We start from the raw sequence: 40,844 nt of genomic DNA, 5'->3' as shown, positions 1-40,844 counted from the left end.
TCTTCCGAACCGTCTAACTCATTGAATTTCAAGGAGTTTGTCGTTCCGTTGTCGCTGGAAGTGGGGCGCATTATAAGGGGATTCGAGAGGGCGTCAACCTTTAATTTCAATAACCGTTGATAGCGCAGAAAAAACAAAGCGGGGAGGCCTGACGGCCTCCCCGCTATTCATCTAGAGCACACCAGCACCACGAAGGCGCTGCACCTCGCCGACATCCAGCCCCAGCACCTCCCCCAGCACCGCTTCGGTATGCTCGCCTAACAAGGGTGGCGCCCGGCGATACTCCACTGGCGTCTCCGACAACCGTATCGGGCTCGCAACTTGCGGCACACTACCCGCCAGGGGATGCGGAATACTCAACGCCAACCCGCGCGCCAGCACCTGGGGATCCTGGAACATCTGCGCCAGGTTATTGATAGGCCCACATGGCACTCCTGCAGCCTCCAACTGGGCCACCCACTCCGCCGTGGTCTTGAACACCGTAGCCTGGCGAATCAATGGAATCAGTTCGGCCCGGTTGGCCACCCGCAGCTTATTGGTAACGAATCGAGGGTCTTCCGCCCACTGCGGCTGTCCGGCCACTTCGGCGAACTTGCGGAACTGGCTATCATTGCCCACGGTAAGAATGAAATCGCCATCTGCCGTCGGAAAGTCCTGGTAAGGGACTATATTAGGATGCGCATTACCCAGCCGACGAGGAGGGCTGCCCGTGGTCAGGTAGTTCATTGCCTGGTTCGCCAGGCAGGCCACCTGCACATCGAGCAATGCCATGTCGATATGCTGACCGACCCCGGCCTGATCCCGGTGAGCGAGAGCAGCCAGCATGGCGACCGTGGAATACAACCCGGTCAGAATGTCGGTAAGCGCCACCCCCACCTTGACCGGCCCGGCGCCCTCTTCACCCTCCGGACGACCAGTCAGGCTCATCAGCCCACCCAACCCCTGGATCATGAAGTCATAGCCAGCGCGCTTGGCATAGGGCCCGGTCTGACCGAAGCCGGTAATGGAGCAATAGATGAGCTGCGGGTTTATCGCCTTCAGGCTCTGGTAGTCCAGGCCATACGCTGCCAGCCCACCTACCTTGAAGTTCTCTATGACGATATCGCACTTCGCCGCCAGTTCACGCACCAGCCGCTGTCCCTCCGGCTGGGTAAAGTCGATGGTCACTGAGCGCTTGTTGCGGTTGGCCGACAGGTAATAGGCCGCCTCACTGGTGTCCTCACCTTCGGCATCCTTGAGAAAAGGCGGCCCCCATGAGCGGGTATCGTCGCCACTGCCAGGGCGCTCGACCTTGATCACGTCGGCGCCAAGGTCAGCCAAAATCTGACCAGACCACGGGCCGGCCAACACGCGCGAAAGGTCTAGCACCCGCAGATGTGATAGCGCGCCCATGGTTTGCTCCTTATCAATAGAACGCCTGGATACCGGTCTGCGCACGACCCAGGATAAGTGCATGCACATCATGGGTACCTTCATAGGTGTTGACCACCTCCAGGTTAACCAGATGGCGGGCCACACCAAACTCGTCGGAGATGCCGTTGCCGCCCAGCATGTCACGCGCCATACGGGCGATATCCAGCGCCTTACCGCAGGAATTGCGCTTCATGATGGAGGTGATTTCCACCGCAGCCGTCCCTTCATCCTTCATGCGACCCAGACGCAGGCAGCCCTGCAGCGCCAGGGTGATTTCTGTCTGCATGTCGGCAAGCTTCTTCTGAATCAACTGGTTGGCGGCCAGTGGACGACCAAACTGCTGACGGTCCAGGGTGTACTGGCGAGCGGTGTGCCAGCAGGCTTCAGCGGCACCCAGCGCACCCCACGAAATACCATAGCGAGCCGAGTTCAGGCAGGTGAACGGGCCCTTGAGGCCACGCACGTCCGGGAAGATGTTCTCTTCTGGCACGAACACATTGTCCATGACGATTTCACCAGTGATCGACGCGCGAAGGCCAACCTTGCCATGGATTGCCGGGGCACTGAGGCCTTGCCAACCTTTTTCCAGTACGAAGCCACGAATATCGCCCGCATCATCCTTGGCCCACACCACGAACACATCGGCGATGGGACTGTTGGTGATCCACATTTTACTGCCGGTCAGCCGGTAGCCACCGTCGACCTTCCTCGCGCGCGTAATCATCGAACCAGGATCGGAGCCATGGTTAGGCTCGGTCAGACCGAAGCAACCGATCCACTCGCCACTGGCCAACTTGGGGAGGTACTTCTGCTTTTGAGCTTCGGTGCCAAATTCGTTGATCGGCACCATCACCAGCGACGACTGCACACTCATCATCGAGCGGTAACCTGAGTCGATACGTTCCACTTCGCGAGCAATAAGGCCATAGCACACATAATTCAGGCCACTGCCACCGTATTGCTCGGGAATGGTTGCACCCAACAGGCCTACTTCACCCATCTCGCGGAAGATCGCCGGATCGGTCTGCTCATGGCGGAAGGCCTCAAGCACACGCGGGGCCAGCTTGTCCTGGGCGAACTGATAAGCGCTGTCACGCACCATACGCTCTTCTTCAGTGAGCTGCTGATCCAGCAGCAACGGGTCGATCCAGTTGAAGCTTGCTTTACCGGCCATGAGCGAATCCTCGAAATAGGGGTCAGTTTCTTGTGCCTTTGAGCCTAGGCCTGATCGGCCGCCGGGACAAACGAGGATTGCGCACCAATTAGTGATATTTTGTCACTCCGTAAATCGGCAAAACGCCTTATTGACAGCCTTACAAGTGAGGTTGACGTACATGCGCCGTAAGATCCCCAGTACCGCCGCCCTGATTTGCTTCGAGGCGGCAGCCCGTAACGAGAGCTTTACCAAGGCTGCCCAGGAACTCGCGCTGACCCAGGGTGCCGTCTGTCGGCAGATCGGTGGCCTGGAAGCCTTCCTTAATGTGGAACTGTTCCGTCGCTCGCGCCGCGGCGTAAGGCTGACCGAAGCCGGCCTATCCTACAGTCGCCAGGTGGCGGCCCAACTGGACGCCGTGGAGCGCGATACCTTGTCGGTCATGCGCCAGCAAGGCGCCAATGTGATCGAGCTGGCGGTAGTGCCGACGTTTGGCACTCAATGGCTCCTGCCACGGCTCAAGGACTTCCAGCAGCGCCACCCGGAGGTCACAGTCAACCTCACCAACCGCACCCGGCCATTCCTGTTCGCCGACACTACCTTCGATGCCGCCATCTATTTTGGTGATGCGGACTGGTCAGGCACCCAGTCGCACCAACTGATGGGTGAAAACCCAGTACCCGTGTGCAGCCCGGCACTGCTGAACGGCCAGGGCATGCTCGAGGCACGCCACATCGCGCAGCTACCACTGCTGCAGCAGAGCACGCGCCCGTATGCCTGGCGGCAATGGTTCGGCAGTGTGGGCATGAATGTGGAGCGCGACATGACAGGCCCGCGCTATGAACTATTCTCGATGCTCGCCCAGGCGGCCATGCACGACATGGGCATTGCCCTGATACCACCGTTCCTGATCCAGCGGGAGTTGGAGGAGGGAAGGCTGGTGGTCGCTAACAGGCATGCCCTGAGTAGCTACAAGGCCTACTATCTGATGATTCCAGAGCGCAAGGTGGAGTCGGCGTCGCTACGCGCCTTTCGCGACTGGTTGGTAAGCCAGGCTCAGGCCTACCTGAATAGATCAGGGGCAAGCGCGACAAATTGACCCTGTAGTCAATTATTTTAAACACCTACAGATATATGTATATGTCGCATATTCGCAAACTGTAACGCAAGCATAAAAACACCCTTTAACCGTGCTCAGTACGCGGCTTTGCGGGTTATTTTGCGACATCCAACTAGTCGTAAGCGAATTGGCCGCTTTTTTTTTGATTTTTTCTCCTAATCTGCCAATGGCGCATGTTTGACAGGCTGCAACCCTATTGCTGCGACAAGCGGTCACAGGGTGACTTGTAGTTTTGACTTCGTTTCGCTCCAGAACCGGTTGAAGGCCTTCGGGTTCGTCTGCAAAATGCTTCGCCCCGCCCGGGATCCGGCGGGTTGGCGCTCCACAGCCGCCCCAGCACACCATCCGAAGTGTGCTGGCTTCTACAAAGACAAAAGGTCACCGCAGGAGAAATAGTCGTGCACATTGGTGTTCCTCTCGAGACGCAGACCGGTGAGACAAGGGTCGCTGCGACCCCCGAAACCATCAAGAAACTGATTGGCCAGGGCCATCAGGTCACCGTTCAACGGGGGGCAGGGCTCAACGCCGCCATTCCGGACAGTGCCTATGAAGCCGTGGGTGCTTCCCTTGGGAGCGCCGCCGATGCCTACGGCGCCCAATTGGTACTCAAAGTGGTCGCCCCCAACGACCAGGAACTGGCCCTGATCAACAGCGGCAGCCTTCTGGTGGGCATGCTCAACCCCTTCAACGGTGAGCTGATCGGCAAGATGGCCGAACGCGGTATTACCGCCTTCGCCCTGGAAGCCGCGCCGCGAACCTCGCGGGCGCAGAGCCTGGACGTGCTGTCGTCGCAGGCCAACATCGCCGGCTACAAGGCCGTGTTGCTGGCAGCCCATCACTACCCACGCTTCATGCCAATGCTGATGACCGCTGCCGGTACCGTTAAGGCCGCACGCGTCCTGGTACTGGGCGCTGGCGTTGCCGGCTTGCAGGCCATCGCCACCGCCAAGCGCCTGGGTGCGGTGATCGAAGCATCCGACGTTCGCCCGGCGGTGAAAGAGCAGATCGAATCACTGGGTGCAAAATTCATCGACGTACCCTACGAGACCGACGAGGAGCGAGAGTGCGCCGAAGGCGTTGGCGGCTATGCCCGGCCAATGCCGGCCAGTTGGATGCAGCGCCAGGCCCAGGCGGTGCACGAGCGTGCCAAGCAGGCCGATATCGTCATCACCACCGCGCTGATCCCCGGGCGCAAGGCGCCGACCCTGCTAAGCGCCGAAACCGTGGCGCAGATGAAGCCTGGCTCGGTGGTCATCGACCTGGCTGCAGCCCAAGGCGGCAACTGCCCGCTGACCGTCGCAGACCAGGTGGTGCAGGAGAACGGCGTGACCATCGTCGGCCCGACCAACCTGCCGGCCCAGGTGAGTGCCGATGCCTCGGCACTGTATGCACGCAACCTGCTGGACTTCATGAAGCTGCTGTTCGACAAGGATGGCGCGCTGATCATCAACCTCGAAGACGACATCGTCGCGGCCTGCCTGATGTGCCGTGATGGTCAGATCGTCCGCAAGAACGGCTAAGGAGCACGACAATGGAAGACATGCTGATTTCCCACGGCATCTACAACCTGATCATTTTCGTGCTGGCCATCTATGTGGGCTACCACGTGGTGTGGAACGTCACCCCGGCGCTGCACACCCCACTGATGGCGGTCACCAATGCCATCTCGGCAATCGTCATCGTCGGCGCCATGCTGGCCGCGGCCCTGACTGTGACCCCGGCCGGCAAGCTGATGGGCACCTTGGCCGTGGCCCTTGCCGCAGTCAACGTGTTCGGTGGCTTCCTGGTCACCCGCCGCATGCTTGAAATGTTCAAGAAGAAAACCAAGAACGAGGCGAAGAAGTAAGCATGAGCATGAATCTGGTAACGCTCCTCTACCTCGTCGCCTCGGTGTGCTTCATCCAGGCGCTCAAGGGCCTGTCGCACCCGACTACCTCGCGGCGCGGCAATCTGTTCGGCATGATCGGCATGGGTCTCGCCATCCTCACGACGGTCGGCCTCATTTATAAGCTTGGGGCTGAACTTGCCACTGCCGGTATCGGCTATGTCATCGTCGGCCTGCTGGTCGGCGGCACCGCCGGTTCGATCATGGCCAAGCGCGTCGAAATGACCAAAATGCCCGAACTGGTCGCTTTCATGCACAGCATGATCGGCCTGGCCGCGGTGTTCATTGCCATCGCCGCCGTGCTGGAGCCACAGTCGATGGGCATTGTGGCTGCCATCAGCGATCCGATCCCCACCGGCAACCGCCTGGAGCTGTTCCTCGGTGCTGCCATCGGTGCCATTACCTTCTCCGGTTCGGTGATCGCCTTTGGCAAATTGTCGGGCAAGTACAAGTTCCGCCTCTTCCAAGGCGCACCGGTACAGTTCGCTGGCCAGCACAAACTGAACCTGATCCTTGGCCTGACCACCATCGCCCTTGGCCTGCTGTTCACTTTCACTGGCCACTACAGTGCCTTCACCCTGATGCTGGTCCTGGCCTTCATCATGGGTGTGCTGATCATTATTCCGATCGGCGGCGCCGACATGCCAGTGGTGGTGTCGATGCTCAACAGCTACTCGGGGTGGGCAGCGGCCGGCATCGGCTTCTCGCTGAACAACTCGATGCTGATCATCGCCGGTTCCCTGGTAGGTTCGTCCGGTGCCATCCTCTCGTACATCATGTGTAAGGCGATGAACCGCTCGTTCTTCAACGTCATCCTTGGCGGCTTCGGTGGCGATACCGACACTGGCGCGGCGCAAGGTTCGCAAGAACAGCGGCCGGTGAAGTCCGGTTCGGCTGACGATGCCACCTTCCTGCTCAGCAATGCCGACAGCGTGATCATCGTTCCGGGCTACGGCCTGGCGGTGGCCCGCGCACAACACGCACTGAAAGAGCTGACCGAGAAGCTGACCCACAACGGCGTGACCGTGAAGTATGCGATTCACCCGGTGGCGGGCCGCATGCCCGGGCACATGAACGTACTGCTGGCCGAGGCTGAAGTGCCGTACGATCAGGTATTCGAGATGGAAGACATCAACGCCGAGTTCGGCCAGGCCGACGTGGTGCTGGTGCTGGGCGCCAACGACGTGGTCAACCCGGCGGCGAAGAACGATCCCAAGTCGCCAATCGCCGGCATGCCGATCCTCGAGGCGTTCAAAGCCAAGACCATCATCGTCAACAAACGCTCGATGGCCAGCGGCTATGCCGGCCTGGACAACGAACTGTTCTATCTGGACAAGACCATGATGGTGTTCGGTGACGCCAAGAAGGTCATTGAGGACATGGTCAAGGCAGTGGAGTGACACCAGCCGCTGCAAACCAGCTGATATAAAGGAAGCCCCGGTCAGAATCTGCCGGGGCTTTTCTTTTATTGATCCGGATCAACGGCTCAAATACAAGGCTTCTCATACGACCATGGTCGTGGGACGGCAATGGGCGAAATCTCTAGACTGCGCTGCAGTAGTTTCAGTAGCCCGAGATAACAATCCATGTACCGTGATCGTATCCGCTTGTCCTCCCTGCACAGCAAGGTAATGAGTGCGGCTGATGCCGCTGGTCTGATCGAGGACGGCATGACTGTCGGCATGAGCGGCTTCACCCGCGCCGGCGAAGCCAAGGCCGTACCGCATGCACTGGCCGAACGTGCCAAGCAATCGCCACTGAAAATCAGCCTGATGACCGGCGCCAGCCTGGGCAATGACCTGGACAAACAACTGACCGAGGCCGGTGTGTTGGCCCGCCGCATGCCGTTCCAGGTCGACAGCACCCTGCGCAAAGCCATCAATGACGGCCAGGTGATGTTCATTGACCAGCACCTGTCGGAAACCGTCGAGCAACTGCGCAACCAGCAGCTGAAGCTGCCGGACATCGCGGTCATCGAAGCCGTGGCCATCACCGAGCAAGGCCACATCGTGCCAACCACGTCGGTGGGCAACTCGGCCAGCTTCGCGATCTTCGCCAAGCAGGTGATTGTGGAGATCAACCTCTCGCACAACACCAACCTCGAAGGCCTGCACGACATTTATATCCCAACCTACCGTCCGACTCGCACGCCAATCCCGCTGGTCAAGGTAGACGACCGTATCGGCAGCACCGCGATCCCGATCGACCCGGCCAAGATCGTCGGTATCGTCATCAGTGACCAGCCAGACTCGCCGTCCACTGTGCTGCCGCCAGATGATGAAACACAGGGCATCGCCGACCACCTGATCAACTTCCTCAAGAAGGAAGTGGATGCAGGCCGTATGACCAACAAGCTCGGCCCGCTGCAAGCCGGCATTGGCAGCATTGCCAATGCGGTGATGTGCGGCCTGATCGAGTCGCCGTTCGAAGACCTGACCATGTACTCCGAAGTGCTGCAGGACTCCACCTTCGATCTGATCGACGCCGGCAAGCTTAGCTTCGCATCGGGCAGCTCGATCACCCTGTCAACGCGCCGCAATGCCGATGTGTTCGGCAACCTGGAGCGCTACAAGGACAAGTTGGTGCTACGCCCGCAGGAAATCTCCAACCACCCGGAAGTGGTACGTCGCCTGGGCATCATTGGTATCAACACCGCACTGGAGTTCGATATCTACGGCAACGTCAACTCCACTCACGTCTGTGGCACCAGGATGATGAACGGCATCGGTGGCTCCGGCGACTTCGCCCGTAACGCCCACCTGGCCGTGTTCGTCACCAAGTCGATTGCCAAAGGCGGGGCGATTTCCAGCGTGGTGCCAATGGTCAGCCATGTCGACCACACCGAGCACGACGTGGACATCCTGGTCACCGAGCAGGGCCTGGCGGACCTGCGTGGCCTGGCGCCGCGCGAACGGGCGCGAGCGATCATCGACAACTGCGTGCACCCAGACTACCGCGCTGCGCTGAACGACTACTTCGACCGTGCCTGCCAGCGTGGCGGCCATACCCCGCACATCCTGCGTGAAGCCCTGAGCTGGCACGAAAACCTGGAAGAAACCGGGCGCATGCTGGCAAGCTGATCCAGATGTGGTACGGAACGGCGGCCCTGCCTCTGCTGTTCCGGCCTCTTCGCGGGCTTGCCCGCTCCCACAGGTGATGTGCAACCCTAAAGGGCAGCACTTTCTCTATGGGAGCGGGCAAGCTCGCGAATGGCCCATAACAGTCAAACCCTTCTATCAATACACCTTTCCGCCACCAGCAGAATAATCTGTTCTACTGTACTGGTGTTTTCAGATCTTCCCGACTGACAAATCCCCTTCTTCGAATCAAAGCGCACCAAAGAAGTGCAGACCAGTACAGTTACGCCTATTTCGAGTGCAACAGTAGGGTTACACAGTTAACTGAGCCATCGTCTTTCAACTGAACTGTATCTACTGTTATGGACGACAGAGGAGGATCATTGGCATCAGTTAAATCACTACCTAATGCCGCCATAAGCGGAAGGATGAAGCATCATGGAACGTACCCTCAGTTCCGGTCTGGTTTTTGAAAGCAACGCCCAGCAATCCAACACCTCGCTGCCGCTGCGCGCATTGTCGACCCTGCTGCTGTGGCAGCGCCGTATGACCAGCCGTCGTCAACTGGCTCGCCTGGACTCCCGCCTGCTGGCAGACGCCGGTATCAGCGAGTCGCAGCGTTACGAAGAGCTGAGCAAGCCTTTCTGGCGCTAAGCTCCCGGCTTGCCGGCTTTGACCGGCACCGTGAATTCCCCAAACCCGTTGCAGGTGACTGCAGCGGGTTTTTTATTGCCCGAGAGACGCGCTGTAGAGCACTTGAGATCACGACCAGTACAGTTTTATAGGAACAAAAAAACACCTTAACAGTTGCCTGGCGCAGCACTCGTTATCATCGCTACGTAGCACTGCGTGATACGCTTGGCATAACCGTCTGCTAGAACCCCGTTGTTGAAACGTACCGTGACGATCCCTGCAAACGTCCGATAAAGCAGAACCAACCTGACCCTACCCCAGGAGTCCACGATAATGTCCCGTAAACACCTGCTTGGCGCCGCCCTGCTGCTTGGCCTGACTGGCACTGCCAACGCCACCAGCTTCGTTGTCACCACCGATACGGTAGTACGCGCCGTTGCCGCCTCCACCGACGCCACTTCCGATCTGAGCTCTTCGTTCCGCGACGACAAGATCGTCCAGGCAGCCCGCGATGACGCAGCCACCTTCGTCGGCACTCAGGGCGCTATCCGCGGCGCCCGACTGGAAAGCGCCTTTGTACACATCCGTTCGAACATGCCTGCCCTGCAAGCCAGCGATGCACAACTGGCCCAGGCCATCCTGGCACTCTGATACACGCCATGCAAAACAGGTGCGTTGGCTTCGACCCTCGCACCTGAGGTAGGCTTCGCCGTTCACTTTTCCAGCCTTCAAGAAAGCTCATGCGTTATCTGTTGCCGTTGCTGTTCGCCGCCGCAGGCATGGCCAGCGCCCATGCCATGGATACGACCACACAAAGCCTGGTCATCACCGGCTATGTCACCAGCCAGGTCACAGCCGCACCATTCGATCGCAAATTGGTCACACAGGCCCGCGACGATGCCGCCGCATTCGTTGCCAGCGACGGGCTGATCCGTGGTGCACGCCTGGAAGCCGCCCTTGAATCATTACGCCACAATTGCGCACGGCACGCCGTCGGCGATCTGGAACTGGCGCAGGCAATTCTCGTCCAATAACTACATCTGACTCCCTGTATTTTTCGGAGATGCTCCATGCGTAAACCGCTGATTGCCGCTTCCCTCGGCATGCTGCTGCTGGCCGACCTGGCCCAGGCACAGACCCTGGTGGCCACCAGCAACATCATCGTGCGTGCCTTTGGCCGTTCGATCGACTTCACCTCAGACACCACCACATCGATCCGCGACTCCAAAGTGGTGCGCGAAGCCCACGACGACGCTGCAAGCTTTGTCGCCAGCAACGGTGACATCCGCGGCGTCCAACTCGAGGCAGCCTTCAATACCCTGCGTGAGCGCGTACCGGAAGCGCGAGGCGCCAGCGACCAGGTGCTGGCTGAAGCCATACTCGCACTGTGACGCGCGTGCGCGCCTGGCTGCTCGGCTGCGCCCTGACGCTGCTCGGCACGCCCGCCTTGGCCGACCTGCAGCTTGAGCTGCAGTCGTCCGGCCTGGACCCGCAACAAGCACAAGCTTCCCAAGCCCTGCTCGACGAGGCCATGGGCAAGCTGCCACCGCGCTTCAAGCAACAGCTGGACCGTCGCGTGCGGGTCAGTTGGAGCGAAAACATGCCTGCCGACGCCTATGGGCAGGCTTCACTGATATCCACCCTCGAGCTCAACCGCCGCTTGCTGCCCAGCCTCACCGATGGCAGCGCCGCCACTGAGCGCACCGACCGCCCACATGGCACGGTGCGTGAAGAGCTGCTGGCCACCGTGCTGCACGAGCTCACCCATCTCTACGACCGTGCCCGCTTGTGGCCCAGCGTCGAGAATTCGCTGATTGCACGCTGCAAGCGCCAGCAAGGCACGCTGGGCAAGGTCGGCCTGCCGGAAGAATGCCGCGGGCAGGCCGAGCGCCGCTTCACCCTGAGCGACGACCCACGCCTGCTCGACCTGGCCGGGTGGCAGCAGTACGTGGGCCGACGCGGCGAGCGCGAGCAGCACAACGGCCAATTCGTGCGCAGCCCCGACAGCTATGAGTTGAGCAGCCCCAAGGAATACATCGCGGTCAACATGGAGTATTTCCTCCTCGACCCGAGCTACAGCTGCCGTCGCCCGGCGCTGTATCAGTACCTCCGTGAACACTTCGGCTGGGCACCCCAACAGGACACCTGCGCCAAGGGCCTGCCCTTCATCAATGCCGGCAGCGACTTCGCCCGCCAGCCGCTGGGTGAAATCGACCCAGAGCGGGTCTACGAAGTGGACTATCTGCTGGCTGAAGCCAATCAGAACCTGGTCAGCCGCTGGGGGCACAGCATGCTGCGCCTGGTGATCTGCAAGCCGGGCCGACCACGCGGCCCAGACTGCCGCCTGGACCTTGATCAAAGCCTGGTGCTTTCGTACCGCGCCTTCGTCAACGACGTGCAACTCTCCAGCTGGGACGGCCTGGTCGGCAACTACCCGTCGCGGCTATTCGTGCTTCCGCTGGGCCAGGTGATCGACGAATACACCAAGACCGAGCTGCGCAGCCTGGCCTCGGTACCCTTGAAACTCAACCGCGACGAGATCGAGAACCTGGTGCGCCAGGCCGCCGAGATGCACTGGAGCTATGACGGCAACTACTGGTTCCTGTCCAACAACTGTGCTGTGGAGTCATTGAAGCTGCTGCGCAGCGGCACCGCCAATCCACGCCTCAACGACCTGGACAGCATCATGCCCAACGGTTTGCTGGCAGTGCTCAAGGGCAGGGGGCTGGCAGATACCAGCGTGCTTGATAACCCGCGCGAAGCGTTACGTCTGGGCTACCGCTTCGATTCTTACCGCGACCGGTACCAGGCCATGTTCGAGGTGCTGAGAAAACAGTTGCCAATCAAGCAAGCTCTGGTTGAAGACTGGCTGGCCCTCAATGCCGAGCAGCGCCGTAGCTGGTTCGCCAAGGCTGACCTGCGCACCAGCGCGGCACTGCTTCTGCTTGAGCAGGCCAGCCTGCGCCGGCAGCTTCTGCTGGCCCAGGACGAGGTCAAGCAGCGTTACCTGAATGCCGCAGCCTTGAAGGATGGCAGCATCAACAAAGCTGATGCCACGCTCAAGCAAATGCTTGCCAACAGCGGTTTTCTCAGCCGCCCGGCAGAGTTGCTCGATTCCAAAGGCTACGGGCTGCCGCAGCCAGAAGAGCGCAAGCACCTGGAGCAGGTGAGCAGCGAGCGGCAGGCACAGCTGTTGCGCTTGAGCACCAGCCTGGACAAAGAGGTGAGGGCGCTGCTGGAGCCGTCGCGAGCCAAGGAAATTGCAGCGGTCGAGGCCAACGTGAAGCAGATCGGCGAGCACTTGCGGGCGTTGCACAAGGCTGCTGGTGGCCTGCAGTTGTGATGGATGACGGGCTGGCCCTTTCGCGGGCAAGCCCGCGCCGCGCCTACAGGCGCTCCTCATCTTCCGAGGGCAAATCCTCATCCAGATGCAACCAGGGCAACCGGCTGCCCACCCAGATATGCCGGTTGGCTCGCACCCACTCAGGGTGATCCAGCGTGGCCACCGTCACATCGATCGTCTGCGGGCTATGCGTGGTCACCAGCGCCACATGCGCCCCACACTGCCCACAGAAGTAGCGGCTGCAACTGGCAGGCGCCACATAGCAGTTCGGCTCGCCCGTTAACCACTGGAACCCAGAACGGGGTAGGGTAAGCCAGGTGACCACTAGTCCACCGCTGACCCGCCTGCAGATCGAACAATGACAGTGGGCAATGTCCGTCAAGTTGCCCTCCAGCCGATAACGCAGGGCGCCACAATGGCAGCCACCTTCGGTTACATCCTGCATCACCTACCTCTCGTCACCTTTGCTTCAGCGAAAGCTGGCTGAAAGCTTGCCCTTTTAGGATAGCGCCCACTACCGGCACAAGACCGGTCAGCCAGGGCACCCGGTCAATACCGCGCCCGGCCCAATCAACAACAACAATGGTGATTCTGATGTATTCCTGTGCCCGCCTTTTCGTAGTCCCCCTCCGCATGCTCCCCGCACAGCGCCCTACGCGCTGATACGCCCGAATCGACTGTCCTTTCGCCGCGCCCCGCCTGGAGTATTGCCATGCTGACCTTCCTCGGCTTTGCCATGGTCATCACGTTCATGTACCTGATCATGACCAAGCGCCTTTCGGCCTTGATCGCGCTGATTCTGGTACCGATCCTGTTCGCCCTGTTCGGTGGTTTTTCCGCCAAGATCGGCCCCATGATGCTAGAGGGCATCAGCAAGCTCGCACCTACCGGCGTGATGCTGATGTTCGCCATCCTCTATTTCGCCCTGATGATCGATTCCGGCCTGTTCGACCCGGCCGTTCGCAAGATCCTCAAGCTGGTCAAGGGCGATCCGCTGAAAGTCTCGGTCGGTACCGCTGTACTGGCCCTGGTGGTCTCGCTCGACGGTGACGGAGCCACCACCTACATGATCTGCTGCGCCGCCATGCTGCCGATGTACAGCCGCCTAGGCATGAGCCCGCGGATCATGGCCGGCCTGATCATCCTCGCCGGCGGCGTGATGAACATGACCCCATGGGGTGGGCCGACCGCGCGTGCTGCCAGCGCCCTGCACGTAGACCCGTCAGACATCTTCGTGCCGATGATCCCGGCCATGCTGTTCGGTGTGTTGGCGATCCTGGCCATTGCCTACATGTATGGCAAGCGTGAGCGTGCCCGCCTGGGCGAACTGCATCTGCCTACCGACGACATCGACCACAGCGAAATCACCGTCTCGCAGTACCCGGACGCACGCCGGCCCAAACTGCTGTACTTCAACGGTGCCCTGACCGCCACCCTGATGGTCGCGCTGATCGCCGGCGTGCTGCCGCTGCCAGTGCTGTTCATGATTGCCTTCAGTATCGCCATGATCGTCAACTACCCGTGCCTGCAACAGCAGAAGGACCGCATCGCCGCCCACGCCGGCAGTGTACTGGCCGTGACCGGGCTGATCTTCGCCGCCGGCATATTCACCGGCATCCTGTCCGGCACCGGCATGGTCGACGCCATGTCCAAGAGCCTGCTGGCGGTCATCCCCGAGGCGCTGGGCCCATACCTGGCTGTAATCACCGCGATCGTGAGCATGCCGTTCACCTTCTTCATGTCCAACGACGCGTTCTACTACGGCGTGCTGCCGGTGCTGGCCGAAGCCGCCAGCCACTATGGCATCACCCCGGTGGAAATGGCCCGTGCGTCGATCGTCGGGCAGCCGGTACACCTGCTCAGCCCGCTGGTACCCTCCACCTACCTGCTGGTGGCCCTGGCCGGTATCGAGTTCGGCGATCATCAGCGCTTCACGCTCAAGTGGGCAGTGCTGGTATGCCTGTGCATAATGCTCGGCGCACTGCTGATGGGAATTTTCCCGCTGTTCAGTAGTCTTTAATACATCCGTATCACGTACGCGACGCGCCCTGACCGGGGCGCGTTGCCATTACCGCTCGAAGGAAAATACATGGAATGGCTGACCAGCCCGGAAATCTGGGTTGCCTTTTTCACCCTTACCGCGCTTGAGATCGTCCTCGGTATCGACAACATCATCATGATCTCGATTCTGGTCAGCCGCATGCCCAAGCACATGCAGCCACGCACCCGGATCTTCGGCCTGGCCCTGGCCATGGTCACCCGTATCATGCTGCTGCTGTCGATTACCTGGGTGATGCGCCTTACCGCCGACCTGTTCGTGGTCTTTGGCCAAGGCATCTCCGGGCGTGACCTGATCCTGTTCTTCGGTGGCCTGTTCCTGCTATGGAAGAGCTCGCAAGAGATCTACCACGGCCTGGAAGGCGAGGACGAGAATGCAGAGGAGCCCAAAGGCGCAGGTGGCAAGTTCTTCTACACCATCATCCAGATCGCCATCATCGACATCGTGTTCTCGCTGGACTCGGTGATCACCGCTGTGGGCATGGTTTCCCACGTACCGGTGATGATCGCCGCCATCGTCGTGGCCGTGCTGGTGATGATGCTGTGCGCCGGCGCCATCAGCAATTTCATCGACAAGCACCCGTCGCTGAAGATGCTCGCGCTGTCGTTCCTGATCGTGGTCGGTACTGTACTGATCGCTGAAGCGTTCGATGTGCATGTACCGAAGGGCTATGTCTACTTCGCCATGGCCTTCTCGCTGGGGGTGGAAGCCATCAACATACGCATGCGCACCGCCATGGCCCGCAAGGAAGGCAAAGATCATGAACCGGTGAAACTGCGCAAGGACATTCCGGGTCAATAAGGCCAAGGAAAGTGCTGCACAACAAGGGCCCTTCGCAGGGCCCTTTTTCATGCGTTTTTTCTGTGCGTTTTTTCCTGAGCGCTGTCACTGTGGAGGCTTGCCCGCGAAGCAGCCCCGACAGGCCGTCATTCGTTTCAAGATCTGTTTCAAATAAATGACTGCCATGCGAAGCTGGCGACAGCTTGGCAAAACAGCTAAAGCTTTGAGTGAGCACCGAAAATTCTTCAAACGCTCACGTTTCTTTTCTTGGCCCGATGGGCCTATGCAACAGGGGGCCTTCGCCATGCTGACCCTGCTCAACCTGCTCTCGGCCGTGACGCTTCTGGTCTGGGGTACCCACATTGTGCGTACCGGCATCCTTCGGGTATTCGGCTCGAACCTGCGACGCATCATCAGCCAGAACATGGACAAGCGCCCGCTGGCATTCATCGCCGGTATTCTGGTCACGGCCATGGTTCAAAGCAGTAACGCCACGGCCATGCTGGTCACCTCTTTCGTCGGCCAAGGCCTGATGGCCATGACCCCGGCCTTGGCAATCATGCTGGGTGCCGACGTGGGCACCGCACTGATGGCCCGGGTACTGACCTTCGACCTGTCCTGGCTGTCACCGCTGCTGATCTTCCTTGGCGTGATCTTCTTCCTTTCGCGCAAGCAGACACGGGCCGGCCAACTGGGCCGAGTAGGCATCGGGCTTGGCCTGATCATCCTGGCACTTGAGCTTATCGTGCAGGCAGCTGCGCCGATCACCCATGCCCAGGGCGTGAAAGTGCTGTTTGCCTCACTGACCGGCGACATCATGCTCGACGCTCTGGTTGGGGCAATGTTCGCCATGATTTCCTATTCCAGCCTGGCCGCCGTTCTGCTCACAGCGACACTGGCCGGCGCCGAACTGATCAGCTTGCCGGTAGCCATCGGGCTGGTGGTCGGCGCCAACATCGGCAGCGGGCTGCTGGCCTTCATCAGTACCAGCATGCAGAACGCCGCCGGGCGTCGGGTGGCCTTGGGCAGCCTGCTGTACAAGCTGATCGGCCTGGTGCTGATCATCCCTGTGCTGCACCCGCTGGTGGCATGGATGGACTCGCTGAGTTTCAGCCCGCAGGAGCTGGTCATCGGCTTTCACCTGCTCTACAACACGCTGCGCTGTCTGATCATGCTGCCCACGGTCAAACCGATGGGTCGGCTGTGCAACGCCCTGCTACCTGAACGGGAAATCGGCAATGGTCAGGTGCGCCCGCGCCACCTTGACGCCTCGGCCCTGGAAACGCCCAGCCTGGCCCTGGCCAACGCCGCCCGCGAGACTTTGCGCCTGGGGGATATCGTCGACAGCCTGCTCGAAGCCATGCTTGGAGCCCTGCGTGGCACCCAGACCGCCTTGCCACAGCAAGTTCGCGCCTTGGGCGAAGACGCCGAAGCCCTGTACAGTGCAATCAAGCTGTACCTGGCGCAGATGTCACGGGAAGACCTCAGCGAACAGGACAACCGCCGCTGGGCCGAAATCATCGAGCTGGCAATTAACCTCAAACTCGCCTGTGACCTGATCGAACGCATGCTGCGCAAGGTCCAGCAGCAGAAAACCAGCCAGCGTCGGGAATTTTCCCAGGTAGGCCTGGAAGAGCTGACCGGCCTGCAGGAGCAATTGCTGGCCAATCTGCGCCTGGGCCTGTCGGTGTTCCTCAGTGCCGACCCGGAAAGCGCCCGCTTGCTGCTGCGGGAAAAACGCCGGTTCCGTGCCCAGGAACGGCGCCTCGCACACGCCCATGTCAGCCGCCTGCAGCGCAAGGTCGTGCAAAGTATCGAGACCAGTTCGCTACACTTGGAACTGATCGCCGACATGAAGCGGTTGAACTCTTTGTTCTGTAGCAGTGCCTATGTGGTACTGGGCGGCTCGGACACCGGAGGGCTGATGCTCGACAGTGTGCCCGATGAAGCCCGCCAGCCGTGATTTCTCCTAGCTGAGGACCCTCGCTCGCCCATGCGTTGCCTGATGTTCGTTTGCCTGCTGATCTGCAGCCTGCCCTCGTTCGCCCTCGACCGCTCGCGGGTTGAAGGCTACCTGTTGCCTAATGGTCTGCAGGTCATCCTGAAAAACGGCTACGAACGGGACCATGTGGCGATTCGTCTAGTGGTCGGCGTAGGCCTGGATGATTTCGACTGCGAGCAGAAAGAGCTGCCACACCTGCTTGAGCACCTGTTGTTCAGTGGCATCGACGAAACAGGCGAAGGCGGGCTGGAAGAGCGCCTGCAAGCGCTCGGCGGCGATTGGAACGCCTATACCAGCAGTGCCGACACCACCTTTGTCATCGAGGCCCCGGCGCGCAACCAGCGCAAGGTCCTCGACCTGCTGTTGGCAGTCATCCGCGATACCACCATCGACGCCAAGGCCTTGACCACCGCCAAGCGCATCATAGAGCGCGAGGATGGCGGCCACTATGGCCACCTGCAGCGCTGGCTCGACCGCCAGGATATCGGCCACCCCGCCAACGACCAGCTGGCCACCGAGCTGGGTCTGAAATGCCCGGAGCGCTCCAACCTCGACGACATGACCTTGGAGCAAGTTCAGGCGTTGCGTGACCGCTGGTACGCGGCCAACAACATGACCCTGATCATGGTCGGAGGCCTCGATCGCCTGCTTCCGGCTTATCTGGAGCGGTCGTTCGGCGAACTGCCCGCCACTGAACCCGAAGAGCGCCGCAACCTTGAAAGCATCAGCCAACAGGCCGAACAGCGTCGCAACCTGACCCGCGGCTGGCTGGGTGATAGCGTCAAATTGCACTGGCTGTTCATCGAGCCGGTGCTGGACAACGACCATCAAGCCACCCTCGACCTGCTTTCGCGCTACCTGGACTGGGCGCTTTACGACCAGCTACGTCTGCGCAACGGGCTGTCCTACGGCCCCTCCGTGCAACGTGAAAGCTTTGGCGACACCGGCCTGCTCAGCCTCAATGCGGACCTTGAACGCGATGACATCGACAAGGCTGTCAAGGTGATGCAGGCCCTGTTCGACCACCTGCGCAAGGAAGGCCTGGACCCGGACACCTTCGCACGCATCAAGGAAGCCAGCATCGCAAAGGAAAGCTGGAGCACCCAAGGCAACAGCGCCTTGGCCGACTACTACTGGGGGGCGCTGAACGACTATACCGACGGGCGCTTTGCCAGCCCGGTGCGCAAGCTGCGCCAAGTCAGCCTGGAACAGGCCAACGAGGCACTGAAGGATCTGCTCAAGGAAGATGGCTATGTGCGCATCGAAAAGCCGTTGCTAGGCTATGACGAGCTTTACGGGCTGATGGCCTTGCTTGCGGGGCTGTGCCTGGCGGCGGGGCTGTTGCGCTGGCGGCGGCATGGGCCTGAACGGCCCAGTGGTGCTACACGGCAGCGGTAAATCGGCGGTATCCTTTTGCCAGTACCGACCCTTTCGCAGGCTTGCCCGCGAAGAGGCTGGCACAGCCACCTCACTTTTCTGTTGTAGCCCCCAATGCCCCAAATCCCCCATATCGTCCAGCGCGTCATCGAACTCCTCAAGCGCTACCCCGGCATCATTGCGCTCGGCGGTTTCCTCTCCGGTATCGGCAGCTTCATCCTGGTCGACCGCCAGGCTGGCCTGGCCAGCTGGGTCGCCGTGCTCATGCTGGTCAGCTGGGTCTGGCTGATGCTGGAGAACACCCTCACCGGGCTGTTCGCGCGCACGTTCAACCGCGAGATCCCTCAGCCGCTGCTGCGCTATGCAACGCAGATGATCCACCAGGAAACGCTGTTCTTCGTGCTGCCGTTCTTTTTCATCACCACCACCTGGAACAGCGGTCAGCTGGTCTTCACCGGCTTGCTCGGCGCCGCCGGCCTGGTTTCGATCACCGACCCGCTGTACTACAAGTGGCTGGCACCACGGCGCTGGCTGTTCCTGGCGCTGCATACCCTGACGTTGTTTGCCGCTCTGCTGACCGCGCTACCGATCATCCTGCACCTGACCACCGCACAAAGCTTCAAGCTGGCCCTGATCGCAGCCATGGCCCTGTCATTCCCCAGCCTGGCCAGCAGCTTCCCGATCAACAACTGGCGCCGCGCCGTGGCTCTGGTGCTGGTTACCCTGTCGGTCGGTGCCGGTGGCTGGCTGCTGCGCTCCTGGGTACCGCCGGCAACCCTGTGGATGACCGAGGTGGCGGTGAGTACCGAAGTCATGAACCGCCAACCGGGCGACTCGCTGGACGAAATTGCCGCCAGCCGCATTCGCAGCAGTGGCCTGTATGCCTACACCGCCATCAACGCGCCACGCGGCCTGAACGAGCGGATCTACCACGTGTGGCAGAAGGACGGCCAAGAGGTCGACCGCATTGCCCTGGACATCCACGGCGGGCGCAAGGAAGGCTATCGGGCCTGGACCCACAAGCAGAACTTCCCACCCAACCCGGTAGGCAAGTGGCAGGTGAGGGTGCTGACCGAGGATGGGCAAGTGATTGGCGTGCTGCGCTTCAAGGTGGTCAATGATGCACCCGCGGGTAGTTGACCCCCTGCCTTGCGCATGAGCAGCCTTGTGCTGCGAAAGGGCCGGTACAGCACACCACTTCCGTGGGCGCTTACGAGCTCTTCGCAGCACAAGCCTGCTCCAAGGCACTGCTGCCAAGCGCACACACAGCACATAATCACCAAACAGCCCATGCCCCCTGCGCTATGATCAGCCCCTAAGCCTTAGCGCCGAGTCAATTGCATGGAGCCTATGACCACCCCTAGCGCCACCCTGGACACCAGCTGCCAACCGGCCTGCCTGCGTATTACCGGTGACTGGACCCTGGCACACTACGCCAACCTCAAGCGCGAGAGCGAGCGCCTGCGCACGCAGTGCGCTGCCAACACGATCGCCGACCTCAGCCAGCTGGGCCGCCTGGACACCGCCGGTGCTTCGCTGCTGGCCGAACTGCTAGGCTCCGAGCGCCTGTCGCGCTGCACCCACGCGCTGCCTGAAGCCAGCCAGGCGCTGCTGAAGAATGTCTACTGTTCGGTCCAGGATTACTGCATCCCGGTCAAGGAGCCCGAGCGCAATGTGCTGTTGTTGCTGCTGGAGCGCATCGGCTGCGCCGTCGGCACGCTGTGGCAGGACAGCATGCAACTGCTTGGTTTCGTTGGTGTGATTCTAGAAACCCTGCTGCGCCGCGCCTTCCAGCCACATCGCTGGCGCTTCACTCCTGTGGTGGCACACATTGAACAGACCGGCCTGGATGCCGCGCCCATCGTTGCGTTGCTGACCTTTCTGGTGGGCGCCGTAGTCGCTTTTCTCGGCGCCACGGTGCTGGCCGACTTCGGCGCGACCATTTTCACCGTCGACCTGGTTGCGTTCTCGTTCCTGCGCGAGTTCGCCGTGCTGCTGACCGCCATTCTCATGGCCGGCCGCACTGCCAGCGCGTTCACCGCGCAGATCGGCTCGATGAAGGCCAACGAAGAAATTGACGCCATCCGCACGCTGGGCCTCAACCCCATGGAACTGCTGGTGGTGCCGCGGGTACTGGCCCTGCTGATTTCGCTACCGTTGCTCACCTTTGTCGCGATGATCTGCGGCATCGTTGGCGGTGCGGTGGTATGCGCCCTGACGCTGGATATTTCGCCGGCCATGTTCCTGTCGCTGCTGCAAAGCGACATTGGCGTGCAGCACTTCCTGGTAGGCCTGGCCAAGGCACCGTTCTTCGCCTTCCTGATCGCCGCCATCGGCTGCCTGGAAGGCTTCAAGGTCAGCGGCAGCGCCGAGTCGGTGGGGGCACACACCACCTCGGCAGTGGTGCAGTCGATTTTTGTGGTCATCGTGCTGGATGCGGTGGCAGCACTGTTCTTCATGGAGATGGGCTGGTGAGTGGCCAGGATTGCGTAATCGAAGCCCGCGGCATCTGCAACCGCTTCGGCCGCCAGGTGGTACATGAAAACCTTGACCTTGACCTGTACCGCGGCGAAATCCTCGCCGTGGTAGGCGGCTCAGGCAGCGGCAAGTCGGTGCTTCTGCGCAGCATCATTGGCCTGCGCCGGCCCAATGAAGGGCAGATCAAGGTGCTCGGCCAGGACCTGACCGGCCTGCGCGAAGAACAGCGTTCACTGGTCGAGCGGCGCTTTGGCGTGCTGTTCCAGAAGGGGGCGCTGTTCTCTTCGCTGACGGTGACCGAAAACGTGGCCTTGCCGCTGATCGAGCACGCCGGGCTGTCGCGCAATGATGCCGAGCACTTGGCGGGGGTGAAATTGGCCCTTGCCGGTTTGCCGATCTCGGCTGCCGACAAGTACCCGGCCTCGTTGTCGGGGGGCATGATCAAGCGCGCAGCGCTGGCTCGCGCCCTGGCCCTGGACCCGGACATCCTGTTCCTCGACGAACCCACGGCTGGCCTGGACCCGATCGGTGCCGCGGCATTTGACCAGTTGATCCTTACCCTGCGCGATGCTCTGGGGCTGTCGGTGTTCCTGATCACCCACGACCTCGACACCCTGTACACCATCACCGACCGCATCGCGGTGCTGTCGCAAAAGAAAGTCCTGGTGGCCGGCCCGCTGGCCGAGGTCGAGAAGACCAACGACACCTGGATCCAAGAATACTTTCACGGCCCTCGCGGGCGCGCCGCCGAACAGGCTGCCACCCGTGCCGGGCAGGAGCGCTGAGCAATGGAAACCCGAGCCCATCACGTCCTCATCGGCCTGGTCACCGTTCTGGTGGTGGCCGGGGCCATGCTGTTCGGCCTGTGGCTGGCCAAGTCCAGTGTCGACGATGCCTTCAAGGATTACGAAGTAGTGTTCAACGAAGCCGTGTCTGGCCTTTCCCGAGGCAGCACGGTGCAGTACAACGGCATCAAGGTGGGCGACGTGTCGACCCTGCGTCTGGACCCGAAAGACCCGCGCCGGGTATTGGCACGGGTGCGCCTGAGCGCCGATACCCCGGTGAAGGAAGACACCCAGGCCAAGCTGACCCTGGCCGGCGTCACCGGCAACTCATTCATCCAGCTCAGTGGCGGCACGCCGCAAAGCCCCGAGCTTAAAGGCAAGGACGGCAAGCTGCCGGTGATCATCGCTTCGCCATCGCCAATCTCGCGCCTGCTCAACGACAGCAGCGACCTGGTGACCAACATCAACATGCTGCTCCATAACGCCAACCAGATGTTCTCTGAGGACAACATAGGCCACCTCAGCAACACGCTGGCCAACCTCGACAAGACCACCGGCGCCTTTGCCGGCCAGCACGGCAGCATCGCCGAGGCCATCGAACAGCTGGTAAAGGTGGGTAATCAGGCCAGCGCCACCCTGGCCGAAACCCAGGCGCTGATGCGCAATGCCAACGGCCTGCTGGGTAGCGAAGGCAAACAGGCGATCGGTAGCGCCGAACAGGCCATGCAGTCACTGGCCCAAAGCACGGCAACCATCAATAGCCTGCTCAAGAACAACAGCGAGGCTATCGGTGACGGCGCCCAGAGCCTGAACCAGCTCGCCCCGGCCATTCGTGAACTGCGCGAAACCCTTAACGCGCTCAAAGGCATTTCCCGGCAACTGGAGGCCGACCCGAGCGGCTACCTGCTTGGCCGCGACAACAACAAGGAGTTCCAGCCATGAATCTGTCGCTGCGCCTGCTGACCCTGACGGCCTCGATGAGCCTGGTCAGTGCCTGCTCGATCCTGCCGAAGAGCGAACCTGTGGACCTTTATCGCCTGCCTGTGAACCAGCCCAGCCGCACAGCCCCGCCGCTGGAGTGGTCATTGCGCCTGAACAAGCCGCTGGCCAGTGAAGTGTTGGCCGGGCCGCGCATTGCCGTCATTCCCCAAGGCGATGTGATAAGCAGTTACAAGGGCGCACGCTGGAGCGATGCGGCTCCGGTGCTGCTGCGCAACCGCCTGCTTGATGGATTCCAGCGTGACGGCCAGGTGCAGCGCCTGAGCGCTGACGACAGTAACCTGCAAGCCGACTACGAGCTGGCTGGCGAGCTGCAGGCGTTTCAGAGTGAGTACCGCCCGGGCGGGGCGGTGGAGGTGGTGATCCGCTACGATGCGCGTCTGGTTAAGGGGCGCGACCAGCGCATCCAGGCCAGCAAGCGCTTCGAGATTCGCCAGCCGCTTGCCGACAAGCAAGTGTCAGCGGTAGTCGCCGGCTTTGGTCTGGCCAGCGACCAGCTGGTGGGGCAGGTGGTGAGCTGGACCATTGCCCAGGCCAACCAGGCACAGCTGAAGGTTCAGGCGAAGAACCAGTAGCAGACGAAGATCGCCGCGACCACCCCTGAAAACTCGGCCAGCAGTGCGCAACCGACCGCATGGCGCACGCGCTGGATGCCCACGGCACCAAAGTACACGGCCAGTACGTAGAAGGTGGTTTCGGTGCTGCCCTGAATCGTCGCCGCCACCAAGGCAGGGAAACTGTCCACGCCTTGGGTCTGCATGGTCTCGATCAGCATTGCCCGCGCTGCGCTGCCAGAGAACGGCTTGACCAGCGCGGTGGGCAAGCCCTCGACGAAGCGCGTGTCCAGGCCCATCCAGTTCACCGCATGGCGAATACCGTCCAGGGCCAGCTCCAGGGCACCAGAGGCGCGCAGCACACCCACCGCCACCAGCATCGCCACCAGGTAGGGCAGCAGGCTCTTGGCCACATCGAAGCCTTCCGTGGCGCCTTCGACAAAGGCTTCATACACCTTCACCCGTTTCAGGGCGCCCACCACCAGGAACAGCATGATCACGCCAAACAGCGTGAGGTTGCCCATGAGCGACGACAGGCTGGCCAGCGCGGCGGCCGACAGGGTGCCAAGAAAAGCCATGAAGCCTCCCAGCAGCAAAGCGCCGGGGATGAAGTAGGCAAGCACCACCGGGTCCCACAGACGCAAACGCTGCATCACTGCCACCGACAGCAGACCTACCAGGGTTGAGACGCTGGTCGCTAGCAGGATTGGCAGAAACACCATGGTCGGGTCTGGTGCGCCTTGCTGAGCCCGGTACATGAAGACGGTTACCGGCAGCAGGGTCAGCGACGAGGCGTTGAGCACCAGGAACAGGATCTGCGCGTTGCTCGCGGTGGTGCTGCCAGGGTTCAGCTCCTGCAGCGCGCGCATGGCTTTCAGGCCAATCGGCGTAGCGGCGTTGTCGAGTCCCAGGCCGTTGGCGGCGAAGTTCATGGTAATCAGGCCCAGGGCCGGATGGCCGGGCGGCACCTCCGGCATCAGGCGGGCAAACAGAGGGCCTAGCACCTTGGCCAGCCACTCGACGATACCGGCCTTTTCGGCGATCTTGAGAAAGCCCAGCCACAGGGTCAGTGTGCCGAACAGCAGCACCATCACCTCGACCGACAGCTTGGCCATGGCGAAGATGCTTTCGACCATTGCCGCGAAGATGCCTGCGTTGCCACCCACCAGCCATTGGGCCAGGGCGGACACCGCCGCCACCAGGAAAAAGCCGAGCCAAAGGCCGTTGAGCATCCGTATGTTCCCCCTGAAAAGTGCCCGAATAATAGCGTATCGCAGCTGGTGACTGGAGACCGCGGGCCTGACACAGGGACTGTATAACCCTTAAGACTGCGCGCCCCTCAGCGTTCGAGCAAGACTGTCGCTGCCACTAGAGGCCCAGGTTCTCGCAGATAGCAAAAAGCCCCGACAAGTCGGGGCTCTTGGTCAAACAGCCATCAGGCTCAGCGCTTGGCGGTTTCGCCAACCACTGCAGCTTCCTGCTTCTCGGCCAGCAGCGAGGCGTAGTACTGCTCGCCCTTGACCGCGTCGTACATGCCTTCCCAGCGAGCAATGACCAATGCAGCCAAGGCGTTGCCCACAACGTTCAGCGCAGTTCGGGCCATGTCCATGATGCGGTCCACGCCCGCGATGAAGGCCAGGCCTTCCAGCGGAATGCCGACGCTGCCCAAGGTGGCCAGCAGTACCACGAACGATACGCCCGGCACACCCGCGATACCTTTGGAAGTGACCATCAGGGTCAGTACCAGCAGCAGCTGCTGGCTCCACGACAGGTCGATACCGTACAACTGGGCAATGAAGATCGCCGCGATGCTCTGGTACAGGGTCGAACCGTCGAGGTTGAACGAGTAGCCGGTCGGTACCACGAACGAGCAGATCGACTTTGGCGCACCGTACTTCTCCATCTTCTCGATCACCCGCGGCAGCACGGTTTCCGAGCTGGAGGTGGAGTAGGCCAGGATCAGCTCATCTTTCATGATGCGCATGATCTTGATCACCGAGAAGCCGAACAGGCGGGCAACCAGGCCCAGTACCATGAAGGCGAAGAAGGCGATGGCGAAGTACACCAGCAGCACCAGCTTGGCCAGCGGCAGCAGCGAGCTGAAACCGAAGTTGGCCACGGTCACGGCAATCAGGGCGAACACGCCGATCGGGGCATAGTTCATGATCATGTGAGTGACCTTGAACATGGTTTCCGAAACAGCCTGGAAGGTACGAACCAGCGGGTCACGCAGCTCTGCCTGCAGGCTCGACAGACCCAGGCCGAACATCACCGAGAAGAAGATGATCGGCAGCATTTCGCCACGCATCAGCGCTGCGAAGATGTTCGACGGAATCAGGTTGAGCAGGGTTTCGATGAACGCGTGCTCATGCTGCACTTCGGCCGCTGTCGCCTGGTACTTGGAGATGTCCACCGTGCCCAGGGTGCTCATGTCGATGCCGGCACCTGGATGGAACAGGTTGGCCAGCACCAGGCCTACGACGATGGCGATCGTGGTCACCACTTCGAAGTAGATGATGGTCTTCAGGCCGATGCTGCCCAGTTTCTTCGCGTCGCCAACACCGGCGATACCCACGATCAGCGACGAAATCACGATCGGGACGACGATCATCTTGATCAGGCGGATGAAGATGTCACCAGCGGGCTGAAGGACGTTGCTGATCCACCATGCCTTTTCTGCACTGAAATGATTCAGTAGCGCGCCGATTGCAACACCCAGGACCAGACCGATGACGATCTGCCAGGCGAGGCTCAGTTTTGCCTTCTTCATGTCTTTACCCTTTGTTTTAGTGGTCATGGCACCTGGCGGAAACACGCGTAACAGCGCCATAGGCAAGGTCACGGGCAGTAAGGATTCCGTCAGGCGACGTCATGTAAGGACACCGCAGGCGAGCGACCGGGCGCTCTGGCCAGCGAAAAAGGCGGCAACTATTGCGACGGCAAGGGGCGAAAGCTAATGCCTGAAACGCATGGCCCATGCCGTTTATGCATACTGTTTTCGACCTAGCCGGCAGCTTCGCAAGTGCTTGATTTATAACATTCGGAATCCCGAACAAGACCAAACCGCCATATTTCGGCAGATTTGGCGGGACAGGTAGGACATGAAAGATGGCCTGTTCGACAATCCGAATGGCGTAAATGCCACTTGTAGCAGCACCAAGAAGGTCGAAAAAAATTTGATGTACGGTCGAGACAAAATGTGTCCCAGGGGAAAAAACGCGCAAGGGAAGCGAGGTTTCCCACATGGCTCCTCGGAAGTCAGGTCTGGCAAGGCATCCCTGTGACACCGCCGACCTGAGACTTCCGATTCCGCCTTTCCTGACCCGGCCCATTACTGGAGGCACTCCCTGTACCCCTAGGCCACTCCGATCCTGAAACAATCAGAGCAGCCCGACCCCTTGGTCATGTGCTACCCCTCCTCGGGGCGGCGCATCATAGAAGGCTGAACTATAGAAAGCTTCAGCTTCTATTACGTGACAGTGAGTGACCTTTCATCCGTGCCGGCAATAATGCTCAGTACCAGTTCGGGTCACGTTTGAGCTGCTCCTGCAGCATTGCCTTCATGCCGTCGTCAGGTTTGCCCAGCCAGCGGTACTGCGCATGACGGGTGGGCGACTTGTCGCTCGGCAAACCTTCGGGTACCTCCACGAGCATTCCGTAGGCATCATCCTTGTCCCAACTGAACGCCAAGATCAGCCGCTTGTAGGTACAGTTGTCCTGTTTTTCGCACAGCGGGCCGACCAGGTATTTGTCGCCGTCCTCCGTAACGGCAGACATCTGCTCCTGGGCACTGCCGGTCAGATTGACCACCCAATCGGGCAGGCGTTCCTCGCCTTCGAGGGTGTCCTGCCAGGTTTCCCGGTACTCCGGGTCCGAGCCGAGCAGCTGGTCGACCCGAACTTGGCCGTCATTGGCCGCCATGGCCGCCGCGCTGCCGCCCAGCAACAGGGCGGCGACCACGGCTGAACGAAGCTTCCTGCTCATCTTCAACCTCGTCCGCGTCCAAAGAAGAAGGAGGCTACAAACAACACCAGGAAGACAATGAACAGGATCTTGGCGATACCTGTAGCAGCGCCCGCGATACCACCGAAGCCCAATACGGCGGCGACAATGGCGATGATGAGGAAAGTGATAGCCCAACTCAGCATGGTAGTTCTCCTTTCTTTTTGCGGAATCGATCCGGCCGCTTGGTCAGAAAACCCAGCGTTCCTGGGGAACAACTTTTTCCACAGTGGCCGGTGAGGCAATGGCCTGGCCAGCTGGCTGCCAGTCAGCGGCCTTGACCAAGGTGTTGGCACGGGTTGCCTGAATCTGCGTCAACAGGGCAGTCTGAGCTGCCACCTGCTCAGCCAGACGCGCCGTCTGCAAGCTGTAATAGAAGAGGCCAGCGGCCAAGGTCAGCAGCATCGCCATGCCGAGTGTCAGCATCTGGCGCAAAGGCAGTGCGGCGCTCTGCGAGCGGTTGACGGATTGGCGGTTCATGCTGGCTCTCCTGCTGTAATTTTTGTTCAACCTGAACAGGTAATTGCAGCCTGCATGCCAGCCTTTTGATTTAAAGAAAATCCTTATAAATCAATGATTTAACCAATAAACGAATGCATCATGAGGACGTATCCTGCACGATGGCGCCTGTACGGTCGTGCGAATTGCACGATCAGCCTTCAACCTTGGTCGCCACCTTCAGCAGGTCAGCATCCACGCCCCGTACGCCGATGATCTGCCGGGCGATCTCCACGGCGATGGTTTTCTGCTCCCCGCTAACCACTTCGCCCGAGAGCCGCACCATGCCTGCTTCGCTGGCCACCTTCAGGTTCAGGCCATCGAGGTTGCGACTGAAGCGATAGCTGCTCTGGATCTTGTCGACGATCCAGCTGTCGCTCGGCTGCGGCCCGGTTGGCGCACCCGCTGGTGTTTCCCGCGCTTTGGCCATGGCAGCGGTATCGAGGCTGACCAGGTTGTTGACCAGGTACACGCCGTCGGTGGTACGCGCTACCACGCCCGCCAACTCCTTGGCTTCGGCACTGTCGACCTTGCCACGCAACGTCACCACACCTTCACTGCTTTGTACTTCTATAGGGGCCTTTTCGGTGGTACGGCTCCACAACAGCCGAGCACGGATCACCGCCGCCAGGGTCACATCCTCCAGGCGCTGGGCGTAGGCACGCAACTCCAGTGGACGCTCCACCAGTTGGGTATTGACCTGCAGTAGGTTCTCCACCTGTTCGATGCCCCGGGTAGCGCGGGCCACGTCCTCGGCCAGCTGCCGCTCGACCTCGTTCTCCACCTCACCGGAAAGCCGCGCCTGCTTGCCGTCCACTTCAACCTTGATACGAAATGAATCAAGCATGCGGTTCAGTGACAAAGCGGTTTGCAGGGCGCCTTCCAGGCGCGCGTCCTGCACAGGGTCGGCGAATGCCGGGGTAAACATGGGTAGCAGGGTGGCGGCCAAAACGGCTGTACGCAGGGAAAAGGGCATGGCAGTGCCTCCTTCGTGGGCAAAATCTGAAAAACATCGCAACCAATGTGCCAGCGCGTGTCTCTAAGCAAATCATTGAAGAATCACGGCTTGTAGACATCGTTCGGCCACTGGCTAGCATGCAAAGGACAGAATCCTTCAGAATTGACCATGCAACTTGCCCGATTTTTCCCACACTAAATAAAGATCTTTCCCTAAGGAGCACAGGAAATGGAATCAGCCCAGGACAACCAAGGCCGCATTCTACTGGTGGATGACGAGTCCGCGATCCTGCGCACGTTCCGCTACTGCCTGGAAGACGAGGGCTACAGCGTGGCCACGGCCAACAGCGCCGCTCAGGCAGAAACCCTACTGCAGCGCCAGGTGTTCGACCTATGCTTCCTCGATTTGCGCCTGGGTGAAGACAACGGCCTCGACGTGCTGGCACAGATGCGTATCCAGGCCCCGTGGATGCGGGTGGTGATCGTCACCGCGCACTCAGCGATCGACACCGCAGTGGATGCCATCCAGGCCGGCGCTGCCGACTACCTGGTCAAGCCGTGCAGCCCCGACCAGTTGCGCCTGGCCACTGCCAAGCAACTGGAGGTGCGCCAGCTTTCTGCGCGCCTGGAAGCCCTGGAAGGTGAAGTACGCAAGCCCAAGGACGGCCTCGATTCCCATAGCCCGGCCATGATGGCGGTGCTGGAAACCGCCCGCCAAGTCGCCATCACGGACGCCAACATCCTCATCCTTGGCGAATCTGGTACCGGCAAGGGCGAACTGGCACGGGCCATCCATGGCTGGAGCAAGCGTGCTCGCAAAGCCTGCGTGACCATCAACTGCCCGTCGCTTAACGCCGAGCTGATGGAAAGCGAGCTATTCGGCCACACCCGCGGCGCCTTCACCGGCGCCAGCGAAAGCACCCTGGGGCGGGTCAGCCAGGCTGACGGGGGCACATTGTTCCTCGACGAGATCGGCGATTTCCCGCTGACCTTGCAGCCCAAACTGCTGCGTTTCATCCAGGACAAGGAATATGAACGCGTCGGCGACCCGGTTACCCGACGTGCCGATGTACGTATCCTGGCTGCCACCAACCTCAACCTTGAAGAGATGGTGCGCGAAAGCCGCTTTCGCGAAGACCTGCTGTATCGCTTGAACGTGATTACCCTGCACCTGCCCCCGCTGCGCGAGCGCAGTGAAGACATCCTCATCCTGGCCGACCGCTTCCTTGCCCGCTTCGTCAAGGAATACTCCCGCCCCGCCCGCGGTTTCAGTGACGAGGCCCGCGCCGCCCTGCTCAACTACCGCTGGCCTGGCAACATTCGCGAACTGCGCAACGTAGTGGAACGGGCCAGCATCATCTGCCCGCAGGAAAGAGTGGAAATCAGCCACCTGGGCATGGGTGAACAACCCGCCGGCAATGCCCCACGCGTAGGTGCCGCGCTTAGCCTGGATGAGCTGGAACGTGCCCATATCGGTGCCGTACTGGCCGCCAGCGATACCCTCGATCAAGCCGCCAAGACCTTGGGCATCGATGCTTCTACCCTGTACCGCAAGCGCAAGCAGTACAACCTATGAAATGGCCGCCCATGAAGCTGCGTACGCGGCTTTTCCTCAGCATCTCGACGCTCGTCACGGTGGCGTTGCTGGGGCTGCTGCTGGGTCTGGTCAGCATGCTGCAGATGGCTACAGTGCAACAGCAACTGGTGCGCGATACCACCCATGTCCTGGAAGTGGGGCTGAAGTTGCGCCAGAACCTGGGCGAACAGCTGATGCTGATTCTCGATGAAGACACCGCCCCGGAAAGCCTGCGGCTGCTGCAGGAAAACTTCCAGGACCTGCTCAACCAAGGGCTGGAGCAAGGCGGTGAGCGCACCGGTTTCAGCAAGGCCAGCAGCAACTACCAGGCCTTCCTCCAAACCTATCGCGACAGCGCCACACCCGCTCGCAGCATGGGTGCCGATCAGCCGCTTGGGGCCGCGTTCAATCAGGTGCGCACCGACCTGATCGATTCCCACAAGCAGGCATTGGACCTGATTACCCATAGCGAGGAGCGCACCCGTGACCGCGCCTTGCTGGTCAGTGGTGTACTCGGCCTGATGGGGTTGGTGGTGTTGGTACTGGGGTTTATCACCGCTCACAATATCGCCCGGCGTTTCGGCCAGCCGATCGAAGCCTTGGCCAAGGCGGCCGATCAGCTAGGCAAGGGCAATTTCGACGTTACGTTGCCGGTTACCCAGGCCGCCGAGCTTAACCAGCTGACCCGCCGTTTTGGTCTGATGGCCGATGCCTTGCGCAAGCACCAGGCCACCAACGTTGACGAGCTGCTGGCCGGCCAGCAGCGTTTACAGGCCGTACTCGACAGCATCGACGACGGCCTGCTGATCATCGACCGCCAGGGCCGCCTCGAGCACCTCAACCCGGTGGCGCAGCGCCAGCTGGGCTGGAACGATAGCCGCGTGGGCAGCAGCCTGGTCGAAGCCCTGCAGCGACCCGAGCTTGAGCAACAACTGCGCCAGGTTCTGCGCGGGGGCAGCCTCGACCGCCCACCGGACGACCTGAACATGGAGGTCGATGACGAATCACGTCTGCTCACCTACAGCCTGACCCCGGTCAGCCACCCGCAGGGGCCAATCCTCGGCGCAGTGATGGTGCTGCACGATGTAACCGAGCAAAGGGCCTTCGAGCGAGTGCGCAGCGAATTCGTGCTGCGCGCCTCCCACGAACTGCGCACCCCGGTGACCGGCATGCACATGGCCTTCGGCCTGCTGCGCGAGCGGGTCAAGTTCCCGCCCGAAGCCCGCGAGAACGACCTGCTGGAAACCATCGGCGAAGAAATGCAGCGTCTGACCCAACTGATCAACGACCTGCTCAACTTCTCCCGTTATCAGAGCGGTTTGCAAAAGCTCGAGCTGGCCCCCTGTGCCATCGACGACCTGCTGGAGCATGCGCAATTGCGCTTTGCCGAACACGCTGCGCACAAGCAGATCGAGTTGATCAAAGAACTGGACCCGCCGCTACCGCGCATCCAGGCCGACGTCGCCCAGTTGGATCGAGTGCTGGACAACTTGCTGCACAACGCCATCCGCCATACCGCCAACGGTGGGCGCATTCGCCTGCATGCCCGACGGCACGCGGAACGGGTGATTATCAGCGTCGAGGACAATGGAGAGGGCATTTCCTATGGGCAGCAAGCGCGCATCTTCGAGCCTTTCGTGCAGGTAGGTCGCAAGAAAGGCGGTGCTGGGCTGGGGCTCGCGCTGTGCAAGGAGATTGTGCAGCTGCACGGAGGGCGTATGGGCGTGTTTTCTCGGCCGGGGCAGGGGACACAGTTCTACATGGCGTTGCCGGTCTGATTGCTTAAACGCGCCTACACCCGCCGCGGCAGGTGCCCGCGAGTCACCAACTCGGCAAACTGCCGGGCGTTCAGCGGGCGGGCGAACAACCAGCCCTGGCCATAATTGACCCCCTCGCTGTTCAGCAGCACTGCCTGGTCCTCGAACTCGATACCTTCGGCAATTACCCGCAAGTGCAAGTCATGGGCCATGCGGATGATATGCGGGGCCACGCCGCTACTGGCGGCATCGTGGCCCAGAGCGTCGATGAATGCCTTGTCGATCTTCAGGCAGTCCACTGGCAGGGTTTGCAGGTAGGCCAGGCTGCAATAACCGGTACCAAAGTCATCGATCAGCACCTGGTGCCCCACGGCGCGTAGCGCCTGCAGATTGTCACGGGCGACCACCACGTCGATCAGGCCGCGCTCGGTCACCTCGAAGGCAATCTGGCTGGGCGCCACTCGATGCAAAGCCAACAAACGCGCCGCCACCCGGCCAATACGTGGCACCATCACATCGCAGGCCGCCAGGTTTATCGATATGTATAGCTTGGGGTGCGAGCGCAATAGCTGGCCAAGCTGTTCAAGCACACGCTGCAGGACAAAGTCGGTGATCTGGCGAATCTGCCCGGTATTCTCCGCCAGCGGAATGAACAGGTCCGGGCTGGTCAGGGTGCCGTCCGGGCGGCGCCAGCGCACCAAGGCCTCGGCGCCCACACAGCGCCGGCTGTCGAGCTCGATGATGGGTTGGTAGAGCACCTGCAGCTCTCCTCGACGCAAGGCATTTTGCAACTCTGAGCTCATCGACCGCCGTTGCAGAATCAACTGCAGTACCAACCAACCGATACAGCAGGCCGCCAGCACGCTGCCGGGGAACAGCAACCAGAGCATGCCGTTCATCCTCAGCGGCAGACTGGCCCTCGGGGCAATCAGCACCAACTGGTAATCCGGCGACTTGGTCGGCATTCGGTAGATCAGCCGATCACTGAGTTCCAGCAGCGACTTGTGGCTGGTCGACCAGGCCGAGGGCGGAGGCCATACCTGTGGCGGGCCAAGCACCGGAATGGCCCGGGCGCCGTTATCCAGCACCACAACCAGGCTGCCGCCCGGGGGCAGGTCCACCACATCGGTCAAATGCCCACGGGAGGTGGACACCAGAAACTTGCCCCGGCCCAGCATCAGTGCTGCCAGGTTCTCGTTCGGCTCGGTGGTTGTGTTAAGCCAGTAGCTGTACGTCGGCCCCTGGATATCTGGCGCCCGCAAGGGAACGAACGCTCGCTCATCACCGCGGTTGGAGCAGGCAACATTGTCATCTACATAAGCCGCTTCATAGATGAACCGCGAGCTCAGGCCAACCTGTTGCAAGGCTGCCAGCATCGCCGGGCTGCAGCCGCGCAAGGGTTGGGCCTGCAGCAGGTCGACCCCCTCGCGCAACTGGCCGAACACCTGTTCGAGCCGGTCCAGAAAACGCTCGCCCTGGGCATTCATCTGTTCGCTTTCGCTTTGCTTCATTTGTTGCAGGGCAATGCCAATGCTGGCAGAGAGCAACACCGCGGCGCTGGCCAGCGCTGCCAAAGTGGCCAGCATCCAGGGGCGGTAAAAAATTTGGCGCAGCAAGGTAATGAGGGCTGACATCGAAGGCATCCAGTTGATAACCAAGGTATAGCAACGGAATCAATAATCACCCTCACCGTTTGGCGCTTCGCTGCAATCCACCCCACGCTCTTTGTAGAGGCAGCCTTGTGGCTGCGATGAGAACGTTAATAAACCGCGTCGACCAAACCCGCCTCTTCGTAGCGCAAGGCTGCTGCAACAAGTACCTCGCCCGCCACGACTCAACGCATGCGGTTAAGTACCTGCAGCATCGCTGCTGTCTGCGCATCCGGCATGCCGTCGAAGCGCTGCGGGCGGAAGCGCATCTGGAAGGCGGCAATCACATGACGTGTGGCGACATCCAGCACGCCGGTCTGCTCGATCTGATAGCCAAACCGTGCCAGCTCCTGCTGGTACCAGCCAACGCTTGGCGGGTTGACGCTGAAGTAGGCTTGCTGCCGTGCCACGGCGTTAGCATCCGGCCAGATACCCAGCCCGGCATCGGCCAGGCGCTTCCACGGGAACAATGGCCCCGGGTCCAGCTTGCGCAGCGGGGCGATGTCACTGTGGCCGATGATATGGCGTGGTTCGATGTTGTTGCGTTTGACAATGTCCTTGAGCAGCGCGATCAGCGACTGGATCTGCGCCTCGCTGTAAGGGTGCCAGACCCGGCCGTTCGGGGTGTCGGTAAAGCCCGGGTTGACGATCTCGATACCAATGGACGAGGAGTTCAGCCAGGTGCGCCCCTGCCACTGGCTATCACCGGCATGCCAGGCACGACGGTTTTCATCCACCAGTTGATACACCGTAGCCGGGCCATCGCCGATCAGGTAATGGCTGCTGACTTCTCCCTGGGTAAGCAGCGCCAGGGAGCGCTCCAGCGAAGCATTGGTGTAATGCAGGACAACGAACTGGATGCGGTTGTCCTGGTTGGCCGAAGGGTGACTGCGGTCGATGCGCAGGCCCGTCGAGCAACCGGCGACAGACAACAGCAAAAAGGAAATCAGGGTTTTTTTAAGCGTGGAAAGCACGTCAGTGGCCTCAGCGTATGAGCGCTACAGTATAACGTGCTCACCTGCGCTGTGCCTGCCGAGGAAACGGCGGCTGGCTAGCCTTGCTCGACGCGATTACGCCCCTGCTCCTTTGCCCGGTACAGCGCTGCATCGGCTCGTTTGAGCACCTGGTCGCTGCGTTCGCCAGAACGGAATGCACCCAGGCCGATGGAGGTGGTGATCACTACCCGCTCACCCTTGAAGTGGAATGGGCAGGCTTCGACTGTGGCGCGCAACACCTCGGCCATTTGCGCAGCGACTGCGGGCGTAGTCTGCGGCAACAGCAAGACGAATTCCTCGCCGCCAAAACGGGCGATGAAATCCCGGCCCCGCAGACGCTTGCGCAACTGGTCGGCCACGATCTTGAGGACCTTGTCCCCAGCCAGATGACCATAGTTGTCGTTGATGCGTTTGAAATGGTCCAGGTCAAGAATCGCCATCGCCAGATGACCGCCGTTTTCCTGCCAGTCAAGCATTTCGCGTTCGACTTGCTCGCTCCAGGCCGCACGGTTGGGCAGGCCGGTGAGCGGGTCCAGCAGCGCTTTCTGGCGCTGTTCTTCCAGGTGCTCGCGATAGCCAAGCGCCTCATGCTCCATGCTCGCCACCCGCTCCGACAAGCCTTGCAAGCGACCGGCCAGTTCCTGCTCGCGGCGATCACGCTCGTGCTTGTGCTCGTCCATGGTCAGCAGCAAGCCTTCCAGGCGGTTTTCCAGAATGTGCTTGAGGCTGTCTACATCGGCGGCACCTTGCACGCTGCTTTGCAGGCCGTCGACGTGCTCACGCAGTTGGCTATCCAGCTCGCGGGCAGCGGTGCTGTTGTCCGCGTGACCGGCACTGGCCTCGTGCAGGTGGCTCTGGAAACCTTCCAGGCGTTCATTGAGCTGCTGCAGGTAGGTTTCGAATTCGTGCTGGCCGCTGTCGGTGATCGCCAGCATGAGTACTGCCAAGTCATCCAGCACCGGGATCAGCTCATACCAGTTCAAGCCGCGAGCAACTCGCTCGCGCATTTCCAACGCCTGAGCCTTGTGGCGCTCGGGCAGGCTAAGGTCATCGAGCAGACCGATCAGGGTCTGCTCGATGTGCGCGGCAACCTGGCTGTAAGGCGGCTCCACTGCGTAGGGCAGGGCATAGGGGCCGTCTTCACCAAAGGTTTCTTCAAGGGCTTGTAAGGGTTCTGCCTCAGCCAATGGCTCGCTGGCGGAAACTGCAGCTTCCGGCAATGGCGCCTTGTCCCTTGGCAACGGGGCTGGCGCCATTTCGGCCGTTTCGATCAGCGCTGGGCCAAATGCCTCCAGCTCAAGCTCGGGCGCTTCGGCCACCTCGGCAGTCGGAGCAGCAGGGGCCGGCAACGGTTGTAGCGCATCGACGTCATCGGGCCGCGAGGGCTCGGCACTGCCGGCTGCCTGGGGCACAACCTCGGCAGCAGGCAACGCCACCGGCGCAAGCTCTGCTCCTGCCTGTGCATCTTCCTCGCGGCTTCCGAACAACCGCTGCAGAAACCCGGGTCGGGCTTCTTCACCCGGCTTGCCAAGGGCCGACAGCGCGCGCCCCTGCAAGCCGCTCAACTCGCCCAACAGCGGCGGCAGCTCGCGTGACTGGGCAACCCCGCCGTCGAGCTTCTTCGCCAGTTTTTTCAATGGCCGCGAGATATCACTGGGCAGGGGCAGGCCTTGCAGTTGGCCAACCAGTGCGGTCAGCGCATCGCTGACTTGGTTCATGCGGGTTTCGCGACGCTGTTCGGAATCCAGTACCGCTTTCTCAAGGCGCGGAATCAAGCCGGCGAGGCCGGCGTCCATGTTGTCGCTGCGAATGACATCGCGCATTTCCTTCATGCACTCGTCTACCACCTTGTCACTGCCTTCAGCAGCCAGGGTGCTGCGCACCAGGCCTCGACGCAGCAGGTCAAGACGGGCATCCCAACGGCGTTCGAGCTTTTCTTGCTGCTCGATGCTTTTAAGGTATTTTTCTTTCCAGCGCTCAGCGTCTTCAGTCATGCCCGGGTCCGCAAACGGTGATGGCAATTAGCTCAAAACCGGCAGCGTATCCACAGTCAATGCATCAGGCAATCGAATCTCGACAGCAACGGGAAGGTGGTCCGAAATTGGCTGCGCCAGCACCTCGACACGCTCCAGCGTGAGGCTTGAACTGAGCAAAATATGATCAAGGCAACGCTGCGGTCGCCAGCTGGGGAAGGTGGCCTCGACTTGCGGGGCGACCAGGCCCAGGTCGCGCAGTGGCGAATGCTCCAGCAGGTCGGTGGCATGGGTGTTCATGTCACCCATCAGCACCTGGTGACGGTAACCGCCTATCAGCTCGCGGATATAACCCAACTGCAGGGCGCGGGTCTTGGCCCCCAATGCCAGGTGCATCATCACCACTATCAGCGCATCTTCGCCTTCGCCAAACCGCACCAGAATCGCACCTCGCCCGGCCGGGCCAGGCAATGGATGGTCTTCGAGCAGTTGCGGCTTCAGGCGGCTGAGCACACCGTTGCTGTGCTGGGCAAAACGCCCAAGGTTGCGGTTGAGCTGCTGGTACCAATAGGGGAAGGCCCCCAAGTGAGCCAGGTGTTCGACCTGGTTGACATAGCCCGAGCGCAGGCTGCCACCATCGGCTTCCTGCAGGGCCACCAGGTCGAAGTCGCCCAGCAACCTGCCGATCTTCTGCAGGTTACCGGCACGGCCGTTATGCGGCAGCAGGTGCTGCCAGCTACGCGTCAGGTAATGGCGGTAGCGCTCGGTGCTTATGCCCACCTGGATGTTGAAACTGAGCAGCCGCAGACGACCATCCTCGGGCAGGCCCGGGGCCTGCAGGTGATGCTCGTTGACCTGCGGCTCGTGCAGGCCAATGCCACGCGTAGCTCTGAAGCGGGGCATGGGTGACGCCGCCTACTTGGCAGCGCGCTCCTTGTCGATCAGCTGGTCGGCGACATTCAGCACGCCTTCCGGTCCGCCGGCAGTCCCCAGGTCGAAGCGGTACTTGCCGTTGACGACCATGCTCGGTACGCCGGTGATTTCATACTTCTTCGCCAATTCCTTGGCCTGTTTGACCTGGCCCTTGATGGCGAACGAGTCGAAGGTGGCGAGGAACTTGTCCTTGTCCACACCTTGAGTGGCGAGGAAGTCGGCCATGTCGTTCTTGTCGGTCAGGCGCTTGTGCTGGTTCTGAATGGCATCGAACACCGCCGCGTGCACCTTGTGCTCGACGCCCATGGCTTCGAGGGTCAGGAACATCTGGCCGTGTGCATCCCACGGGCCACCGAACATGGCCGGTATGCGCTTGAAGTTGACGTCCTTGGGCAGCTTTTCAGCCCAAGGGTTGATGGTCGGCTCGAAGTGGTAGCAATGTGGGCAGCCGTACCAGAACAGCTCGACGACTTCGATCTTGCCAGGCACGGAAACCGGAACAGGGTTGCTCAGCTCGATGTATTCCTTGCCGGCGACAGGCTCGGCGGCCTGAACGGCAGTCATACCGAATACGCTGGCGGCGACCAGCGCAGCGCTGAGAATCAGTTTACGCATGCTTTACTCCTGAGCAGTCATGGGTCGCCACGACGCGACCTGCACTGAGACAGGCCGGGAAGGGCTCGAGTTCTGTAGTGTAACGGCTGCGGACGGAAAAAAGGGCAGCCCGGCCGCCCTTTCATCATTGACCTACAACATTAACCGAAAGTTAATGCAGGCCCTGGATGTAGCTGGCCAACGCTTCGATGTCATGGTTGCTCAGCTTGCCAGCGATGGTGCGCATGGTCATGGCATCGCCATCGTTGGTACGGTTGCCTTCGCGGAAATCAGTGAGCTGCTTGGCCACGTACTGCGAGTGCTGCCCGCCCAGGTGCGGGAAGCCGGCCAGGGCGATGCCCGCGCCGTTAGGCGAGTGGCAGCCAGTGCAGGCCGGCATGCCCTTTTCCAGGTCGCCACCATTGAACAGCGCACGGCCGCGCTCGACCAGTTTGGGATCGGCGGCACCCACGCTGCCTTTCTGGCTGGAGAAGTAGGCGGCGATATCGGCCAGATCCTGGTCGCTGAATGCGGCCAGCATGCCGGTCATTTCCAGCACGGTACGCTTGCCCGACTTGATATCGTGCAGTTGTTTTTCGAGATAGCGCTGGCCTTGGCCGGCCAGTTTCGGGAAGTTCGGTGCCAGGCTGTTGCCGTCAGGATTGTGGCAGGCGCCACAGACGGCGGTCTTGGCCTGGCCAGCGGCGGCATCGCCTTTGATAGGTTGCGCAGCAGTGGCCGCACCAGCGACACCCAGGGTCAACAGCAGACTCACGACTAGTTTGTTCATCAGCTAATCCAACACGGCTAAGGGTGAAATGTTATGTATCGGGACTGCCGCTCATCCAAAGGATGACCAAACGGTAGTCCTCGGCACTGCAGTCCATGCACAATCCACGCGGCGGCATAGCCTTGAAACCCTGGGTCACGTGCTTCACCAGTACATCCATGCCTTGCGCCAGCCTTGGCTCCCATGCTGCCCGGTCACCCCGTCTGGGTGCCTGTGGCAACTGCCCGGTGTGGCAGGCCGCACACGTGCGGTTGTACAACACCTCGGGATCCTGTGTAGCCTGTGCGCTGAAAAACGGCAGGAACATACCGACAGCAAGCAGCCATTTCGCCATGCGGAACGACCTTCAGGGTTGGGGGCCGCGCTGCGTTCTGTTGCGCGAGCTATTGTTCGACACCCCATGCCCGTTCTCCTTCGCTGGGAGAATGAGCACACAAAAACTGGGGCATTATATACTTCCGCCATCCAAACGGAAACGACACCGCTTGCCAGGCTTGGCTCTACAAAGTCAGGCAACACCCACATCGGATATCCCATGCAAGTCAAGAACCCCATCCTCGGCCTCTGCCAGAAAGCCAAATTCGCCCTCAGCGCAGCCAAGGTCGAACAATGCCCGGACGACCAGGGCTACGAGGTGGCTTTTGCCGGCCGTTCCAACGCCGGCAAATCCAGCGCCCTCAATACCCTGACTCATGCCAGCCTGGCGCGTACCTCGAAAACTCCCGGACGCACCCAGCTGTTGAATTTCTTCAGTCTGGACGATGAACGGCGTTTGGTCGACCTGCCGGGCTATGGTTATGCAAAAGTCCCGATTCCGCTCAAGCAGCACTGGCAGAAACACCTGGAAGCCTACCTGGGCAGCCGTGAGTGCCTGCGTGGCGTGATCCTGATGATGGACGTGCGTCACCCGATGACCGACTTCGACAAGATGATGCTCGACTGGGCCAAGGCCAGCAGCATGCCGATGCACATCCTGCTGACCAAGGCCGACAAGCTGACCCACGGCGCGGGCAAGAACACACTGCTGAAAGTACAGTCGGAAATCCGCAAGGGCTGGGGGGATGGCGTGACCATCCAGCTGTTCTCGGCACCCAAGCGCCTGGGCGTGGAAGACGCCTACCGAGTGCTGGCAGACTGGATGGAACTGGAAGACAAGCCGGTCATTTAATGCTTTGCGCCTGACCCATAGGAGCGGGTTTGCCCGCAAAAGGGCCGGGCCTGCTCTCCACCCGCCGTTCACCGTTGCCGCCACTACCGTATTCGCGGGTAAACCCGCTCCTACACCTGATCGGGGTTGGACACGCTTTGGTGATTGGGCGCAGGCCCTTGTAGGCGCGGGTTGCCCCCCCGCCGGAGCGGGGAAAAGCGGAAGCGCTGCTGCCGGGCAGACCCGGCCTCCGAGGCCCACCTCACAACCCACCGGAAAATGCCCGCGCAAAAAAAACCCCGCCTTCCTTGGGGG

Annotated in this window: 38 protein-coding genes; 22 read left to right on the top strand and 16 right to left on the bottom strand. The window is 61.0% G+C overall.

Annotation, left to right across the window (positions count from 1 at the left end; all coding sequences use genetic code 11):
- Positions 1-171: 171 nt before the first annotated feature.
- Both ACK59Z_RS21165 and ACK59Z_RS21160 read right to left on the bottom strand, forming a co-directional pair.
- On the bottom strand, positions 172-1,392 hold the full coding sequence (locus ACK59Z_RS21165; protein ID WP_003252904.1) for a CaiB/BaiF CoA-transferase family protein: 1,221 nt from the start codon (positions 1,390-1,392) through the stop codon (positions 172-174).
- A 13-nt stretch (positions 1,393-1,405) separates the two neighbouring features.
- Positions 1,406-2,587 (bottom strand): acyl-CoA dehydrogenase, encoded by a 1,182-nt coding sequence (locus tag ACK59Z_RS21160; protein WP_003252907.1) that lies wholly within the window; start codon positions 2,585-2,587, stop codon positions 1,406-1,408.
- A 160-nt stretch (positions 2,588-2,747) separates the two neighbouring features.
- Here ACK59Z_RS21160 and ACK59Z_RS21155 point away from each other — a divergent pair, with 160 nt between their 5' ends.
- The 10 genes from ACK59Z_RS21155 to ACK59Z_RS21110 all read left to right on the top strand — a co-directional run bounded on the left by ACK59Z_RS21155 (position 2,748) and on the right by ACK59Z_RS21110 (position 12,624).
- On the top strand, positions 2,748-3,665 hold the full coding sequence (locus ACK59Z_RS21155; protein WP_108192129.1) for a LysR family transcriptional regulator: 918 nt from the start codon (positions 2,748-2,750) through the stop codon (positions 3,663-3,665).
- 419 nt (positions 3,666-4,084) lie between these two features.
- Positions 4,085-5,206, top strand: a complete 1,122-nt coding sequence (locus ACK59Z_RS21150) for a Re/Si-specific NAD(P)(+) transhydrogenase subunit alpha (RefSeq protein WP_003252911.1) — start codon at positions 4,085-4,087, stop codon at positions 5,204-5,206.
- An 11-nt stretch (positions 5,207-5,217) separates the two neighbouring features.
- Positions 5,218-5,532, top strand: coding sequence for an NAD(P) transhydrogenase subunit alpha (locus ACK59Z_RS21145; RefSeq protein ID WP_003252914.1), 315 nt, complete (start codon positions 5,218-5,220; stop codon positions 5,530-5,532).
- A gap of 2 nt (positions 5,533-5,534) precedes the next feature.
- Positions 5,535-6,971 (top strand): NAD(P)(+) transhydrogenase (Re/Si-specific) subunit beta, encoded by a 1,437-nt coding sequence (locus ACK59Z_RS21140; RefSeq protein ID WP_003252919.1) that lies wholly within the window; start codon positions 5,535-5,537, stop codon positions 6,969-6,971.
- 186 nt (positions 6,972-7,157) lie between these two features.
- Entirely contained in the window at positions 7,158-8,651 is a 1,494-nt protein-coding gene (locus ACK59Z_RS21135; protein WP_003252922.1) for an acetyl-CoA hydrolase/transferase family protein, read from the top strand.
- Positions 8,652-9,086: 435 nt separating this feature from the next.
- Positions 9,087-9,302, top strand: a complete 216-nt coding sequence (locus ACK59Z_RS21130; protein ID WP_003252924.1) for a DUF1127 domain-containing protein — start codon at positions 9,087-9,089, stop codon at positions 9,300-9,302.
- A gap of 312 nt (positions 9,303-9,614) precedes the next feature.
- Complete coding sequence (locus ACK59Z_RS21125; RefSeq protein ID WP_185279865.1) at positions 9,615-9,932, top strand: DUF2388 domain-containing protein; 318 nt, start codon at positions 9,615-9,617, stop codon at positions 9,930-9,932.
- An 89-nt stretch (positions 9,933-10,021) separates the two neighbouring features.
- Positions 10,022-10,315: a DUF2388 domain-containing protein gene (locus tag ACK59Z_RS21120; RefSeq protein ID WP_003252930.1), complete on the top strand. Its 294-nt coding sequence runs from the start codon at positions 10,022-10,024 to the stop codon at positions 10,313-10,315.
- A 36-nt stretch (positions 10,316-10,351) separates the two neighbouring features.
- On the top strand, positions 10,352-10,672 hold the full coding sequence (locus ACK59Z_RS21115) for a DUF2388 domain-containing protein (protein ID WP_003252932.1): 321 nt from the start codon (positions 10,352-10,354) through the stop codon (positions 10,670-10,672).
- On the top strand, positions 10,669-12,624 hold the full coding sequence (locus ACK59Z_RS21110; RefSeq protein ID WP_108192128.1) for a DUF4105 domain-containing protein: 1,956 nt from the start codon (positions 10,669-10,671) through the stop codon (positions 12,622-12,624). The genes ACK59Z_RS21115 and ACK59Z_RS21110 overlap by 4 nt, the downstream gene beginning before the upstream one ends.
- A gap of 43 nt (positions 12,625-12,667) precedes the next feature.
- Here ACK59Z_RS21110 and ACK59Z_RS21105 read toward each other — a convergent pair whose 3' ends face one another.
- Positions 12,668-13,069: a GFA family protein gene (locus tag ACK59Z_RS21105; RefSeq protein ID WP_004575247.1), complete on the bottom strand. Its 402-nt coding sequence runs from the start codon at positions 13,067-13,069 to the stop codon at positions 12,668-12,670.
- A 267-nt stretch (positions 13,070-13,336) separates the two neighbouring features.
- On the opposite strand from ACK59Z_RS21105, the gene ACK59Z_RS21100 reads away from it, so the two are divergent.
- From ACK59Z_RS21100 to ACK59Z_RS21060, 9 genes are all read left to right on the top strand, one after another.
- On the top strand, positions 13,337-14,644 hold the full coding sequence (locus ACK59Z_RS21100; protein WP_003252938.1) for a CitMHS family transporter: 1,308 nt from the start codon (positions 13,337-13,339) through the stop codon (positions 14,642-14,644).
- A 69-nt stretch (positions 14,645-14,713) separates the two neighbouring features.
- Positions 14,714-15,484, top strand: a complete 771-nt coding sequence (locus ACK59Z_RS21095; RefSeq protein WP_003252940.1) for a TerC family protein — start codon at positions 14,714-14,716, stop codon at positions 15,482-15,484.
- Positions 15,485-15,767: 283 nt separating this feature from the next.
- Entirely contained in the window at positions 15,768-17,426 is a 1,659-nt protein-coding gene (locus ACK59Z_RS21090) for a Na/Pi cotransporter family protein (RefSeq protein WP_029380487.1), read from the top strand.
- Between the two features lie 30 nt (positions 17,427-17,456).
- A complete protein-coding gene (locus ACK59Z_RS21085; protein ID WP_409293639.1) occupies positions 17,457-18,863 on the top strand; it encodes a M16 family metallopeptidase in 1,407 nt (468 codons plus the stop codon).
- A 93-nt stretch (positions 18,864-18,956) separates the two neighbouring features.
- A complete protein-coding gene (locus ACK59Z_RS21080; protein WP_003252945.1) occupies positions 18,957-19,982 on the top strand; it encodes a DUF5924 family protein in 1,026 nt (341 codons plus the stop codon).
- Between the two features lie 201 nt (positions 19,983-20,183).
- Positions 20,184-21,317, top strand: a complete 1,134-nt coding sequence (locus ACK59Z_RS21075; RefSeq protein WP_011953163.1) for an ABC transporter permease — start codon at positions 20,184-20,186, stop codon at positions 21,315-21,317.
- Positions 21,314-22,105 carry an ABC transporter ATP-binding protein gene (locus ACK59Z_RS21070; RefSeq protein WP_014754977.1) on the top strand — a complete coding sequence of 264 codons (792 nt, stop codon included), beginning with the start codon at positions 21,314-21,316 and terminating at the stop codon, positions 22,103-22,105. The genes ACK59Z_RS21075 and ACK59Z_RS21070 overlap by 4 nt, the downstream gene beginning before the upstream one ends.
- A 3-nt stretch (positions 22,106-22,108) precedes the next feature.
- A complete protein-coding gene (locus ACK59Z_RS21065; protein WP_014754976.1) occupies positions 22,109-23,047 on the top strand; it encodes an MlaD family protein in 939 nt (312 codons plus the stop codon).
- The gene (locus ACK59Z_RS21060; RefSeq protein ID WP_003252953.1) at positions 23,044-23,679 is read left to right on the top strand and encodes an ABC-type transport auxiliary lipoprotein family protein; all 636 of its coding nucleotides are present in this window, start codon (positions 23,044-23,046) and stop codon (positions 23,677-23,679) included. Before ACK59Z_RS21065 ends, ACK59Z_RS21060 begins: the two co-directional genes overlap by 4 nt.
- Here ACK59Z_RS21060 and ACK59Z_RS21055 read toward each other — a convergent pair.
- The 6 genes from ACK59Z_RS21055 to ACK59Z_RS21030 form a co-directional block, all read right to left on the bottom strand.
- Positions 23,661-24,890 carry a nucleoside recognition domain-containing protein gene (locus tag ACK59Z_RS21055; protein WP_108192127.1) on the bottom strand — a complete coding sequence of 410 codons (1,230 nt, stop codon included), beginning with the start codon at positions 24,888-24,890 and terminating at the stop codon, positions 23,661-23,663. The genes ACK59Z_RS21060 and ACK59Z_RS21055 overlap by 19 nt on opposite strands.
- A gap of 209 nt (positions 24,891-25,099) precedes the next feature.
- The gene (gltP, locus tag ACK59Z_RS21050; protein WP_011953158.1) at positions 25,100-26,428 is read right to left on the bottom strand and encodes a glutamate/aspartate:proton symporter GltP; all 1,329 of its coding nucleotides are present in this window, start codon (positions 26,426-26,428) and stop codon (positions 25,100-25,102) included.
- Positions 26,429-27,171: 743 nt separating this feature from the next.
- Positions 27,172-27,642, bottom strand: a complete 471-nt coding sequence (locus ACK59Z_RS21045) for an inhibitor of vertebrate lysozyme family protein (protein ID WP_409293638.1) — start codon at positions 27,640-27,642, stop codon at positions 27,172-27,174.
- 2 nt (positions 27,643-27,644) lie between these two features.
- Entirely contained in the window at positions 27,645-27,806 is a 162-nt protein-coding gene (locus ACK59Z_RS21040; RefSeq protein WP_003252966.1) for a DUF1328 domain-containing protein, read from the bottom strand.
- 43 nt (positions 27,807-27,849) lie between these two features.
- Positions 27,850-28,140 (bottom strand): hypothetical protein, encoded by a 291-nt coding sequence (locus tag ACK59Z_RS21035; RefSeq protein WP_003252968.1) that lies wholly within the window; start codon positions 28,138-28,140, stop codon positions 27,850-27,852.
- Between the two features lie 172 nt (positions 28,141-28,312).
- A complete protein-coding gene (locus tag ACK59Z_RS21030; protein WP_108192125.1) occupies positions 28,313-29,134 on the bottom strand; it encodes a BON domain-containing protein in 822 nt (273 codons plus the stop codon).
- 210 nt (positions 29,135-29,344) lie between these two features.
- Between ACK59Z_RS21030 and algB the strand changes: the two genes are divergently transcribed.
- Together algB and ACK59Z_RS21020 are read left to right on the top strand one after the other, a co-directional pair.
- Positions 29,345-30,691: a sigma-54-dependent response regulator transcription factor AlgB gene (gene algB, locus ACK59Z_RS21025; protein WP_070095339.1), complete on the top strand. Its 1,347-nt coding sequence runs from the start codon at positions 29,345-29,347 to the stop codon at positions 30,689-30,691.
- Positions 30,688-32,469: a KinB sensor domain-containing domain gene (locus ACK59Z_RS21020; protein ID WP_003252975.1), complete on the top strand. Its 1,782-nt coding sequence runs from the start codon at positions 30,688-30,690 to the stop codon at positions 32,467-32,469. The genes algB and ACK59Z_RS21020 overlap by 4 nt, the downstream gene beginning before the upstream one ends.
- A gap of 14 nt (positions 32,470-32,483) precedes the next feature.
- Here ACK59Z_RS21020 and ACK59Z_RS21015 read toward each other — a convergent pair whose 3' ends face one another.
- The 7 genes from ACK59Z_RS21015 to ACK59Z_RS20985 all read right to left on the bottom strand — a co-directional run bounded on the left by ACK59Z_RS21015 (position 32,484) and on the right by ACK59Z_RS20985 (position 39,716).
- A complete protein-coding gene (locus ACK59Z_RS21015) occupies positions 32,484-34,082 on the bottom strand; it encodes an EAL domain-containing protein (protein ID WP_047603787.1) in 1,599 nt (532 codons plus the stop codon).
- A 200-nt stretch (positions 34,083-34,282) separates the two neighbouring features.
- Positions 34,283-35,071 (bottom strand): N-acetylmuramoyl-L-alanine amidase, encoded by a 789-nt coding sequence (locus tag ACK59Z_RS21010; protein ID WP_011953154.1) that lies wholly within the window; start codon positions 35,069-35,071, stop codon positions 34,283-34,285.
- A gap of 77 nt (positions 35,072-35,148) precedes the next feature.
- Positions 35,149-37,086, bottom strand: coding sequence for a GGDEF domain-containing protein (locus ACK59Z_RS21005; RefSeq protein ID WP_108192124.1), 1,938 nt, complete (start codon positions 37,084-37,086; stop codon positions 35,149-35,151).
- Positions 37,087-37,113: 27 nt separating this feature from the next.
- Positions 37,114-37,968: an endonuclease/exonuclease/phosphatase family protein gene (locus tag ACK59Z_RS21000; RefSeq protein WP_003252985.1), complete on the bottom strand. Its 855-nt coding sequence runs from the start codon at positions 37,966-37,968 to the stop codon at positions 37,114-37,116.
- A 12-nt stretch (positions 37,969-37,980) separates the two neighbouring features.
- Positions 37,981-38,613 (bottom strand): thiol:disulfide interchange protein DsbA, encoded by a 633-nt coding sequence (dsbA, locus tag ACK59Z_RS20995; RefSeq protein WP_108192123.1) that lies wholly within the window; start codon positions 38,611-38,613, stop codon positions 37,981-37,983.
- 151 nt (positions 38,614-38,764) lie between these two features.
- The gene (locus tag ACK59Z_RS20990) at positions 38,765-39,382 is read right to left on the bottom strand and encodes a cytochrome c (protein ID WP_003252989.1); all 618 of its coding nucleotides are present in this window, start codon (positions 39,380-39,382) and stop codon (positions 38,765-38,767) included.
- A 31-nt stretch (positions 39,383-39,413) separates the two neighbouring features.
- Positions 39,414-39,716, bottom strand: coding sequence for a cytochrome c5 family protein (locus ACK59Z_RS20985; RefSeq protein ID WP_003252992.1), 303 nt, complete (start codon positions 39,714-39,716; stop codon positions 39,414-39,416).
- A gap of 201 nt (positions 39,717-39,917) precedes the next feature.
- Between ACK59Z_RS20985 and yihA the strand changes: the two genes are divergently transcribed.
- A complete protein-coding gene (gene yihA / locus ACK59Z_RS20980) occupies positions 39,918-40,550 on the top strand; it encodes a ribosome biogenesis GTP-binding protein YihA/YsxC (RefSeq protein ID WP_003252993.1) in 633 nt (210 codons plus the stop codon).
- Positions 40,551-40,844: the final 294 nt, after the last annotated feature.

The sequence above is a fragment of the Pseudomonas sp. KCJK9058 genome (assembly GCF_046230975.1).
Taxonomy (GTDB): domain Bacteria; phylum Pseudomonadota; class Gammaproteobacteria; order Pseudomonadales; family Pseudomonadaceae; genus Aquipseudomonas; species Aquipseudomonas alloputida.
The sequence above is the reverse complement of the archived record's forward strand: the minus strand, read 5'-3'. Positions and strand labels throughout refer to the sequence as shown.

Bases quoted from the DNA above. Each gene is read 5' to 3' on its own strand.
- ACK59Z_RS21165 (WP_003252904.1), bottom strand. From the start codon at position 1,392: ATGGGCGCGCTATCACATCTGCGGGTGCTAGACCTTTCGCGCGTGTTG.
- ACK59Z_RS21160 (WP_003252907.1), bottom strand. From the start codon at position 2,587: ATGGCCGGTAAAGCAAGCTTCAACTGGATCGACCCGTTGCTGCTGGAT.
- ACK59Z_RS21155 (WP_108192129.1), top strand. From the start codon at position 2,748: ATGCGCCGTAAGATCCCCAGTACCGCCGCCCTGATTTGCTTCGAGGCG.
- ACK59Z_RS21145 (WP_003252914.1), top strand. From the start codon at position 5,218: ATGGAAGACATGCTGATTTCCCACGGCATCTACAACCTGATCATTTTC.
- ACK59Z_RS21140 (WP_003252919.1), top strand. From the start codon at position 5,535: ATGAGCATGAATCTGGTAACGCTCCTCTACCTCGTCGCCTCGGTGTGC.
- ACK59Z_RS21135 (WP_003252922.1), top strand. From the start codon at position 7,158: ATGTACCGTGATCGTATCCGCTTGTCCTCCCTGCACAGCAAGGTAATG.
- ACK59Z_RS21130 (WP_003252924.1), top strand. From the start codon at position 9,087: ATGGAACGTACCCTCAGTTCCGGTCTGGTTTTTGAAAGCAACGCCCAG.
- ACK59Z_RS21125 (WP_185279865.1), top strand. From the start codon at position 9,615: ATGTCCCGTAAACACCTGCTTGGCGCCGCCCTGCTGCTTGGCCTGACT.
- ACK59Z_RS21120 (WP_003252930.1), top strand. From the start codon at position 10,022: ATGCGTTATCTGTTGCCGTTGCTGTTCGCCGCCGCAGGCATGGCCAGC.
- ACK59Z_RS21115 (WP_003252932.1), top strand. From the start codon at position 10,352: ATGCGTAAACCGCTGATTGCCGCTTCCCTCGGCATGCTGCTGCTGGCC.
- ACK59Z_RS21105 (WP_004575247.1), bottom strand. From the start codon at position 13,069: ATGCAGGATGTAACCGAAGGTGGCTGCCATTGTGGCGCCCTGCGTTAT.
- ACK59Z_RS21100 (WP_003252938.1), top strand. From the start codon at position 13,337: ATGCTGACCTTCCTCGGCTTTGCCATGGTCATCACGTTCATGTACCTG.
- ACK59Z_RS21095 (WP_003252940.1), top strand. From the start codon at position 14,714: ATGGAATGGCTGACCAGCCCGGAAATCTGGGTTGCCTTTTTCACCCTT.
- ACK59Z_RS21090 (WP_029380487.1), top strand. From the start codon at position 15,768: ATGCTGACCCTGCTCAACCTGCTCTCGGCCGTGACGCTTCTGGTCTGG.
- ACK59Z_RS21085 (WP_409293639.1), top strand. From the start codon at position 17,457: ATGCGTTGCCTGATGTTCGTTTGCCTGCTGATCTGCAGCCTGCCCTCG.
- ACK59Z_RS21080 (WP_003252945.1), top strand. From the start codon at position 18,957: ATGCCCCAAATCCCCCATATCGTCCAGCGCGTCATCGAACTCCTCAAG.
- ACK59Z_RS21075 (WP_011953163.1), top strand. From the start codon at position 20,184: ATGGAGCCTATGACCACCCCTAGCGCCACCCTGGACACCAGCTGCCAA.
- ACK59Z_RS21065 (WP_014754976.1), top strand. From the start codon at position 22,109: ATGGAAACCCGAGCCCATCACGTCCTCATCGGCCTGGTCACCGTTCTG.
- ACK59Z_RS21060 (WP_003252953.1), top strand. From the start codon at position 23,044: ATGAATCTGTCGCTGCGCCTGCTGACCCTGACGGCCTCGATGAGCCTG.
- ACK59Z_RS21055 (WP_108192127.1), bottom strand. From the start codon at position 24,890: ATGCTCAACGGCCTTTGGCTCGGCTTTTTCCTGGTGGCGGCGGTGTCC.
- gltP (WP_011953158.1), bottom strand. From the start codon at position 26,428: ATGAAGAAGGCAAAACTGAGCCTCGCCTGGCAGATCGTCATCGGTCTG.
- ACK59Z_RS21045 (WP_409293638.1), bottom strand. From the start codon at position 27,642: ATGAGCAGGAAGCTTCGTTCAGCCGTGGTCGCCGCCCTGTTGCTGGGC.
- ACK59Z_RS21040 (WP_003252966.1), bottom strand. From the start codon at position 27,806: ATGCTGAGTTGGGCTATCACTTTCCTCATCATCGCCATTGTCGCCGCC.
- ACK59Z_RS21035 (WP_003252968.1), bottom strand. From the start codon at position 28,140: ATGAACCGCCAATCCGTCAACCGCTCGCAGAGCGCCGCACTGCCTTTG.
- ACK59Z_RS21030 (WP_108192125.1), bottom strand. From the start codon at position 29,134: ATGCCCTTTTCCCTGCGTACAGCCGTTTTGGCCGCCACCCTGCTACCC.
- algB (WP_070095339.1), top strand. From the start codon at position 29,345: ATGGAATCAGCCCAGGACAACCAAGGCCGCATTCTACTGGTGGATGAC.
- ACK59Z_RS21020 (WP_003252975.1), top strand. From the start codon at position 30,688: ATGAAATGGCCGCCCATGAAGCTGCGTACGCGGCTTTTCCTCAGCATC.
- ACK59Z_RS21015 (WP_047603787.1), bottom strand. From the start codon at position 34,082: ATGTCAGCCCTCATTACCTTGCTGCGCCAAATTTTTTACCGCCCCTGG.
- ACK59Z_RS21005 (WP_108192124.1), bottom strand. From the start codon at position 37,086: ATGACTGAAGACGCTGAGCGCTGGAAAGAAAAATACCTTAAAAGCATC.
- ACK59Z_RS21000 (WP_003252985.1), bottom strand. From the start codon at position 37,968: ATGCCCCGCTTCAGAGCTACGCGTGGCATTGGCCTGCACGAGCCGCAG.
- dsbA (WP_108192123.1), bottom strand. From the start codon at position 38,613: ATGCGTAAACTGATTCTCAGCGCTGCGCTGGTCGCCGCCAGCGTATTC.
- ACK59Z_RS20990 (WP_003252989.1), bottom strand. From the start codon at position 39,382: ATGAACAAACTAGTCGTGAGTCTGCTGTTGACCCTGGGTGTCGCTGGT.
- ACK59Z_RS20985 (WP_003252992.1), bottom strand. From the start codon at position 39,716: ATGGCGAAATGGCTGCTTGCTGTCGGTATGTTCCTGCCGTTTTTCAGC.
- yihA (WP_003252993.1), top strand. From the start codon at position 39,918: ATGCAAGTCAAGAACCCCATCCTCGGCCTCTGCCAGAAAGCCAAATTC.